The sequence below is a fragment of the Aliarcobacter cibarius genome, assembly GCF_013372265.1.
Classification (GTDB): Bacteria; Campylobacterota; Campylobacteria; order Campylobacterales; family Arcobacteraceae; genus Aliarcobacter; species Aliarcobacter cibarius.
In genome coordinates this window covers 1,903,157-1,960,827 of the sequence record NZ_CP054051.1, presented here as the reverse complement: position 1 = coordinate 1,960,827, position 57,671 = coordinate 1,903,157, and the positions used below count along the sequence as shown (strand labels likewise).

Sequence of the window (57,671 nt, the reverse complement as noted above, 5' to 3'; positions counted from 1 at the left end):
TGGTGTGATATCACTAGCACAAGGAACAGAGATAAATTTACCTTTTATTGTAGTTGCTATTGGGCAAATATTAGATCCTATAAATGATCTAGTTGAACAATTTTCCCTTATAATGCTTGCTAGTTTAGTGTCATTAGGTATTCAAAAGATTTTATTGAATTTTGTGACAAATGAGATATTTAACTATATATTATTTACTTTCATTATTATTTTTAATATTTGGCTTTTCAAACGATTTAGAAATGATGGAAAATTAAGATCTATTTTTTTTAAAACAACTTTTATTCTTATTTTTTTAAGATTTTCTATTCCTATGATAAGTTATGTGAATGATTTTACATATAACTATTTTGTAAAACCGCAATACAATATTGAACATTTAAATGAAAATATTTTAAAAGTGACAGATAATGTAAGTAAAATAAATCAAGATACAATTGAACAAAAGCAAGATGAGAGTTCTTTCTTTGGAAAAATAGTGGAGAAATTTGATTTAAAATTTTATGAAAAAAAAGTTGATGAGTATAAAAATGCAGTTGATAATTCAAGTGAATATATTATAGATTTGATTATAGTTTTTATATTTCAAACTATTTTATTACCAATTGTTTTTATATATATTCTGTATGTTTTAATAAAAAAAATGTTTTATAATTCTTGATAAAACATTTTATACAATTATTTCACTATGGATATGTTAGAATCACAAAAATAATTAAAAGGTTTATTATGAGAGTATTTAATTTAAAGGTTATATTAACAAGTGCTATTGTTGCATCTATGCTTACTGGTTGTGCTTCAAGTATGAATACAGGAAATCAAACATTTGATAATAATCAAAATGCAATCATTGGAACAACAGTTGGAGCAATTGCAGGAGTTGTTTTAGGAAATAATATTGGTGGTGGAAGTAAGAGTCGAAATAAAGTAATTGGAGGATTAGCAGGTGCTGCTATTGGAGGGGCTGTTGGATATAGTTTGGATAAACAAGCAAAAGAAGTTGCTCAAAGTTTAAATACAGATGTAAACAATAATCCAAATGCACAAATGGATCCAAATCAAGACTTAATAGTTTCAAATACAGATAAATATGTAAAAATAATGTTCAGAGATGATATGATGTTTGAAGTAAATTCTGCTAACCCTACATATAGTGCTAGTCAAAAGATTTCAAAATTAAATACAGTTCTAAAAAATTATCCAAATACATTAGTTCAAGTTGTTGGTCATACTGATAATTCTGGAAAACATGCTTATAATCAAAAGTTATCTGAACAAAGAGCTAGCAATGTAGGAAATATAATTTATTCAAATGGTGTATCTAATCAGATATTTTCAAGAGGTTGTTCTTTTGATAAACCAATAGTTGCAAATAGTTCAAAAGAGAATATGGCATTAAATAGAAGAGTTGAGGTATATTTATATCCAAATCAAGAATCAGTTATTGATGTTTGTAAATAAGGATTTGCTAAAATCTTAAAATGATAAGATTTAGTGAATATTTTAATTCTTGGCTTTATGGAAAAGACGGCTATTATACAAATTATAAGAATATAGGTAAAGAAGGAGATTTCTTTACCTCTGTTAGTGTGACTCCATTTTTTGGAGGAGCAATTGCTAAAAAAATAATTTCAAGTATAGAAAGTGACTTTTTAAATAAAACTACTACAATTCTGGAAATTGGTGCTGAAAAAGGCTATTTAATAGCTGATATCATCCAGTTTATTTATACTTTAAAACCTGAACTTTTAGAAACTCTAAATTTTGCAATTTTAGAAAAGTATGAGAATTTAAGGGAAATTCAAAAAAAATATCTTTTTGACTCTTTTGGAAGTTTTATAAAATTTCAACATTATGATGATTTAGAAAATATTAAATTAGATAATGCTTTTATAATTTCAAATGAAATTTTTGATTCTTTTTCTTGTGATTTAGTATTTACAAAAGATAATATTTTAAATCAAGTTTTTGTAGATAATCATGAAATAAAATTTCTACCTTGTAAAAATAATAAAGTGTTGGAACATTGTAAAAAATATAGTATAGAAAAAGGTGAGATATCTTTAGAATATTTAGAATTTGTAACAAAACTTTGTAAAAATATAAATAAATTTGAATTTATAGCATTTGATTATGGAGAAAAAAATATAAGAAATGATTTTAGTCTTAGAATTTATAAGGGACACAAAGTTTATCCATTTTTTGAAAAAAATCTAGAACTAAAATCTTTTTATAAAAATTCAGATATTACTTATGATGTTCATTTTGGATATTTAATAGATTGTTTTAAACAAAATAATATTCATAACATTGAATTAAAAACTCAACTAAAAACACTTATTGATTTTGGTATTTTGGATTTGTTGGAAATATTAAAAGCAAATGTTGATGAAAAAAGTTATCAAAAAGAGCTACAAAAAGTAAAAATTTTACTCCAACCAAATCAATTAGCAGAAAGATTTAAATGCTTAAGCATAAGAAAATAGCTCAAAAAGTATAATCTAAATTAATTATAAAGTAAAAATTAAAGGATTTTTGTGAGAATTATTGTAAATGGTGAAAATATAGAGTTTAAAGATGGCTCAACACTTTTAGAAATTATAAGAGAACTTAAAATAGAAGATAAAGTAATGGCGTGTGCAGTTAATATGGATATAGTTAAAAAAGATATCTGGAGTACTTATAAACCAAAAGAAAATGATGTTTTAGAGCTTTTAAATTTTGTTGGTGGTGGATAAATATGAGTAGAGAAAAAGGAAATATTGCTGAGAAAATCGCAGTTTCCTTTTTAGAAAAAAGAAATTTCACTATTATAGAAACAAATTTCTATGCAAAAAAACTTGGTGAAATTGATATCATCGCAGAAAAAGGATAGATTTATCATTTTTGTGAAGTTAAATCAGGGATAGATTATGAAGCTGCAATATTAAATCTAACATCTAAGAAATTATCTAAAATAAAAAAAAGTGTAGAATATTACCTTCAAACAAAAAATCTTAATTCATCTTTTTGTATTGATGCTATAATAATTAATAATAATGAAATAGAATTGATTAAGAATATAACTATATAAAAAAACTAAGGGTGAAGGTCGCAGAAACACCCTTAGTGACATTTTGTATACTTATTTTTGTAGTACAGAAGAATTATAATTTATATTAATAGCAAAAAACTAGCATTTTGTTAAAATTTTTATAATTATTTTATTTAATTTGATTAATACCACTTTTTTGGTACCATTTTCAATTATTTATGGAGAATTTATTGTACGAAAAAGAGTTAGAAATTATAAAAAAATCAAACCGTTTTAGAAGTAGGGTTGTTTTTGATCAAAATTTATTGGATCTTGCCTCTAATGATTATTTAGGTTTAGCACAAAATAAGAAATTATTTAAAAAAGCCTACAAAAGAGTTTTAAAAAATCATTATTTTTCTCCAAAAGCCTCTATGCTAGTTAATGGCTATTCTAAAATACATCAAAAATTTGAAAAATTACTTTGTAAAGTAAATGGCTTTGAAAAAGGTGTTATTGTTGGAAGTGGATTTTTAGCAAATATCTCCATGATTGAAGCTTTAGTTAGAAAAGGTGATACTCTTTTTATTGATGAAGATTACCATGCAAGTGGGATTTTGGCTTCAAAACTGTTAGATTCTAAACAAGTTATAACTTTTTTACATAATGATGAAAAAGATTTAGAAAAGAAATTAAAGGATAGCTCATCTAAAGGCAGAAAAGTTATTGCTATAGAGGGAGTATATTCTATGAGTGGAAATCTTGCAAAAAAAGAGATTTTTGAATTAGCAAAAAAATATGATTCTCTTTTGATTGTTGATGAAGCTCATAGCTCTGGAGTTATTGGTGAAAATGTTTTGGGTATTTTTGATTATTATAAAATTAAAATAGAAAAAAATCATATAAAAATGGGTACTTTAGGTAAAGCTTATGGCTCTTATGGTGCTTATATTTTAGGAAGCAAATCTATAATAGAATTTTTACAAAATAGAGCAAAACCAATTATTTATTCTACTGCTCCAAGCCTATTTGATACAGCTTTAGGTTATGAAAGCTTAAAATATATTATACGTAACAAAAAGGTTTTAAGGCAAAAAATTAAACAAAATTTAAGTATAATCCAAAGCTATTTAGGAATAAACTCAAGATCACTTATTATTCCAATACTAGTGGATGATAATAAAAAAGTTTTAGAGATACAAAATATCTTAAAAAATAAAGGCTTCTTAGTTGGTGCTATACGACAACCAACGGTTAAAAAGGCTATTATTCGACTTATCGCAAAGATAGATATTGAACATGATGAGTTAAAGAAAGCTTGTAATTTGATAAAGGATTTAAATGCAAATAAATGATTTAGTGAAGGGTAATAAAAAATTTAGAGAAGCTAGATTTTCTAAATATGAAACAGATTTAAAGCAACTATCTAAAGATGGTCAAAATCCAGATATTTTATTTATTGGTTGCAGTGATAGTAGAGTTACTCCAGAACTTGTTCTTGATACAAAGCCAGGAGATATGTTTACATTAAGAAATGTTGGTAATTTTGTTCCTCCTTATAATCCTGATAATGATTACCATGGAAGTAGTGCAGTTATTGAATACGCAGTTTGCGTTTTAGGTGTGAAACATATTATTGTTTGTGGTCACTCTCACTGTGGAGCTTGTAAAAGTTTATATCAAGATTTAGGAGATTCTCCTGATTTAATTAACATCAAAAAGTGGTTAGAACTTGGGAAAAAAGCAAAAGAATATACACTTTTAGCTACTGTTGATAAAGAGAATAAAGAACAACTATATAGAACGACAGAAAAAGTATCTATTGTTTATCAAATGGAAAATCTTTTAACATTTCCTTATATCGTACAAAAAATAAAAAATAAAGAACTTCAAATTCATGGTTGGTATTATAAAATTGAAGATGGTACTATAGAATATTATGATGGAACAGATTGTACATTTAAACCACTAGAAGAGTATAGAAGTAATGCACAACAATGAAGTAAGGAAATTACCTAAAAGAACTATAGTAATTATATCTGTTATTTGCGTTATTGCTTTTTTTATATTTTTGTTTTTACAATTTTTGAAAGAGCAAAAAATTACTGAAATTTTATCATCTTTAGGACATAAAGATATATCAAATGTTAAAGTTGTAAATAAATTAAATGTTGAAGATATTCAAACAAAGATGAAAAGTAGTGTATATAAAGTAGTTTTTTATGATAATGATTTAAAGCAGACTTGTATGGGATTTTTACATCATGAAAGAGATAATACTTACACAAAAGATTTAGATTGTAAATAAGAGGAAATGATGACTTTAATAGAGAAATTGAAAAATAATATAAGATTAAACTATGAAGATGGTGTAAAATTATTTGATTTAGATGTTATAACTTTAGGAATTTATGCAAATATGATTAGAGAGAAAAGGCATCAACGAAAAACATATTTTAATATAAATAGACATATAAATCCTACAAATATCTGTAAAGATGTTTGTCAATTTTGTGCATATAGTGCTAGTAGAAAAAATCCAAATCAATATACTTTAAGTCATGATGAAATTTTAGAAACGGTTAGAAATTCTTCAAAAAATGGAATAAAAGAAGTACACATTGTATCAGCTCATAATCCTAACACTGGATTAGAGTGGTATATGGATATTTTTAGAAAAATAAAAAAAGAGTTTCCGAATCTTCATATAAAAGCTTTAACCGCAGCAGAGATTCATTTTTTGAGTTCAGAGTACAATTTAACTTACGAAGATATTATAAATACAATGATTGAAAGTGGTGTTGATTCAATGCCAGGTGGTGGTGCTGAAATTTTTGATGAAAAAGTAAGAAAAAGAATCTGTGGAGGAAAAGTTAGTTCTGAACAGTGGTTAGAAATTCATAAACTTTGGCATCAAAGAGGTAAAAAAAGTAATGCAACAATGCTTTTTGGACATATTGAAAGTAGAGAAAATAGAGTAGACCATATTTTAAGGCTTAGAGATTTACAAGACTTAACAGGTGGTTTTAATGCTTTTATACCTTTAGTATTTCAGACTGAAAATAACTATCTAAAAGTTAAAGAGCCAGTTACAGCTAATGAAATTTTAAAAACTTATGCAATTTCAAGAATTTTATTAGATAATATTCCAAATATTAAAGCATATTGGGCTACTTCAACTGTTAAATTAGCATTGATTGCTCAAGAATTTGGAGCAAATGATGTTGATGGAACTATTGAAAAAGAGTCTATTCAAAGTGCAGCAGGAGCAAATAGTAGATATGGTGTTGCACGTGATGAATTTGTAGGGCTTATAAAAAATTCTGGATTTATACCTGTAGAAAGAGATAGTATTTACAATGAATTAAAAGTTTGGTAATTTTACCAAACTAGTTTTTTAAAAATCTTTTCATTTTTTTGAGGTTTTGCATTTCTGAACTTGTGTATTCTTTATGCGACTTCAAAAAATTTAAATTCTTATAGAAAAGCTCTTCTAATCTTTTTAAGTCTTCTAACTCTAAATTAAAATCTTCAATTTTTGAATCCACTAAATAATTCTTGCACCAAACAACTAAAGCATCTGCTTTTTCAAAAGAATCAAGCGAATCAATGTAATTTAATTCGCTTAAAGCTTTTATAGACCAGTCTCTTCTTTCCATGCGTCTATTAATCCTTGAGTAACTTTCATAACTTGATTAACCGCATTTATATTATCGTCTATTCCTGCAGCAAACAGAGTTTCTATTTGATATAAATATAACCCATCTAAATAATAAGCAACTTCTCCACCATCAAAATCTAGAACATTTCTTAACTCATCAAAAATAGCAATAGCCTTATTTATATATGTGAATTTTTGTTCAATATTATTGTCATTCATTGCACTTTTAACAAAAGATAAATATTTAATAACACCTTCATACAGTTTCAAAACTAAAATATAAGGATCATCTGAAACCGCTATTTGTTGATTGTAAGCATCAATGCTCATAAATTTCTCCTACTAATAAATTGTAATCTATTGTATAATAACTTTCTTAAATAAAAAATGAAATTAATTACTTTTACGAATTACTTGCTGTTGATTGTTGAATCAACATTTTTAAACCTGAAAACGATGCTTCCATTTGATTTATAATAGCTCCGTATGAAGCAAATTGAAGTGACATTTGTTCATATCTTGAATCTATAGTTTTCTCAGCAGTTTCTTTATCTTTTTTCAAAGTATTTTCTCTTGAAAGCATATTTAAATCATAATCTAACAAACTTTTTTTAATTCCAGAAATAGAGATAGTTTCATCTAAAATAGTAGCAATCCCAGGTTTTTCTGCAACACCAACAAATAAATTTTGTAAACTTTGTTTATCTGTTTTAGCTGCTTTTTCAAATTCTTGAGAATTAAACTTTAAATCACCATTTGTTTCATTAAAAGAGAACCCATAACTAAATATTGTAGTTTCACCGTTTCCTGTACCGAAAAGTGTGTTTTTGAGTTTAGACATAATATCTCTTAATGCACTTTTATCAGATATACTTGAATTCGCACTATAAAGTTCTTTGTCTATAGTTGCATTTAATTCATTATAGGCTTTTGCAAAACTTTCCATTTGTTTTGTTAATTGAGAATTATCTTCTTCAATATTAATAGTAGATTCTCCAATTTTTGTTGCAGAAATTTTTAGACCATCTACTGTCATATTATTTGAAGAACTTTGATAGTCTACACCATCAACTTTCATTTTCATATCTTGTGCTTTTAGAACATTATCAAATAATAAAGTACTTCCTGTCACAACTATTTTATTAGTTTCTCCTGTATTATCACTTTTTATAGATAATCTAAATCCAGTACTTCCTATGTCAGATAAGGAAGCTATTACTCCAGGTACTTGTTTATTTATTTCAGTAACTAATTCATCATAAGATAAATTTGTAGTGTCGAAATCTTTACCATTTATAGTCAAAATACCTTGATTTATTTTTTGATCTTTTAAATTAATATTAATAGGATCTCCACTTGTTTGCCAAACATCTTTTTGTGCAAGTTGTGTAACATTAACTGTTGTAAATCCAGTTTTTAATGCATTTAAATCTTCAGCATCAAACATTACAGCATCACCAGATGTTGTAGCTGATTTACTATTAAAAGCATGTGTTCCAGTTGTTTGATTCAAACTGAAAACTTTCACAGCAGCCAAAAGTTCATCAACTTTTGTTCCAATATTAGTCATAACTTCTCTTTCAGAAGTAAACTTTTCAAGTTTTGTTTCAATTGGAGTTAGAGTAGCTTTTTTTTCTGCAGTTTTTAATTTATCTATTAGGTCATTGTTTAGTGAAGATGCTTGTCCTGATCCTAATCCTAAAATTCCATTTGCCATTTTATTCTCCTAATATTAAATTATCTTCTCATACCCAAAATTGTTTGAATCATTTCATTAACTGCCGTTATTATTTGGGCATTAGCAGTAAATGCAGCTTGAAATTTCATTAGATTCAACATTTCATCATCTTTATCAACTTTTACAAGATTATTATAAGATGTTTCCAAAGATTTATAAATCGCTTCTTGTGTATCTTTTAAAAAATCATTACTTTCTTTATCAGCTGAAACTGTTATTCTTAAATCTCTAAAATAGTCATTTAATGATGCTTGATTAGAACTAGGGTTAGCTTGACCTTTACCATCAAAATTCAAATCTTTTTTCCATTGGATTGTTGCTAAATAATCAAGTTCTTCTTGTTTTAATTCATTCACTGCTTTTGAATTAAATTGTAAACTTTTTACATTAGTTCCTGAAAATAAACCTATTGAAGTAATACTTCCTAAGTTTTCATCAGTAGCTGCTTCTCCATAAATATATTTTCCTTCTGAAACCTTTATATATTTATCAGAAATATCAGAAAGCGTCATGGAAAAAGAGTCTAATCTATTTAAATATTGTTGATATTTATTGTTTTGCGAACTAGTACTCAGATTATCAATTTGAGCTTTCATAATTCCACTATTTAGATTAATTTCTCTCTCGTATATAGCAATTGTAACATCTGATTGAGCTGTTCTACTCTCTTGCTCATTTTTATACACAGATTCTCTTTTTTCAACAACTGGTGGACTGGCATTATCTCTTTTTTCAATACTAAATCTAGCATCAAATTTATTTTCGATACCAGGTAAATTTGATTCTATTCTTAAAAAGTTATCTTGTGCATTGTTTGTAATTTTTTTACCATCAGAATCTATAGAATAATCACCATTATACGCAGTTACAATTTCTTTTAGATTCGCATCACTGTTTATTAGATGAGTCATAACTCTAGTTAAATTATTTTCATCTACTGTAACATTTTGAAGACCATTTCCATCTCCTAAATCAGCTTGAATAGTACTTCCAATAGTTGCTGAGATAGAGTATTGATTATTTAGTTTAAATGTAACTATATCATTGTTATCTAAACTTTTTGGGGTTAAATCACTATTATATTTTAAAGAATCATAAATTTTAAGAGTGCTACCAGTTGTTGAATATTCAATATGATTGAATTTATCTACTTGACTCGTTTTTATTTCAAGAGCATTTATCTCTTGAACATTTGTATTGTTACTAATAACAGTTTGATCACCTATTTTTAATTCATAAAAATTTTTATCTCTGTTGACTTTTATATCAACATACTGAGAAAGTTCTAATTCAAGTAAGTCTCTTTTGTCAAGCAAATCATTTGTTGCAGTATTAAATTTTTGGATTTTTTCATTTACTTTTGCTATATCATTTAAGATACCATTTACTCTTTCAATATTAGTATTAAATTCTGTATTTTCATATTTTTGTTGATCTTCTATTGTTGTATATTTATTTTTCAAAGAATCAACTAAAATTTCCCCATTTCTTTTTAATTCACTTTTGTAAATTTCAGAACTAGGATTTGTTCTCAAGTTTTCTAATGATTGATAGTATCTATTTAATTCCGCAGAAAATCCACTCTCTTCAGTCTCTTTAAATACTGATTCAACACTTCCTATTAGATTTGATATTTTTGTAAAGTAGTTATCTTTAGAGTTTTCACTAATCATTTTGTCGTACATGTACTGTGATGTAACTCTTATTACACCATCAAAATATACACCACGACCAGTCATAAGACCGTTTACTTGACCAATTTCACTAAGATCGACCACTCTTTTTTTGTAACCAGGAGTATTTTCATTCGCTTGGTTATTTCCAATATTATCAATCGCATATCTAGAAGCATTAAGCCCCGTATGTGAAACACTTAATGTACCTAGCATTCTAACTCCTTTTCATAATATACAAAATTATATTATTACATTTCTTAATATTAGATTAAAATGGCCATATCGCTCTTAGCAATCTTGTACCCCATGGAGTATCCAAAATATCAGCTTCTGTTCCATCTTTTTCATATAAAATTTTTAAATCAGCCATTTGAGAGGAATTTATAGAATTATCCGAAGTAATATCGTAGGGTCTTATTATTCCACTTATTATAATAGTTTGTTTTTGTTCGTCTAGTAAAACTTCTTTTTTACCTTTTATAAAATAGTTACCATTTTGATAAGTCTCTTCAATAATAGCAGAAATTGTAGTTTGGAATTTCTCTGTTACTTGAGTTTTTACTTTACCTTTGTCTGATGTTGAACTAGCAGTATTGAAATTTACTCCCAAGCTTTTATTAAGTTTATTTGTGGCACTTGACATTGCGTCACCAAGTATCGCTCCTTCAGTAGTACCAAATACTCCTCCACCTAAATTGTTTTCTCTGTCACTAGTTAATTCTCTTTTACTATCTGTTTTAGAAGTCAAATCTTCATTTATTACTATTTGAATAATATCACCTAGCTGTAAATCTTTTTTATCTGCGAATAAAGAAGTTCCTTGTACTGAATATAAAGAGCCTTTATTCTTTCTTGCTTCGGGTTGTTTTTTAGGAGTTTGAACTTCTGGCTTCTCAAATTCTAAAGTAGGTTTAGATAAAGATGTACACGAAGTAAAAATAAATGCTAATAAAATTATAAATATACTATTTTTCATATAATCTACTTTTTAAAATAAAATTTATATCAACAGCAATTACTGTTTCATTAAGAGTTTTTTTAACCATTGCCATTGCTCCATATCGAACGAATAAAGCTTCCAAATTTGAATTTGCTTCACAAACAATTACGATTTTATTATCGATAATTTTAATAGTTCTTATATGCTCTTGTCCAACTAATTCAACAGCTTTTTCTACTTCAGATAAAATTGCTTTTTCGATATCTAATTTATTTTCAGAATCTTTAGATTCTTCTAATTTTAAAATTTCTTGATTCTCTTTTGTAAGTTTTATTTCTTCTTGATTTTGTTGATATTTTGAATAGAAAAAATAAGCTCCTGCTGCTAAAAAAATAGCAATAACAACTATTTTTAATAGTTTTAAGTTTTTATTTCTTTTAACAGCTACTATCATTATTTAATTACAAATGTTGTAAATAATACTGTTTTAACACTATCTTTTCCAAACTTTTTCTCAGCAGGAACATTATTTAAAACACCATTTATATCATTTACTAACTCATCTTTTAAAAGATTTTTTCCACCAACTGTTAATAATTCTTCAGAGCTTCTAGCACTAATTTGAGAGATTACAACATCTATAATTTCAGCTTTATACTCTTCAACAATTGCAGCAATTGTAGGTTCGGTACTTTTTATAGAGAAAGATAACTTCATAAGTTTTTCTTTTCCTCTTGAATCTGTAAGATTTAAAACAAGTTCATTTATATCTGCTTTAAAGCTCCCAGCTTCTCCAGCAGGAGATGAAGTTGTTTGTTCTACAGGAGCTTGATTTTGATTGTTACTTAAATTTGAAGTGTGATTATATAAAAAATAAAAACCTCCAGCAACTGCAATGATTAAAACAAAAATTAGTGCAATGAGGACTATCATTAATCCTTTTCCACTACCACCTTGATTTTTTACTTCAACATTATCATCTGCCATATCTATCCCTTTATTTATTCTTATTTTTATAATCTTCTAACAAGTGTGTAACAATAGAAGAGTGCGAAATATCCATAAATTTCAATATCTGTGTTACGTTATTTTCTTTTAATCTTAAGATTATAGCAAAAACATCATCAATTTTACCCTCGCTAATCATATTGTCAAAAATTTGTGCTGCATTCTTTGGTTTCATTCCATTATAAATTTTTGCTACTTTACTATCAACTTCTAGTTTAATCTCTTTTAAAATTTGTTCATTTTTATCATGTAGAGTTTTTATATCTTTTTTTTCTTTTTCAATTTGAGTTAGAATGTCTTCTAGTTCTTTTTTATTTTCTTGATATTCTTTCTCTTTTTCTTCATAAAAAGTGTTTAACTCTTTTTTTAATTCCATTACTTCAAGCTTTTGTCTAGTTAAAGAGCTACTTGTTTCTTGAGCATTAAGAAAAGTAAATATAAAAATATTAAATATAAAAATTAATTTAAGCACAAAATTTCCTCATTTTCTTATATATTTACTTTGGATAAATTCCTCAGTTGTTTCTTGTTCAAGTTTTAATTGTGCAGCTTTTGCTTCTATTCTTTGCTCTTCTAAAATGTATTTAAACTGTTCAGATTGTTTTTGAAGTTCAATTATCTCTTCAACTATTTTTTTCAGTTCTTCATTTAATTTCGCTTTTTCTGATTCCAATTTTGCAATATGAAGTTTCATTGTATCTTTATGCATTGTTAATATCATAAAATCAGCAATAGCACCATTTTTTTGTACAGTTGCACTTGAAATACTATTTTTAGTAAGTAAAATTTCTGCATCAATTTGATCTATTCTAGAATCAATTTGTGATTTTTGAATAAGCATTTGATCTGTTTGATTTTTTTTAAGATTGTATAATTTGTTTATCAAAATTATTCACCAAAAGTTAAGATGTTATTCCACAAATCAATTGTATATGTTCCAATGTGTTCTCCAACCCAAGGGAGTGTAATTAAGATAAATATAGAAACGATTATCATTTTTGGAACGAAGCTTAAAGATGCATCATTTACTTGAGTTACTGCTGAAAATATAGATATCACAAGTCCTATAATCATACTTACTATAAGTGATGGTAATCCTAAAATTAAGATTATTTTTACAGTGCTTTGAGCGATACCAATTAAATCCATATTAATCTTTTATTTTTATTGTAATTTCTAAAGTTTTGTTATTCAAAATTTTAGAGAAAAGTTTTGCCAAATCATCTACATTTGAACTGCTTATATTTACAACATCACTATTATTATTTAAAACTTCAACATTGTTATTTTGAATAGGTTTTTCAAAAGAATTTTGTTGTGCAGATTGTTCTAAATTTAAGGCATCAAGTAAATCTTTTTCATTAATTAAATCAAGTTCAGAAAAATCATCATTTGCCATTTCAACTCCTTTTGGTTCATCTTTTATTATTTCTTCATCAAATACTTTTGCTTCTTGAATTTTATTTAAAAGATTATTTAATTCAAGTTCTTTTGTAATATCTAGATTTTCAGTTTCAGCTTCTTTTTTATTATTTTTTTCTTCATTTAAAATCATATCAAGAAAATCTACATCCTCAAAAGATTCTTCGACGTTACTCTCAAAATTACCCTCAAAATCATTTTGTGAACTATCATCTATATCCATAAGGCTTTTAAGTAGTTCTTCATCATCTAAAGCACTACTAGTATCATTTACGATAGTATTATCATCATAATCAAATGATATATTATTTAATCCAAAATTGTTATTAAAATCAATATTGCTAGTATCATAACTATTTATTTTGTCATCATCTACAAAAAGATTTTCAAGTTCTGCTATACTACTATCTATATCTTTTTTTGTTGTATCTTCTTGATTTTTTACTAATAATTTTGATAGTTCATCGTCAAGAATAGTTTCACTATCTTCAATATTTTCTTTTGTTTCATTATTGTTTAAATTTATATTGAAATTATCATCATCGAGTATAATTTCTTGTTTGAAGTTTTCTGTAGTTGAATCTTCTTCTAAATTATTATTTAACTCTTCAATTGCTTTTTCTTGTTCATATTTTTTTAAAATATATTTTGGGATTTCTTCTAAAGAATCAACTGATAAATCAGCAATTCCACTATTTAGTAAGAATTCTTCTTCAATTGCGTCTTTTGGAGTAAGAAACTTTACTTTCTTTGCAAACGAATTCTTTTTAATTATTTTTGAGTCATCGATTAAAAAAATCTCTTTTGGATTTGCAGCTATTATTTCTTTTAGGGCTGTAAGACTTTCAATCTCTTTTATGAGATTATTTGCACCTAATTTTAATTTAATATTTGAATCAATTAAAGTTTTATGAATTTCTTTTTTAAAGTCTGGTGTTCCATATATATAAATATTCAATATTCTTGCCCTGCAAATATAGTTTACTAGCATTGATTATACCTTTTTTTATTAAAATTTTGATAAAATCTATATATTCTATTTTTGGAGATAAATATTGAGATATTTTTTTATAGTGATGTTTTTTGTTTCAAGTCTCTTTTCTCAAACTATCAAAGATATTTCAAATGTAATAGGAATAAGAGATAATCAATTAATAGGCTATGGATTAATAGTTGGACTTGCAGGAACTGGTGATAAATCAAAATTTACAATGCAAAGTTTACAAAATCTTCTTAGAAATTCATATATAAAAATTCCAGCAGGTGCTATAAATTCAAAAAATATTGCAGCAGTAATGGTTACTGCTGATTTACCTGCTTTTTCAAGGCAAGGTGATAAAATAAAAGTAAAAGTTTCAACAATCGGCGATGCAAAATCTATAGATAATGGTGAACTTTTAATAACTCAGTTAAAAGGTGTAGATGGAAATGTCTATGCTCTTGCTCAAGGTACAATTATTGCAAATGAAGCTAATAAAACAACAGGATTTATTTATGATGGAGCAACTGTTGAAAATGAGATAGAATATGACTTCCAAAATGAAAAATCTATCCAGTTAAGTTTATTAAAAAGTTCTGCTACAAATGCTGATTTGATTGAAACAAAAATAAATGAAAAATTTGGTAAAAAATTAGCAACTGCAATTGATACAAGAACTATCGAAGTTGAAAAACCTACTAATATGTCAATTGTAAAGTTTATTGCTATGGTTCAAAATATAGAACTTGATTCAACATTCAAGAAAAAATTAATTATTGATATAAATAGAGAATCTGTTATAACTGGAGGAGATGTTGTAATAGATCCAGTTACAATTGCAAGAGGAAGTTTTACTATAAGAATTAGTAAAACACCTTTAAATCCAGAAGAGTGGGATGACATGAGAAAAAATCCTGGGATGAATATTGGTGATGATGTAAAAATAGCAGACAAAGCAATTGTAAATATAGATAATGCGATGATAAATACAAAAGCAAATCCAACAGTTTCTGATTTAGTAAGATCGATGAAAGTTATGAAACTTCCAATGAGTGAAATTATTGATACCTTGAAACTTATAAAAGAGATGGGTGCAATGGATGTTGATATAGAAGTAAGAGGGTAAATATGGCTGAATTCTTAAGTCAAGATGAAATAGATGCTCTTTTAGATATTGCTGAGCAAGGAGAGGACTTTGATGGTACAAGTCCTCTAGATAAAGTAGTATCTAAAGAGAAGAATTACTCTATATATGACTTTAAAAAACCAAATAGAATTACGCCTGATCAATTAAAAGCATTTTCAACTATGCATGATAAGATGTTAAGAGATTTTATAAATGAATTATCTTCAATGCTTAGAAAGCTAGTAGATGTGAAGCTTACTTCAATAGAACAGATGACTTATGGAGAGTTTTTACTCTCTATTCCTCAAGTTACATCTTTAAATACTTTATCTTTTAAGCCACTTGATGGAAGATTGGTTGTTGAGTGTAATCCTGGAATTTCTCATAAAATTATTGCTGATTTACTTGGAAGTGGAGCTGTAAATACTTCTGATAATATAGATAGGGAACTAACAGAAATTGAAGTTGAGATATTGGAGCATTTTTATAAAATGTTTATCAAAATCATGCATAAAACTTGGGGTGAAGTTACAAGTTTAAATTTTAAAATAGAATCAAAAGATACAAATGCAAATGCTATACAGATAGTTTCAGATCATGAGGTTGTTCTTCTTGTGGTTTTAGAGATAATTATAGATGAAGATTCAGGATTTTTCTCTATTTGTTATCCAGTTTCATATTTTGAATCTCTATTAGATAAAGTTGTGGAGAAGGTATTTACAGAAAATAGTAGTAGAAAATCTAGCAGAAAAAGAGATATAAAAACTTTGATTGCTGGTGCTAAAATGGAAGTAGAGGCTATTATGGCAGAAACTGAGCTTAGTGCAAGAGATATTTTAAATTTAAAAGAAAATGATGTAATAGTTTTTTCAAAGAATGCCACATCCTCATCTTCTACAATTTATATAAATAAAAAAGAGAAGTTTTCTGCTGTTTGTGGACTTTCAAATAATAGAAAAGCTATTCAGATAAAAGCAAATCTTGATAGAGAGAAACAAGAAACTTTAGATAACTTAAGAGCTATGAGAGAAGAAAGAGAAGAAAGGGCAAGGGAACAAGCTGAAAATATTAGAAGACTTCTAGCTAAAAAAGTTTAATTTAAATATCCAAATTTAATAAAAAATCTATTCATTACCTAGATAATTTTTAACATTTATTAATATAAAAAAAAGGTTGAGCCGAAGCCCAACCTTGTAGAAAAAAAGTTTTATACTCTAAAAAAATTAGAATGTATAAGCAACTTGGATTCTTCCTCTATTTTGATCCATAACTTTATCACCAGAATCATACTCTTTTTCTGTATATGTACCATATCTTAAGTATGTACTTAAGTTTTTAGACATTTTGTAAGTTAATTGACCATAAACTTCTTCAGCTTTGATATCTTGAATTAAAACTGCTTTATTTGTATCTTTTGATTTTAAGTTACCATAATTTAAAGTAAAGTTTAGGTTATCTAAAATATCAGCACCTAAAGCAGCTTGCCAGAATTTAGCATCAGCTACACCGTTAGATGTAATTGCCCATCCAAGAGAAGTATTTTTAGCATCTTGATCAAGTGCAGTTAAACCACCATCTTTACCAGTTTGTGTATAAGCAAGTCTAGCATTAACGATAGAGAATTTACCATCTGCAGCAAGTCTAAACATAGAGTTACTATCTTCTAATCCACTTAAAGGACTTCTGTTATTGTTAGATAAATCTAAAGTAACATATCTAGCTTCTAAACCAATTTTTGCATCTTCTGCTAAATCAAGTTTCCCTGTAGCTGCTAATGTAAATGTATCAAAACTTTCTTGGTGACCTAAATACCAAGCTTCAAGTTTAACGAAATCTAAATCACCTTGAACAGTAGCAACATAAATGTCATCTCCACCATTTAAAATACCAGCATTTAAACCTTGAGTACCATTAATTTCAGTTGCATTATTTACATTTGAGTTATTGAAATAACCTGCTCCAAAAGTTACAGGATTAATAGTTGTAAGTGCTAAGATACCAGTTCCAGTTTGCTCATTTCCATTAATATCAACAGCAACTGTATATGGAGTAGTTAAACCCATTTTACCAATATTGATAACTGTATTAGGAACAGCTGTTAAACCAAAGTATGCATTTGATAAAGAAACGTCAGCTTGTCCATCAGCACCCTCTTTGTTGTCAGAGTTATTTTCTTTACCTGAATTTAAAGAAACAAATCCTCCATTAGTTTGAGAACCAACTATAAATCTTGAATTAAATTTAACATAATCATTTACTTTTGAAGATAAATTAAAACCGATTTTATATTTGTTAGATTCACTATTGTCTCTATCAGATGTTACAACACCATTTGATGTTTTTTCTTTATTATGAAAGTTGTCATATCTGTAAACTACTGATCCAGATACTTCTACATCTTTGATTGCTTGCTCTAAAGGTTGAGCATTAGCTGTACTAAATCCAGCTACAGCAACAGCAGCAACTAAACTAATTTTTGAGATTTTTCTCATGTGTTTTCTCCTAAAATTTCGAAATTTTAATCGATTAACCAAAATGTATAATTATTTGGTCCACCGTTGCAGGCATTTTATATGAGTTAAAATTAAACTTTTCTTAATCTTTGTTATTTTTAGTTAATTTTCTGTTAATTTAAGCCCAATTTTAAATTAAAAGTAAACAATGCTATTTTATTGTTAGTATATGGAGAAAAATTATTTTTTTGAAAGATTTATAAATGAGTAAAAATTTACTCATTTAATGGTTTATTTATAGCTTTTTCATAGTATTTATTTAAATCAAATAGTCCATATTCAAGTGAATTTTGATGTTTAAACTCTTTATTAAAATAATCATAAGATTCCCAAAAATTTGGATTTGCTCTATTTACAGTATATTTTAAAAATTTGTTATTATATGTATCATTATTTTCATAATTTTGAATTAAATCAAAGAAATCATATAAATCATCTTGATTTACATTTATAAATATATTTGGATAAGAACCAATAAATCCTTCTATAAAGTCAATATCATCTTTTGTAGGATCTAGCCTTGATTCTTCATCAAACATTAAAGCTACATTTTTATGCCATCTATTTACTATTAAAGAGTAAATCAAACTCTCTTTATTATTTAAAATAATTCTAATAAAAGCCACATTTGCTCCTCTTCCTACAAAATGTTGTATAACTTTTGATACATTTGGTGTAGAAAGAGATCTTAATGTTTCTTGTATTTCATATTTTGAATTGTAAGAAACTTTAAGAGGAAGTGGTGTGTAATTTTTTTCTACAAAATTTATAGGATCTTTTTTTGTATCTGTATATTCTAAAAGATCTTCTACAAATTCAAACTTGTAATCTTTTGTTTTAAATTTTATTCCTGTTTCATTAGAACTTGGAGTATAAGTAGTAAGATATTTTGCAAGCCAACCTAAATACCATGAGTTGAAGTAATCAATTCTACTTTTTTGAGGCAGAAATTCTAAAAAATTACTCTCTCCTTCGACTCTTAATCTATCCATATGAGTTCTTACTAATAATTGATGAGCAGTATTTCCAAATACATCAAATCCTGCTACAAGAGAGTAATATATTCTTTCTAATAAAGGATAATCTATAACCCAAAGAGTTTTTGGAATATTTCCTAAAGCACCTTTATGAAGTGATGCTGAATCAAAGTGTCTATAAACAGTAAGAATAGAATCATTATTTGAACTATCTCTTAAATAATTTAATTTTAAACCATCTTTATAATACTTTTTATATAAAGCAGCTCTATTCTCTTGATAAGTTTTAGTCTCTTTCTCTTTTCCTAGATTTTTAAAAGTTTGAAATAAACTAGGGTCTTCTCCCAATTGATTTGGTATTTTTAGATTTTCAAAATTATTTTTTAAAAAATTCTTATCAATTACACTCAAATCGTATTTTGGATCCATAAATGCAACCCAAAAATGATCTTGAATTACATTTAAAGCAATTTGACCTCTACAAACAGGACCTTTAATAAAAGTATTTATAAAGAAATATATATCTTTTAACATAAATTCATAACGACTAACTGCTGGAATTTGTTTGAATACTTCAATAGCATTTGGACTAGTTTTTTCATCATAATTAATAAGATATGGTTCTTCATCCCAAGTTCGTTTGATGAATATATCATTGTAAAATTTTAATTTTTCTTCATCAAATTTATAAACCATGTGAGTTTTATGAACAATTGTTGAATTTACTTTTTGAAGTCTATAATAAAATGGTTCTTCGATTTTGTCGTAAGGAAATCTTGTAGCTATTATTTTTGGTGATTTCCCAGGAGGTGTACTTGAACGAATAAGTTCATAAAAATTATTACTTGTTTCATCAAAATATACATGTGCTAAGAATAGATGTTCATATATATATCTTGCTGTAACTTTGTGTTTTATTCCTTGATTATTTAAAAAATCTTCAAACTTTTCTATTTTATCTTTTTCAAAATCTGGAATTTTCAAATTTTTTGTATCATCTTTTGCTCCAAAATCAAGCCAAGTCATGAGAGTATTGTATTCTTGATTACTAATTCCTGGAAAACCATATGGCATAGCTTTATGAGGATTTTTATAAAAATAATCTTCAAGTTCAGTTTTGTTTTTTACACAAGTTAATTTTTCAGTTTCAGGAGAGTATTTCCCAGTAATTTCTGGATTTAATTCTTTTTGAAATAAGTACTGCATCATAATTGATTCATTAGAATCTTCATCTTTATCTATAACAGAAGTAAAATTTTTTGATCTCCAATCTTTTGTAGATAATGCATCTATAAAAAGTCTTGTAGGTTCAGTTGCACTTAATCTTTGAGCGTAAACTTCATTTTTTGAGCTACCTCTATCAAGTCCTTCAAATGAATCTAATTTTAGTTGGCAAGGTGAATTATAGCAAGAGTGACAAGATACACAACGATTGTCAAGTATTGGTTTTATATCTTTTGAAAATGATATAGGTTTTTCAATTTTCTCATATTCTACTTCATCTAGCTCTTTATTTGAACAAGCAGTAAATAAAAGAGTAAACAGTAAAATTATTAAAAGATGAAGTTTCATAATAGCCCCTAAGTATATTTTGTAATTATTATATTAAAACTTTATTTTTAAAGTGCTTTTTGCTAAAATCCAAAACTAAAATAAAAGGAAAAATATGCAACATTTAATACGAACTTCTGATTTTACAAAAGAGGAAATTTTAGATATTTTTAATGATGCTAGAGGTTTTTTAGATTTTAAACCTTGTGATATTTTAAAAGGTAAAATTATTGTAACTTTATTTTTTGAAAACTCTACAAGAACTAGAAGCTCATTTGAAATTGCTGCAAAAAGGCTGGGAGCTGAAGTTGTAAATCTTGATGTTGGTACATCTTCAACAAAAAAAGGTGAAACGATGTACGACACGGTTGCAAATATAAATGCTATGAAACCAGATGCTATTATTATTAGACATAGTGAGTGTGGATTACCTGAAAGTTTAATAGGATATGTTGATTGTCCAATAATAAATGCTGGTGATGGTAGACATTCTCATCCTACTCAAGCTTTATTAGATTTATTTACTATTTATGAATATTTTGGTGGGAAAACTGAAGGTAAAAAAATAGCTATTGTTGGAGATGTTAGAAATTCTAGAGTTGCTGGAAGTAACAGAAGATTATTACCTAGATTTGGAATAGATGTAAATTTAGTTGCACCAGATTGTTTTAAATATGAAGGTAATGAATTTAAACAATTTAGTACAATCGATGAAGTAATTGATGATATGGATATTGTAATGAGTTTAAGAAGTCAGTTAGAAAGACATAACATTACGTATTTCGAATCTTTACAAGAGTATGCAAGAGATTTTTGTATAACTTCTGATTTAATGGACAGAAAAGAGTTTTTACTTTTACATCCAGGACCTGTAAATAGAAATATTGATATTACTGATGATGTTTTAAAACACCCTAGATGTAAAGTATTAGAGCAAGTTACAAATGGTGTTGCTATTAGAGCGGCTATCTTAAAAAAATTAATACTTAGATAAATTGGACAATATAAAAGAATTATTAAACAAATATGGCTCTTTAAAAGAGCCTTTTTTGTTTTTACTATCTTACGACTTAAAAAACTTTCATATAAAAAAACTAAATAATCTTGATGAAGATATAAAATATGAAATAAATAGTTTTGGAAATAAATTTAAAAAAGAGTATTTCTTAAATAAATTTCCAATATCATTTTTTGAATATAAAAATATGTTTGAAAAAATACAAGAAGAGATAAGAAGTGGAAATAGCTATCTTTTAAATTTAACTACACAAACAAAAATAGAGACAAATCTTAATCTAGATGAAATTTATGAATATTCTAATGGTTTATTAAAATTAAGAGTTAAAATGAATGATTTAGATTTTGTCTGTTTTTCTCCTGAGAAATTTGTAGAAATTAATGATAATAAAATATATACATACCCTATGAAGGGTACTATTGATTCATCTATTGAAAATGCAAAAGAAGTTTTATTGAATTGTTCAAAAGAAAAAGCTGAGCATACAATGATTGTTGATTTACTAAGAAATGATTTAGGAAGAGTTGCAAAAAATATAAAAGTAGAAAAATTTAGATTTTTTGAAAAAATAGAGTTAAAAAATAGAGGACTTTATCAAACAAGTTCAAAAATAAGTGGAGTATTAAAAGAAGATTGGAAAAATAATTTAGGAGATATATTTTTAGATCTTCTTCCTGCTGGTTCTATTACAGGAACACCTAAAAAATCAACGGTTGATATTTTAAAAAAAATTGAAAATTATGATAGAGGTTTTTATACAGGAATTTTTGGAATTTTTGATGGAGAAAATCTTCAAAGTTTTGTTTTAATAAGATTTATTGAAAATATTAAAAATGAACTTTTTTATAAGAGTGGGGGTGGAATTACTATTGATAGTGATGAAAAACTTGAATATGAAGAACTTATAAATAAAGTTTATTTACCATTTTAAAGAGGTTAATATGTATTTTGAAACAATCAAATGTGAAGATTTTGAAGTTTATAATTTAGATTATCACAATAAAAGAGTTGCTAGAACTATTGGGAAGAATTTAAATTTACAAGAGTATATTAATCCACCAACAAATGAGCTTTTAAGATGTAAATTGGTTTATGATGACAATGAAATTTTAAATGTTGAATATTTTACTTATAAAAAAAGAGAATTTAAAAATTTTAAAATAATATTTGATGACAATATAGATTATTCAAAAAAATATCTAAATAGAGATACTTTAGATAAATTATATGAAAAAAGAGAAGATTGTGATGATATTATTATTATAAAAGATGAAATTATTACAGATACTTCAATAGCAAACATAGCAATACTTTATGATGATATTTGGATTACTTCAAAAAAATGTTTATTAGAAGGAACTACAAGAGCTAGATTGATTGAAGATAAAAAGATTATAGAAAAAGATATATCTTTAAACATGTTATATAAAGCTAAGAAAATTGCAATTTTTAATGCAATGTTAGATTTTATTGAATTAAATGATTATTCATTTAAATTATAAACTCTATATAAAAGTTTTTCCCATTTATTCTCTTTTCCCCAATTTAGATTTATTTTTTTTGTAAAATTTTTATTTGTTAAGTAGTAAGAATCTATTTCATTAAATGCAAATTTTGGAATTAAATCTACTCTTCTTGTAAGTGGAATTACAAGTGAACTCAAATTGTCCAAAACAAGTGGTGATTCATTTTTATTTTCACTATATAATAAAACCATGTGACTTCCATTTCTAGCTTTTACGTCAACAACTGCAAAATATAGATTTTCTTTTTTTATTCCTAATTCTAATAATGTAAAGTATTTTGCTATTGCGTAATCTTCACAATCACCATGCCCATTTATTAGAAACTCTTTTGGAGTAGCCCAATAATCATCTATACCAGAGCTTTTATTATCAAATTGTGGTAGTATTTTGTTTATAAAAGTATTTGTGTGAGATAACTTTCTTATTAAATCATAATTTTCAATTTTTACTTTTAATTCATCATATTTTTGTAATCTTTTTTCAATAAAAGATTTTTTATTTGAATTATTTATTGTTTTATAGTCTTTCTCATTTAATTTAAATTCATAAGCTAATAAAAAATTTGATAAAAGTGTAATAAGGATAATTAACTGTTTCATAAGATATAATAACAAAAATTTTCTAAAAGGAACACATTTTGCTAGATGATATTGTAGAGAGTTTGGATTATAAAATATTGATTGAAAATCAAATTAAAGAGCAGTTATCTTTTTTATTATTAAAAGATCAAAAATTTTCAATAGTTTTAAATGTTGAGAAAATAAGTTTTAATCCAAAACTACCAAAACATATAATGGATAAGATTAATCATTTTGCATTATTTTCTTTATCAAATTACACATATAGTACAATAAATTTAGATGATAGTTTTTTAACATTTGAAACAGGTTTTGGTGAAGAAAATATAGGTAGTATTTTAACAGTGCCTTATTACACTATTTTACAAATTATTGTTGAAGATAAAGTTATATTTATAAATCATACAGCGGCAGTAGATAGTTTTAAGTCAGAAAAAATAACAAGAAATTCTGCAGATGTATTTAAAAATAATCCTAAGAATAAAAAATTTAATAGTTAAAAAGTGGTGTTAAACCACTTTTTATTTTTTTGGAGAGAACTTAAATAAAGCACTTCCCCATGTAAGTCCACCACCAAAGGCATCAAATAAAATAGTATCACCTGATTTTATTCTACCTTCCTCGAACGCATAGTTCATAGCCATAGGTATTGATGCAGCTGATGTGTTACCATATTTATCAACAGTAACTACTGTTTGTTCGTCATTGATATTTAAAGCTTCACCAACTGCTTTTATGATTCTATAATTTGCTTGATGAGGTATAAAGTGAGTAATGTCTTTATTTGAAAGTCCATGTTTTTCAAGCATTTTTACAACATCTGAAGTAAGAGTTTTAACAGCAAGTTTAAACGTTTCATTACCTTTCATACTTATACAAGCCATTTTTGAATCTAGAACTTCTTGTGAACATGGATTTTTACTTCCCCCACCAGCAGTTTTTATCAAGTCTTCATAAGTTCCATCACTTGAACATTGAACATCAATAATTGCTTCACTTTTATCATTTGTTGCACTAATAATAGCTGCTCCTGCTCCATCACCAAAGATAAAACAAGTAGTTCTATCTTCATAATTTAAGATAGAACTATATTTCTCGGCACCAATAATTAATACATTTTTTTTCATGCCAGATTCAATAAAAGCTTTTGCAATACCTAAAATATAAACAAAACCAGTGCATGCAGCACTTACGTCAAATGCCATAATATTAGGTAAGTTTAATTTTGATGCAATTAAACAAGCAGTAGATGGCATACATAAAAAATCTGGTGTTACAGTAGCACAGATTATTAAATCTATATCTTCTTTATTTATTCCTGCTCTAGAAATAGCAACTTCAGCTGCTTTTGTACCTAAGTCAGAAGGTGCTTCATCTTTTTCAGCTAATCTTCTTTCCTTTATACCAGTTCTTTTTGTAATCCACTCATCAGTAGTGTCAATGATTTTCTCAAAATCTGCATTTGACATAATTCTAGGTGGTATATAAGCTCCAATTGATCTAAAAGCTGCATAATTCATTACATTTTCCTTTAGTATTAAAGAGTATCTTCTTTAGTACTATATTTTACTAATCTTTGTTCAATAATACTATCTAAGTTTGAACTAGCCGCATTTATTGCTTGAAAGATTGCATTTTTTATTGCTTTAGGGTTTGATTTTCCATGGGAAATTATTACAGGAGCTTTTACACCAAGTAGTGGAGCACCACCATATTCAGCATAATCAACTCTTACTTTTAAGTTTTTGAAAACTTTTCTCATTAAAACTGCACCAGCAATAGAAATGAGTGATCTTTTCAAACTTTTTTTAATAATTTTACCAATAGTGTCTGCAACACCTTCAGCTGTTTTAAGTAGAATATTTCCTACAAAACCATCACAAACAACAACATCTACAGTACCTTTGAAAATATCACTACCTTCTACATTTCCACCAAAATTAGGAATTTTTGAAAGTAACTTGTAAGCTTCTTTTGTTACCTCATTCCCTTTACTTTCTTCTTCACCATTACTTAATAATCCAATAATTGGTTCATCAAGTCTTAATACAGATTGAGCATAAGCTTGACCCATAATGGCAAATTCAAATAGATTTTTTGCATCGCTATCAACATTTGCCCCAACATCTAGTACTAATGTGTTTTGATTTTCACTTGTAGGCATTAGTGTAGCAATAGCAGGTCTTGAAACACCTTTTATTCTTCCAATTCTTAATGTAGCTAATGACATAGTAGCTCCTGAATGACCTGCTGATACAACAGCATCAGCTTTACCTTCACGTACTAATTCAATTGCCTTATAAATTGTTGATTCTTTTCTTTTTAATGCATCTGTCGCACTATCATGCATTGAGATTACATCTTCTGATTCAAGTATTTCTATTCTGTTTAAGAAAGTAGGTGGTATAAGTTTTAAAAGTTTTTCTTTATTTCCAACAGCTATAGCTGTAAAATTTATATTGTTTCTAAGAGCTTCTATAAGCCCTTCAACTATAGGTTCAGGACCGAAGTCCCCACCCATTGCATCAATTGCAATCTTCAACATTAGTTTTTATATTCACCAGTGTTTGGATTTACCATGTGAGGCATTTTCCAAGAACCATCACTATCTTTAACTGGTTTTTTTAATGTAATTTTGTAATGAGTTCTTCTCATTGCTGATCTTGAGTGTGATACTCTTCTCTTTGGTACTGCCATATTATTCTCCTTAAAATTCTTTTTCGAAAAGCTGATTATCTTCTAAGCAGTTTTTACAAATATGATAATCACTTTTTATACTATTTAATTCACTTTCAATTATTTCATCAAAGTCAATCAAACTATTTTCTATTTCTATTACTAAAAATTCTTCATCGTCACCTTTATATACTCCATCACTCAGAAGAAGTTTTAACTGTTCATCAAGTGAAAAAGGTTCAGAAGACCCACATCTAGAGCAATCGATATCAATTATGCCCTTTAGATTTGCTTCAATTTTTACTAAAGATGATGAAATTCTACAAAAAGTACCTTCAATTTTAACTGAATTAAAAGAAGTTTCTAATTCTTTTTTTGTAGTTGGTACTTTTTTAAACTCTATTTTCATATATTATTAACAAATTTCTCTTTGTGCAAAAAAGAAAGCAATTTCTATTGCAGCATTTTCTAATGAATCTGAACCGTGAACTGCATTTGCATCAATTGAATCAGCAAAATCTGCTCTGATTGTACCAGCAGCAGCTTCTTTTGGATTTGTTGCACCCATTAATTCTCTATTTTTAGCCATTGCATTTTTACCTTCTAAAACAGAAACTACAACTGGTCCAGAGATCATGAATTCAACTAAATCTTTGAAGAAAGGTCTACTTGCATGAACAGCATAGAATGCTTCTGCATCTGCTTTTGAAAGTTGTAATTTTTTTGTAGCAGCAATTCTTAAACCAGCTGATTCAAATCTGTCTAAGATTTTTCCAACTACATTTTTTGCTACAGCATCTGGTTTGATGATTGATAACGTTTGTTCCATCTTTTATCCTCTTTAAATTTTTAAGTCGCGGATTATATCGAAAAAAATAAAAAAAGACAAGTAAAAAATACTTGTCTTTATAATAATTTATTTAAAATGTTTTGAAATTATTCAATTACAGGAGTTCCTGCAGTTCCTCTATCGTCTTTTTCAATTTTACTTGAACCAACTTCATCCCAAACTATACAACCTTCTGTTGGACATGCATCTGCACATGCTGGGGCATCGTTATGTCCTACACACTCTACACACTTATCTTTATATACATAATATATATCTTCACCTGTTGGATTATCATCATTATCAACTATGGCACCAACTGGACATTCGTCTAAACAAGCATCACAGCTGATACAAATATCAGTAATTAAAACAGCCATTTTAGTTCTCCTAAATAATTTTGGATAACTTTAACAAACAATATATAAAATTAACTTTAATTTTGCAATAGATGATAAAAATTATTATTAAATAAATATTTTTATTTTTAAGCTAAATATAAATTTTATTTGATACAATTTCAGCATATAAAAAATTAAATAAAAGGAATAGAATATGTTAGTAACAAAAAAAGCACCAGATTTTACAGCAACGGCAGTGTTAGCTGATGGAACAATAGTAGAAGATTTTAACTTATATAAAAATATTGGAGAAAAAGGGGCAATCTTATTTTTCTGGCCACTAGACTTTACATTCGTATGTCCATCAGAAATTATTGCATTCTCAAAAAGAACAGATGAATTTAAAGCAAGAGGAATTAATGTAATTGGTTGTTCAGTAGATTCTCAATTCTCTCACTTCGCATGGAGAGAAACTGCAGTTGAAAATGGTGGAATTGGAAGAGTTAAATTTCCAATGGTAGCAGACTTAAATAAACAAATTGCAAAAGATTATGATGTTTTATTTGGTGAGTCTGTTGCATTAAGAGGATCTTTCTTAATAGATAAAGATGGAACAGTAAGACATGCAGTAGTTAATGATTTACCATTAGGAAGAAATGTAGATGAGATGATCAGAATGGTAGATGCAATGTTGTTTACAAATGAATATGGTGAAGTATGCCCAGCAGGATGGCAAAAAGGTGATGAAGGAATGAAAGCAGATAAAGATGGTGTAGCTAATTACTTAGCTAAAAATGAAGGTAAATTATAATATCTGTTTAAATGAAGGGATACTAAATTTTAGTATCCCTTTTTTATTTTCTTGACAAATTTAGAAATATTAACTAAAATTGTCCTTTTACTTTTAAAAAAAATCTCAAAAAAACTACAAAACTACATAATTTTATGTGAAATCAAAGGCAAATATACTCATGGAAGAGTCTAAAGAAGAAATAAAATCAAAAACTACAAAAAAAACAAGAACACATATACCTGTTGATGGTTACAAGATAGAACAACTAAGAGAGTTACCTATAGAAACTCTTCTTGACATTGCAAATGATCTAGATGTTGAAAATCCTCAAGAATTAAAAAGACAAGATTTAATGTTTATGATACTTGCATCTCAAATTGATGCTGGTGGATTTATTCTTTTTACAGGAATTTTAGAAATAAAAGAAGGTGGCTTTGGATTTTTAAGAGCAATTGATGGAAATTTTTCAGATACTTCAAATGACTCTTATGTAAGTGCTACACAAATTAGAAAATTTGCATTAAGAACAGGTGATATTGTAACTGGGCAAGTTAGACCTCCAAATAAAGATAGTGAGAAGTATAATGCCCTTTTAAAAATTGAAGCTATAAATTATCTTCCCGTAAAAGATTCAAAAAATAGACCATTATTTGATAACTTAACTCCTTTGTACTCAACAAAAAAATTTAATTTTGAATATGAATCACAAAAAATGACAGGAAGAATGCTTGATTTATTTGCTCCTATGGGGAGAGGTCAAAGAGGATTGATTGTTGCTCCACCAAAAACTGGTAAAACAGAATTATTAAAAGAACTAGCTCATGCAATAAGTAAAAATCATCCAGAAGTTACTTTAATGGTTCTATTAATAGATGAAAGACCAGAAGAAGTTACTGATATGCAAAGAAGTGTAAAAGGTGAAGTTTACAGTTCAACATTTGATTTACCTGCTCAAAATCATGTAAGAGTTGCTGAAATTGTTATTGAAAAAGCAAAAAGACTTGTTGAAATGAAAAAAGATGTTGTTATATTACTTGATTCAATTACTAGACTAGCCAGAGCTTACAATACTGTAACTCCAAGTTCTGGAAAAGTTCTTTCTGGTGGAGTTGATGCAAATGCACTTCATAAACCAAAAAGATTTTTTGGAGCAGCTAGAAACATTGAAGAAGGTGGAAGTTTAACTATTGTATCAACTGCTTTAATAGAAACAGGTTCAAAAATGGATGAAGTTATTTTTGAAGAATTTAAAGGAACAGGTAACTCTGAAGTAGTGCTAAGTAGAAATGCTGCAAATAAAAGGGTATATCCAGCTCTTGATATCATTAAATCAGGTACAAGAAAAGAAGAACTTCTTTTATCTTCAGATATATTACAAAAAACATGGATTTTAAGAAATGCTATTTCGCAAATGGATGAAGTTGAAGCACTTAAATTCTTATATTCAAAAATGCAAAAAACAAAAAATAACGAAGAATTTTTTGCATCTATGAATGAATAAAACTTTATTTTAGCTTAAAAATGTCTAAAAAAGTAAAATATTTATAAAATTGTAGATATTTTACTTGAAATTTAAACAAAATTAAATAAAAACTCTGATACAATCCTTCTCCGAAATTTGAACAAAAGGAAGGAAAATGGCAAATATCAACGAACTTTTAGATTATCTAAAAAGAACAAGTCCTGGGCAAGATGAGTTTCATCAAGCTGCTGAAGAAGTTTTACACTCACTAGAACCACTATTTGAAAAATATCCAAAATATAAAGATAATAAAGTTTTAGAAAGATTAGTTGAACCTGAAAGACAAATCATGTTTAGAGTTACATGGGTTGATGATAAAGGTGAGATCCAAATCAATAAAGGGTATAGAATCCAATTTAGTTCGACTTTAGGACCATACAAAGGTGGGTTAAGATTTCACCCAACGGTAAATACTGGAATTATTAAATTTTTAGGATTTGAACAAATCTTTAAAAATGCTTTAACTGGTCTTCAAATTGGTGGTGGAAAAGGTGGAAGTGACTTTGATCCAAAAGGGAAAAGTGACAATGAAATAATGGCATTTTGTCAAGCTTTCATGACTGAATTACATAGACATATCGGTTCAACAACAGACGTTCCTGCAGGGGATATTGGAGTTGGTGGAAGAGAAATTGGATATATGTTTGGTATGTATAAAAAACTTGCAAATGTGTATGATGGGACTTTAACTGGTAAATCTTTAAAATGGGGTGGATCACTAGCTAGAACAGAGGCAACTGGATATGGTTGTGTATATTTTGCAAAAAATATGTTAGATGCTAGAGGAGAAACTTTAAAAGGTAAAAGATGTGTAGTTTCTGGATCAGGAAACGTTGCCATTTATACTATTGAAAAACTTTATCATTTAGGTGCATTACCAATTACTTGTAGTGATTCAAAAGGTATGATTTTAGACGAAGAGGGAATTGATTTAGACTTATTAAAAGAGTTAAAAGAGAATCAAAGAGCAAGACTTACAGAATATGTAAAATATAGAAAAAATGCAAAATATATTCCTGTTGAAGATTATCCAAAAGGAAGAAATGCAGTTTGGTCTGTTCCTTGTTATGCTGCTTTCCCAAGTGCAACTCAAAATGAGTTAAATTTAGAAGATGCTAAAGAACTTATTAAAAATGGTTGTAAATGTGTAAGTGAAGGTGCTAATATGCCATCAACAAATGAAGCAGTTGAATATTTTGTTGCAGAAAAAATTGCTTATGGACCAGGAAAAGCTGCAAATGCTGGTGGTGTTGCTACAAGTCAATTAGAAATGGCACAAAATGCAGCAATGATTTCTTGGACTTTTGAAGAAGTTGATGCTAAGTTAGAGCAAATTATGTATGGAATTTTTCAAAGAGTAAGCAAAACTGCTGAAGAATTTGGTGAGCCTACAAACTTTGTTTTAGGAGCAAATATTGCTGGATTCAGAAGAGTAGCTGATGCTATGATAGAACAAGGTATTATTTGATAAATATAATATCAAAACTTAAGGATTTTTCCTTAGGTTTATAAAAAACTTTCTTTACTATAAAACTACACAAAATATAATAATCAAATTTGAAAACTTAAATGTCATTTCCTTTAGTTCAATTAAAATTTTAAGTTTTCAATTTGTGAAATATCTACTATTAACTCAAACCTTTTTAACAATTTAGTTATATCTTTTTAGCTATAATTTTGCCAATTTTTCAATAAGGAAATATTTGAAAGTAGGACTTTTTGACTCAGGCCTTGGTGGTTTAACTGTATTAAATGCTATTGCAAAAACATTAAAAGGTGCAGAAATATTTTATATAGCAGACACTATGTATGCACCTTATGGAGATAAAAGTAAAGAAGAAATATTTGTTAGATGTGACAAAATAACAAAATTTTTACTAGAAAATTATGGAATAGATGCACTAGTTGTAGCATGTAATACAGCAACATCAGTTATAATAAAACATTTAAGAGATAAGTTTCCATTTTTGATAATAATTGGTATAGAACCAGGAATTAAACCAGCAATAAGTAAAACAAAAACTGGAAATATTGGTATTTTGGCTACAGCTTCTACTTTAAAAGGTGAAAAATATCGATTATTAGTTGATGAACTTACTAAAACGCATGATGTAAAGCTTTATGAACAAGCTTGTGTAGGTCTAGTTCAGCAAATTGAGAAAGGAGAAACTTCTACTTTACAAACTTATGATATGCTTGAAAATTGGTTAAAACCAATGCTTCATAATAATGTTGATACAATAGTTTTAGGTTGTACACATTATCCTTTAGTTAAAAATACTATTAAAGATATCATGGGAGAAGATGTATTATTGATAGATACGGGGGATGCAATAGCAAAAAGACTTATGATTTTAAGTCAAAATGCGGGGCACATAAATGAGGGGGATTTGGATATTTTAGTTTTATATACAGGAACTATAAATAGTGATATGGTAAAAGCCATATTAAAAAAGAGAAAATTTGAAATAAGGAAGTGTGAAATATGAGTAGTATTCAAGATAGAGTTTTGGCATTAAAGTATAGGCCAAAAAGATTTGAAGATTTAATTGGGCAAAGCACAGTTTCTCAAACATTAAGCCTTGCACTTGATAGCTCAAGACTTTCACATGCTTATTTATTTTCAGGATTAAGAGGAAGTGGTAAAACTAGTACAGCTAGAATTATGGCTAAAGCACTTTTATGTGAAAAAGGACCAACAAGTAAACCTTGTGAAGTTTGTGAAAACTGTGCAAGTGCAAATAATGGAAAACATCTTGACATTATAGAAATGGATGCAGCTAGTAATAGAGGAATAGATGATATCAAAGAGTTAATTGAACATACAAAATATAAACCAAGTCTTGCTAGATTTAAAGTTTTTATTATTGATGAAGTTCATATGCTTACTACTCAAGCATTTAATGCATTACTTAAAACTCTTGAAGAACCTCCAGGTTTTGTTAAATTTATACTTGCAACTACTGATGCTTTAAAATTACCTGCAACAATACTTAGTAGAACTCAACATTTTAGATTTAATAAAATATCTCAAAATGATGTTGTTCATCATTTAAGTCATATTTTGCATGAAGAAAAAATAGATTTTGAAAAAGATGCTTTAAATATTTTAGCTCGAGGAGGGCAGGGAAGTTTAAGAGACACATTGACTTTACTTGATCAAGCAATTATTTTTTCAAAAAATAGAGTAGATTGTAAAAGTGTTGTTGAGATGTTAGGTTTAATAAATCCAGAAAAGATGGAAGCAATTTTTTCTATTATTTTAAATCAAGGTGATATAAACGATATTTTAAAAGAGTTAGAAATCTATGAAACTACTCAAGTAATAGATGAAATGATTCTATTTTTAAAAGATAAAATGATTTTAAAAGATAGAAGATTTGATATTATTCTTTTTGATAGATTTTTTAGAATTTTAAGTGATGCAAAACATCTTTTAGCAATAAATAGTGATGGTACATTTGTTTTAATATTGACTTTTATGAAGTTAATGGAAGCTACAAAATTAAAATCAATAGATGATATTATAAATAAAATTGAAAAAATTGAACCAAAACCTGAAACTACTAAAGTTGCAAAAGTTATTGAAAATATTTTAGAAGAACCTATATCTGTAAAAGAACCAATAGAAACTTTGATAAAAGTTGAAAGTATAAGCAAAGAAATCAATGTTAATATTGAAGTTGAAGATAAAATGATTTCAAATACTACTTCCTTAAATATTATAGCAGATGCAATACCTGCTTTAAAGTTTCAAACTCCTTTTGATGAACTACCTACAATAAAGCCTGAAGAGGATTTTTCAAAAAAAGAGATAAGTGCTGTTGAAATAGAAAAAATTGAGGAAATTTTATATAACCCAGTAGAAGAGATAGAATATATTCCTTTTGTTGAAGAAAGAGATGAATCAATTGATTTGTATACAAAATTAACTGAAAAAGTTTATGATAGAGATTTTGAATTAGGTGAGTGTTTTGAGAAAAACTTTATTTATAATGGTTTTTCAAATAATGTGCTACAGATAATTTCATATGCAAAAGATGAAGAAAGAAAGCTCTTATATAAACATTTTGGAATAATAAAAGCTTTTGCACAAGAAGTTTTTGGCTCAAATGTGGAACTAGATTTTAAAAAGGAAGAAGCCACCATACTAAATGAATCTTTAGTTAAAGAAGAAGATGAAAATAGAGTTCAAGAAGAGCAGAAAGATGTTCAAAATGATATAGGTTCAATGATAGAAGATATTGAGGTTGGTTCGGGTTGTGTTGCTAGCATTTTACAAGCTACAAATGAGACTTTGTCATCAAAAGAGTTATTAGTAAATGATATTTTAAATTCAAAAATGGTTGATAAAGTAAAAGAACTCTTTGATATTAGAAAAATTACAGTAAAATCGCGAAGTTAAGATTAACTTTTTATTAAAGATAAAAAGATAGACTATTAAAATTTTATAAAAGGAAAATATACGATGAAAAAAAGTGAAATTCTATTTACAGGAAAAAAAGTATCTACACTATTTGCTATAAGTACACTTTTAGGGACAGCACTTTTTGCAAATGACAATTTGGTTTTAGATTATGAGAAAAAGAGAGTTTCTCAAAATCCAAATGTAAAAGTAAAAGATATTAAAATAAATACTAAAAAAGAGTTAGCTCTTGCTGGATGGACAGGATATATCTTAGATATAGACGCGGTTGTTCAAGGTAAAGAGATAAAAGCTAAAGATTTCTTATTTACAAATGGAACACATATTGCACCTGAATTAATAGATATGAAAACTATGCAATCATTAAAAGATAGTTTATTTCCAAATTTAACAGAGAAGTATTACAATAAATCAAACTTCATAGCTGGAAATGAAAAAGCAAAAAATAAAATTGTATTATTCTCGGATCCACTTTGTCCATTTTGTATGGATTACATACCAACAGTTATAGCTGAAGTTAATAAAAATAAAGAAAATATTGCTTTATACTATTATGCTTTTCCTTTAACTCAAATACATCCAGCATCTCTTCCTTTATCTAAAATAATAGAAGTTGCACATAATAAAGGTGTTGCAGATATTATTACAAAAGCATACACTGCAGATTGGTCAAAATATTTTGATGAAAAAGATACTGATGAAGCAAAAATATTAGAGGCATTTAATAAAGAATTTGGAACAAATATAAAAATTGAAGAGTTAAATAAAAAAGAGTTAAACGATAAAATAGCAAAAGATATCTCTATGGGCGATGATGTTATGGTATCAGGAACTCCTACAATTTATGTAAATGGTGTAAAAGAGAATCCAAAATTCAATTTTGATACTTTAGGTAAATAGTATGGAAAAACTTATAATTGCCACAAGAAGAAGCCAATTGGCTCTTTGGCAAAGTGAGTATATAAAATCTGAACTTTTAAAATATTATCCAAATATGAAGATTGAACTTCAAGAGTTTGTAACAAAGGGAGATAAAATTTTAGATGTTCCTTTAGCAAAAATTGGAGGGAAAGGTCTTTTTACAAAAGAGCTTGAAGTTGCTATGATGGAAGGAACAGCCCATCTTGCTGTTCACTCTTTAAAAGATGTTCCAACTCAATTTGAAGATGGATTAACATTAGCAGCTGTTTCTAAAAGATTTAATCCTCAAGATGCACTTTTAAGTAATAAATATAGCTCTCTTGATGATTTACCAAAAGGTGCTATAGTTGGAACTACAAGTCTTAGAAGAAGAATGGCTATAAAAATGTTGAGACCTGATATTGAACTTAAAGATTTAAGAGGAAATATCAATACAAGAATTGCAAAGTTAAATGCTGGAGAATATGATGCAATAATTTTAGCTGCAACGGGAATTGAGAAATTAAATCTTCAAAATGAAGTAAAATATTTTTCCCCAATTTCAACAGATATTATGATTCCATCAATGGGACAAGCAACATTAGGAATTGAAACAACAACTGATCCTAAAATTTTGGAAATTGTAAAAGTATTAAATGATAAAAATGCGGAAATTGAGTCAAAAATTGAAAGAGGATTTGTAGATACACTTCAAGGTGGTTGTCAAGTACCAATAGGTGTAAAAGCTACTATTTTAGATAAGAAAACTGTAAAAATAAATGCAATTGTTGGACTTCCTGATGGAACTGAATACATCAAAGATAGTAAAATTGTAGATATTAATAGTTTTGAAACTGCTGGTTCAGATTTTGCAAAAGATTTTATAGCTAAAGGGGCAGTTGAGCTTTTAAAAAGAGCAGAAACTATGGCATTTAAATAAATCTCATATAAAGCTAGATTGTAGCTATTAAGTTTAGATATAGTTTATTATTTAAATTTAAGGAGAGAAAATGAGAATAAATTTAAGTGATACTCTTTTTTGCTTAGTAGATGTTCAAGAAAAGCTTTTTCCTCATATTGGAAATAAAGAGGAATTAGAAAAAAATCTTCCGATATTAATTAAAGGTATGAAAGTTTTAAATGTTCCAATTATTGTGAATGAACAATATAAAAAAGGAATAGGAGAAACTATTGAACCTTTAAAAACTCTTGTTAATAAATATAAGTTTTATGAAAAAACAACTTTTTCAGCTTGTCAAACAGAAGAAATCTTAGAAATTTTTAAACAAAGTGGTAAAAAAAATATAGTTGTTGCTGGAATAGAGACACATGTTTGTGTATTACAAACTTGTATAGATTTACTCGAAAATAATTTCAATGTTATTCTAGTAACAAATTGTTGTGGAAGTAGAAAAAAACTCGATCATAAAATGGCTATAAAGAGATTAATTCAAGCAGGAGCAATTCCAACTACTTATGAATCAATTTTATTTGAATTAACAGTAGATTCAAAAAATCCAAATTTTAAAGAAATATCTTCTTTGATTAAATAGTTTTAACTAATAAGGTTTTTATCCTTATTAGTTTTTTAATTCCATAATATCTGCAGGTGCATAAACTTCACCCTTCATAATAATTCTTGCACTTCTACTCATTGTAGCTTTGTCAACAATATATTTTCCATTTTCTTTTTTAATAACTGCTCCAACTTTTAGTGTTCCAGATGGATGACCAAACTCAACAGCAGTTTTTTCTCCTCCACCAGCAGCTAAATTTACTAAAGTACCTTCAATACAAGCAGCAACACCAATAGCAACAGAAGCTGTTCCCATCATAGCATGGTGTAGTTTTTGCATAGATAAAGCTCTTACATGAAGATCAATTTCAGAAGCTTTTACTTCTTTTCCACTTGAAGTAGTGAAATCAGATTTTGGAGCAACAAAAGCAATTTTTGGTGTATGTTGTCTAGTTTCTGCTTCACTTAAATCAGAAATTAATCCCATTTTTAATGCACCATAACTTCTGATTTTTTCAAATCTAGCAAGAGCTTCAGCATCACTATTAATATCTGATTGAAGCTCAGTTCCTTTATATCCAATATCAGCAGCATTTAGGAAGATTGTTGGAATTCCAGCTGTAATCATTGTAGCTTTAAATGTTCCAATACCTGGTACTTCTAAATCATCTACTAAATTTCCAGTAGGAAATAATTCTTCACTTGGATCAACTGGTTCTGCAAATTCTAATAAAATCTCTTCAGCAGGGAAAGCAACACCATCAATATAATAATCACCCATTTCTTTTACTTGACCATTAACCATTGTTACATAGCAAAGAATTGTTTTTTTGATATTTGCTTGCCAAATTCTTACACAACAAACACCATTTTCTGGAACATTATCAACAAGCCTTTCATGAATAGCAAAAGGTCCTACTGCTGAACTTAAATTTCCACAATTTCCTGACCAGTCCATAAAATCTTTATCTATTGCAACTTGTCCAAAATAGTAATCTACATCATGATTTGGTACAGTTGATTTACCAACTAAAATAGCTTTAGAAGTACTAGAAGTTGCTCCTCCCATACCATCCATTTGTTGTTTATAAATATCAGGACTTCCTACTATTCTTTGAAGTAGTTTATCTCTTTTTGCTTTATCTTCTTGAGCTTCTTTTGGTAAGTCTGCTATATTAAAAAAAGTTCCTTTTGAAGTTCCACCTCTCATATAAGTTGCTTTAACTCTTATTTGTGGCTTGTATGTACTCATTTGTGTTCTCCTAGATATTTTAAGCTTTTAAAACTTTATAAAATGATTCATTAATCACTTTATAAAACTCATAATTAAAAAAAGTGAAGCTAAAAAGCTTCACTTTAAAAAACATTATTTAGCTGCAATAACGTCTTTTGCGAATTTTTGTAAGATTCCACCAGCTTTGTAAACTTCAACTTCAGCAGAAGTATCTAATCTACAAGTAACTTTGAATTCTACTTTTTCACCATTTGCTCTAGTCATAGAAACAGTTAAATCACCTCTTGGCTCAATATTTCCTAGAATATCAAATGTTTCAGTTCCTTCTATTTTGTAAGTGTGTCTTGTTTCACCATCTTTAAATTGTAGTGGAAGTACACCCATACCAACAAGGTTAGTTCTGTGAATTCTTTCAATTGATTCAGCAATTAAAACTTCAACACCAGCAAGTCTTACACCTTTTGCTGCCCAGTCTCTAGAACTTCCTTGTCCATAGTTTGTTCCAGCTATGATAATTAATGGTTGTTTTCTTTCCATATAAGTTTCTATAGCTTCCCACATTCTTGACTCTTTACCTTCTGGCATAATTTTTGTCAAGCTTCCTTGTTTAACATTTCCATTTTCATCTTTAACCATTTCGTTAAATAATTTTGGATTTGCTAAAGTTGCTCTTAAAGCAGTATTATGATCACCTCTATGTGTTGCATAAGAGTTTAAGTCTTCTAATGGTAATCCCATTTTTAAACAATACTCACCAGATGCACTTTTTGCTTGAATAGCATTTGAAGGTGATAAGTGGTCAGTTGTAATATCATTTGGGAATACTCCAAGTGGTCTTAAGTTTTTAAGAGCAGGCATACTCATAAAAGCATCTTCCCAGTATGGTGGTTTTTGAATGTATGTTGATTTTGCATCCCATTTATAGAATGGCTCAGCTGCTTCTTTTGCACCTTTTGCAAACATTGGATCATAAATTTTTCCAAACATTTCAGGTTTTACAGCACTATTTACAACAGCATCAATTTCTGCATCAGTTGGCCATAAATCTTTTAATCTAATATCATTTCCATCTTTATCTTTACCTAAAACATCAGTTTCAATATTAAATCTGATACTACCTGCAAGTGCATAAGCAATAACAAGTGGTGGTGAAGCTAAGAATGCCTCTTTTATGAATGGGTGAATCCTTCCGTCAAAGTTTCTGTTTCCAGATAATACAGCAGTTGTATAAACACCACTAGCAGCAGCTTCTGCTTCAAGTTTAGGATCTAAAGCTCCACTCATACCATTACATGTAGTACAAGCAAATCCAACGATACCAAATCCTAATTTTTCAAGTTCACCTAATAATCCAGATTCTCTTAAATATAGTTCAGCAACTTTTGAACCTGGAGCTAATGAAGATTTAACCCATCTTTTTCTTGTTAATCCTAGTTCGTTTGCTCTTTTTGCTAATAAACCAGCAGCAACAACGTTTCTTGGATTTGAAGTATTTGTACATGAAGTAATTGCAGCAATTAATACAGCACCATCTGGAATAACTTCATTTGTAATTTCAATTTTTTTAGTAATCCCTTCTGAATCTAGTGCAGAAACAGGAAGTAATTTATGTGGTTTTGAAGGACCTGCTAATGTTCTTGTAACAGTTGATAAATCAAAACTCAATGTTCTAGCATATGTAGCTTCAGCTAAGCTATCAGCCCATAAACCATTTGCTTTTGCATAAGTTTCAACAAGTTTAACTTGCTCAGGAGTTCTTCCTGTGATTCTTAAATAATCAATAGTTTTATCATCAATAGCAAACATTGCAGCACTTGCACCATATTCTGGTGTCATGTTAGAAATAGTTGCTCTATCTCCTAAATCTAAATATTTAATTCCACTTCCATAAAATTCTAAGTAAGCTGAAATAACATTATTTTGTCTTAAGAAAGATGTTAATGAAAGAGCAATATCAGTAGCAGTAATTCCAGCTGATCTTGTTCCTGTAATTTCAACTCCAATAATTTCTGGAACCCTCATATAAGATGGATTTCCAAGCATTACGTTTTCAGCTTCTAATCCACCAACACCAACAGCGATAACTCCAAGAGCATCAACGTGAGGAGTATGTGAATCTGTACCTACAAGTGTATCTGGAGATGCAATTCCATCTATGTTATGAATAACTGGAGACATTTTCTCAAGGTTAATTTGGTGCATAATACCATTTCCTGGAGGAATAACGTCAACATTGTCAAATGCTTTTTTCGTCCAGTTAATGAAATCAAATCTATCTGCATTTCTTCTATCTTCGATATCTCTATTTTTTTGGAAAGCATCTGGATCAAATCCACCACACTCAACTGCTAAAGAGTGGTCAACGATTAATTGAGTTGGAACAACTGGATTAATTTTTTGTGGATCAACACCTTTACTTGCAACTGCTTCTCTAAGACCTGCAAGGTCAACGAAAGCTGTAAGTCCTAAGATATCGTGACAAATAACTCTTGATGGATACCAAGGGAAATCTTTGTCTGTTCTTTTTTCAATTAATTGAATTAGTGAATCTTTTAAATCAACACTTGGACATTTTCTAAGTAGGTTTTCTGCTAATACTCTTGATGTGTAGTTAAGTTTTGCAAAAGATCCAGCTTTGATATCTTCAACGGCACTTTTAACATCATAATATTTAGTATCTAAACCATCTAACTGTTTAAGATATTTTTCGTTTGTCATTTTCTTTTCCGTTCATTTATTTTGAAATTTATTGTAAAAAAAAATTTAGGCTAAATTTTAGCCTAAATTTTCAGAGATTATTTTCTGTCTTTTAAAGGAACAAATGGTTTTGGATCTGGTCCTGTGTAAGTTGAACTTGGTCTGATAATTCTGTTGTTTGCTCTTTGTTCAAATGCATGTGCAGCCCATCCAGCAGCTCTTGACATAATGAATAATGGAGTATAGTATAATCTTTCGATTTCCATATAGTGGTAAATTAATCCACCGAAGAAGTCGATATTGTCTGGTAAACCTTTATCTGCTTTTACTTTATCTCTAATAGCTTTAGCAATATCAAATAATTTTTTGTCAGATGTTTCTAACTCTTTTAATTCATTTGCTAATTCAAATCCAACTGGAGATCTTGGGTCTAAGTTTCTATATACTCTGTGTCCAAATCCCATGATTTTTTCTTTTTTAGCAAATAATTCATCAACTGATTTTAATGCATGCTCAACATTGTCAAATTGTAAAACGAATTTAATAGCAACTTCGTTTGCTCCACCATGTAAGTGACCTTTTAAAGTTCCAATACCAGTTGTCATACAAGAGTAGATATCTGATAATGTAGATGCTGTAATTCTGTTTGCAAAAGTTGAGGCATTAAATTCATGCTCAGCATATAATGTTAACATTGCATTCATAGCTTTAACTTCAACATCAAATGGTTTTTTCTCTTTTAATCTTTCTAAAATGAAACCAGCAATTGTTGTTTCTTCAGATTTTAAACAGATTTCTTTACCATTTTTGTGCCAGTGGTGCCAGTAAACTAAAAATGATGGGAATGCTCCTAAAAGTCTGATGATTTTTGCCATTTGGTCAGAGAAATCTTCTGCTTCTGGTTCAACACAACCTAAAGCTGATGTTGCAGTTTTCATAACATCCATTGGATGAGAAGAAGCTGGAATTGATTTTAAAACATTTTTAACAGAAATTGGTAATTCTCTTCCTGCAATGATTTTTCTTCTAAAATCTTTTAATTGTGCTTCATTTGGTAATTCACCAACTAATAAAAGATAAGCTACTTCTTCGAAATCAGCTTTTAAAGCTAAATCAGCAATATCATATCCTCTATAATTTAAACCTTGTCCTGTACCACATGTACAAATTGACGACTCACCTGCGATAACACCTGCTAAACCGCTCATATTTTCTCCTTAATTAATTTTTAAAATTTTAAATAAAATTAAGAAAAGCTAATTACTTAGCTTTTCCTTTTGAAAATAATTCATCCATTTTTTGCTCATAAGCATGGTAGTTTAACATATCGTATAACTCCATTCTAGTTTGCATTGTATCAAGAACAGCTTCTTGAGTACCTTTGTCTTTTAATTCTTGGTAAACATTTAATGCAGCTTTATTCATAGCTCTGAATGCTGAAAGTGGGTAAAGAACCATATCAATTCCAACACTTGCTAACTCTTCAGTTGTGAACATTGGAGTTGCACCAAATTCAGTAATGTTTGCTAAAACTGGAACGCTCATAGCGTCTGTAAACTCTTTGTACTCTTTTAAAGTATGTACTGCTTCAGCAAAAATTGCATCTGCACCAGCTTCAACGTAAGCTTTTGCTCTAGCAATAGCCGCTGCTTGACCTTCAGAAGCGTGAGCATCAGTTCTTGCAATAATGTAGAAATCAGGGTCTAATTGATTTTTTGCATCAACAGCAGCTCTAATTCTATCACACATTTCTTCTGTAGATACTAACTCTTTATTTGGTCTGTGTCCACATCTTTTTGCAGCAACTTGATCTTCAATATGTAATCCAGCAGCTCCAGATCTGATAAATTCTTTTACAGTTCTAGCAACATTGAAAGCATGTCCCCAACCTGTGTCAGCATCAACGATTAGTGGTGTATCACAAATAGAAGTAATTCTTCTTACATCAATACAAACATCTTCAATCATTGTCATACCTAAATCTGGTAAACCATAAGAAGCATTAGCAATACCTCCACCTGATAAGTAGATTGCTTTATGTCCTACTCTTGTAGCTTGTAATGCTTGGTATGCATTAATTGTTCCAACTATTTGTAGTGGACTTGAAGCTTTTAAAGCTTCTCTGAATTTTTTTCCTGCACTTGTCATATACTTCCTTTAAAAAATATTGTGAGTCATTATACTAAATTTGATAAAAAATGATTGTATTAATATAAATGAAAAATTACAATTTTTATACATAAATATTAAATTGTACAAAATTTGTTTTTATGTTAAAAAATAGTACAATATGCAAAAATAATATTAAAGGAAGCTTATGAATTTTAAAAATTCCATTGAAAAATTTGTAGAAATTTATAATCGTTCAAATTTAAGTATTTCGAGATTTGCCTCTATGATAAATAAAGACAGAAGAACGGTTACATCATGGATTGATCATCATACAAACATAGAACCAACAAAAGAAATAAAAGATAAAATTTGTCAAATTTTTAGATATCCAGATTATATTTGGGAAGATGCTTGTAGTGGTGAAGAGTTTTTGAAATCAATAACTCAAATACCTCAAAAAGAGGTTAGAATTATTGATGAAGACTATAAAGGAAGGTTACAATATATAATTGAACATGAAAAAAATAGAAGATTTGTAATTCAAGCACAGTTTCCAGGACCTATGTATAGAGATAGTGCTGTACGAAAAGTGTACAAACATACAACAAGTATTGATATTGAAGAATTAAAGCAAGAAAGAATAGATCAGATGCTTAGGTATGACTATGACACAACAGAGTGGTATTCTATAAAATCGGTTTTAAGTTTTTGTTTTGCTAGTATTGGAAATTTTTTTACAAAAGATGAAAAGATAAAAATATTAGAATTGATGTATGAACTTTTTAATAATAACTATAATAAAAAACTGTTTCTTTTTGATTCATTTTCAAGAAAAATATATGGTATGGAAACAACATATATATCTATAAATGTGAAAAATAAAATTCTATTTTTTAAATCTCCAATCGAGTCAGTGTTTATTGAAATAAGAAATAAAAATTTAGTTGAAAGAATGCATAAATATTATAGTTCTCCAATAGAAGCACCTTCTCATGTGAATTTTTTAGAGTCGGTTAAAATATTAAAAATTTTACAAGATGCTCTTAAATATAATAATGACATTAAGCAAGCTTATGAGACAATAAATCGAGAAACAAACTATGGTGAACTTTTTTATAATAACCTTAGTATTGATTTACAAAAAGAGGTAACACCTCCAAAAATTGGTCAAAAAAGAAATTAAAATTTATAAGGATAAATAGATGAAAATTGTAATTTTAGATAGAAAAACTTTGGGATATGATGTAAGTGTTGATATTTTTTCAAAGTTTGGCGAGGTTATTTCTTATGATACTACTAAGGTAAATGAGACAAAAGACCGAATTAAAAATGCTGATATTATTTTAACAAATAAAGTTTATGTTGGTAAAGATGAACTTGAAAATTCAAGTATTAAATTGATTTGTGTAACTGCAACTGGAATGAATAATGTTGATTTAGAATATACAAAAGAAAAAAATATTGAAGTTAAAAATGTTGCTGGATATTCAACTTCTAGTGTAATTCAACTAGCTTTTTCTATGATTTTTTATTTTGTTCAAAAATTAACTTATTATAAAAAATATGTAGATGAACAAAATTGGCAAAAAAGTGATACGTTTACTCATATAGATGTTCCATTCCTTGAACTTGATAATAAAAGAGTTGGAATTATTGGGCTTGGAGAAATAGGAAGAGACCTTGCTAAAAAAGCAAAAGCATTTAATTGTGAAATTGTTTACTATTCAACTAGTGGACAAAATACAAATAGTGAATATAAAAGTGTAACACTTGAAGAGTTATTAAAAACAAGTGATATCATATCAATTCATGCACCGTTAAATGAAAAAACGAAAGATTTATTAGGTTATAAAGAATTGAATCTTATTAAAGAAGGTGCAATTTTATTAAACCTAGGTAGAGGTGGAATTATAAACGAGGCTGATTTAGCAAAAATTTTAGATGAAAAAGATATTTTTTGTGGACTTGATGTTGTTTCAAAAGAGCCAATAGAAGAAACAAATCCTCTTTTAAAAGTTGTAAATAAACAAAGACTTCTTATGACTCCACACATTGCTTGGGCTAGTGTTGAAGCAAGAAAAAGATTAATAGAAAAAGTTGCTAAAAATATAGAAGATTTTTTAAAATAACTATTTTTTAAAAAAAAGTCTGAATATCTTTTTATAAAAAGGAAGCTTTTTCTCTTTAAGCTTCTCTTCTACAATTTTTCTTAGATTTGTTAAATTTTTAGGAACGTAAACGTCATTTAATATTTTCAATTTTATCTCCAAGATATTTTTGAATCTCTTTCATGGCATCTTCATTTTTTAGATTAAATTTAATTTCTATTCTTCTTGAAGCATCTTTATCTTCAACTCCATCTTTTGCAAAAATTAAATCACTATCACTTCTTCCACTAGAATTTATATACTTGCTAATTAATTTTTTATCTATGATATTTGAATCATATAAAAATTGCATTACTGCTTGAGCTCTTTGTTGAGATAAAGCTAAATTAGAAAGATAAGTTCCATCACTATTTGTGTGACCTTCAATAGTTATACTCTCAATATTTTTTCTAATTTCTTTGTCTTCAAGAAGTGTTGAAAGGTATTTTTTTAGAGTATTTTTTAACTCTTTTTTTGATTCCTCTTTTAACACAGATGATGCTTGATCAAACAAGATATTTGAAGAGAATTTTATAGCTCCACTTTTTTCATCAATTTGTATAGAGTTTCCAAGTTTCTCTTTTAATTTTGCAATAACATTTAGTTTAAGACCTGTTAGAGTTTTTATTTTCAGTTTTGCTACATCAAACTCTTCAACCATTTTTTGATGAATTTGAGTTTGAACTAAAAGTTTGTCTGCTAAAATTTTTATTTCTTCATCTCTTAATGTTATTACATTTGTTTTTTCATTTAATTCATTTGACAAATTTTGAGTCTTTGTCTGCTCATCTTTAAATTTTACTTCTATATCTAAAAGTAAAGCTTTTAGTTTTTCAATTTCACTAGCTTTTAAATTTATCTCTTTTTTACTATTTTCTATGTCGGTTTTGGCATTCTCATATAAATTTTTTGCTTTGGCAAGTTCTAAAAATAGTTTTGACTTTTCTTCTTCACTAGAGTTTAATGCTTTTTTTTCTTCTTCTAAAATATTTTGAGTAACAGCATATTTTATTACAATAGAACCAATTACTAAAATAAAAACAAAAAGTAATCCAGCCATTAAGTCTGCATAAGAAATCCAAAAATTTTCTTCACTATTTTGATTTTTTTTATACATTTTTTACTACTTACTCAACTCTTTAAATTCTGTTAAATCTAAAATTATTTTTGAAGTTTCAGCATCTATTAGTTCTAAAGAATTTTTAATTTTGTTATCATAACTTTCTAATCCTTGAGTAAATTTCCACTCAATTTTTTCCATATCAGCTTTCATTGTTTCAATACTTTTAATAATATTTGAATAAATAGCTTTTAAATTTTCAGAGCTTAGATTACTCATGTGAGTATTTAGTTTAATGATATTTAAATTCAACTCTTCTGTAACATATGTATATCTATCTTTTTGTTTTTCAAAATTTGAAATAATATTTGAAATAGAGTTTGATACACTATTTAAAGCAACAACTAATCTTTCATTGTTTTCAATATTTGAATCAATTTTTGAAGTTAATAATATCTCTTTTTCAAGAAGATTTTCAAGATTTTGAAATCTTTTTTCTATAGATGAGTTTATAGATTCTAAAATATTACTTGATGTTAATTCAGAAAAAATTTCTCTCATTTTTGTAAAGTTATCAAGGTTACTTTTTAAATGAATTGATTCAATATCAAGTTTTGTCCAAAATAAAGATTTTGTATCTTCTTTAATTTTGTAAGATAGCTGTTGAAATTTACTCATTCCAAATTTTTCAAAAAAAGTCCACCAAATAGATAAAAATATTCCATATATTGATACATAAAATGCTGTTCCAACTCCACCTAGAAGTTTTGTAATTTCACTTTCAAGAGCATTTGTAGCACCTGAACTAAAATCTGGCATAGAAATAGCAATAGATATAAAAGTTCCTAAAATACCTAAAGTTGGGAAAATCCCACTTGCAATGCTTGAAAAATTGCTATTTCTTAAATTGCTTGTATAATCTTGTAAAAAATCATCTACATCACCATTTGCTTTTGTTGTATCACCAATTGTAAGTTGATTCTTATTTGCATACTCTTTTAAATTTACATCAACATCATGGTATAAAGTCTTAAATTTACAAGCAACATAAAAGGCATTATGTTTAACAAAAAATAGATAGATTAAAAGAATAAAACCTATTAAAATAATACTGTGAATTTCAAACTTTAAAGGAAAAACTCCAATAAAACATAAAATTACTAATAAATATAATAAAACTGGAACAGTCAAAAGAGTTACAAATTTTGAATTTGTATTACAGTTTGATTGTAAGTTTTGGCTAATTTTTAAATCAGCATTTAACGTCATAAAAATTCCTTGAATAAAATAATTTTTTTTGCGAATTTTAACATAAAAAACTATTATAATAGGTAAATTCAGGATTTATTTGTCATTTAAAAGAAATAATAGGTAAAATAAAGAAAAACTAAAAAAGATATGTTATGAGAAAGATTTTTATATTATTAATGATGGTTAATTACTTTTTATATTCTAATGAAGAGTTTCCTATTGTTTCTACAATGCCGCCTTATGAAGAGTTAGAATTTGTAAGTTATGATTATTTTCCAAAAAGTAAAGAGAAAGTAGAAAAAAATAATCAAAAAAAACAAGATATTAAAAATATTAATAATAAAGAAAAGGTTCAAACAAAAGTTCAAGAACAAATTATGAACAATGAACCAATTAATATTCCTAAAGTAGAAAAAGAAAAACCTATAATAAATAAAGTTGAAACTAAAAAAGTTGAAGAGGTAAAAACTAATATCAAAGAAAAAGAAGCTGATACTCAATTGATTTATTTAGAGACAAAAAAAGAATTAGTAGAAGATGAAGATAGAGTAACTTCAAATATTGAAGAAGAGTTAAGAGATATTTCATTTAAAGAATTTGATGAAAATGAAGAAAAAAATAAAGATTCTACTGCTTTATTGAAAGCTTTAAATATGGGCAATTCAAAAGATTATGAAATTTCAAATAAGAGTTTACAAGATTATGAAGAGCTAATTATAGAAGTTGATTCAAATAAAAATGTTATGAAGTTAAAATCAAAATTTGGAAAAAATACAAAAGAATTAAAAACTTATAATGTATCAACGGCAAAAAATGGTGTAAAAAAACCATTAGGAGAGGGTAGAATTTCTTCTATATCATTAAATCCTGTATGGTATCCAACTAATGATACAAGAAAAAGTTTTGAAAAAAAAGGAATAATTCTACCAAATGTAGTACCTCCAAATCATAAATATAACTATATGGGTGCTGCAAAATTAAATCTTACTCATATTGTTGATGGTAATCAAACTTATAGAATTCATGGAACACTAAATGAAAAAAGTATAGGAAGTAAAGAGAGTGCAGGTTGTATTAGAATGAGAAATTCTGATGTTTTAGAATTGGCAAAAATTGTACAAGATTTCTTTGAAACAAAAGGTCCTAGCAAAGTAAAAGTTATATTGCTATAACTTTTTTCTTTTCATTTTTTTATAATATTTCTTTAAAAATTGTTTATAGCTTGTAGGGTAAGTTCTATTTTTTGGAATATTATTTATAACAAATGCAATTAAAAATAAAATAATTGCTCCACTTAATACAGGAATAAATATATAAAAAAAACCTAGTTCATGGATTTGTTCATTTCCTATAACTGCTATTAAAGCAGTTGCTCCACCTGGAGGGTGAAGAGTTAGAGTTAGTTGCATTATTATGATTGAAGTTGAAACGGCAATAGCCGCTGCTAAATATAAATTTGAAGCAAAAATTTTATAACTAATTACTCCAACAATAGCAGAAATTAAATGGCCTCCGATTAAATTTTTAGGTTGTGCTAGTGTAGAATTTACTGCTCCATAAACTAAAACAGCGCTAGCTCCAAAAGAACTTAATACAAGCACTAAATTATCATCATCCAAAAAATTTTTATGAAAAAATGCAATAGTAATAATTCCTAAAAAAGAACCAATCCACGACCAAAACATATTTGAAATATCTATTGGTTCAGAGTTTATCTTTTGAAACTGTCTATAAAAAAAATTCATCTTAACACCTCTCTGATGTTTATATTAATAGAAAATTTTCTTTAATTTTATGATTTTGGTCAATAAAAATTGACAAAATTTTAAATTTTGTTTATTTAGATATAATTTACGCTATTTTGAGAAATGAGGTAAATTTTATGAATATAGAACAAGAACTTTTAAATAGAAGCGATTCTTCTTGTGAACTTTGTAAATCAACACAAGATTTAACTGTTTTTGAGGTAAGCCCTAGTGATGGAAGTATTGAACAAGTTGTATTATTATGTAATAAATGTAAAACTCAATTTGAAGATGATAGTTTTTTAGATGAAAATCACTGGTTTTGTTTAAGTGATTCTATGTGGAGTACAGTTCCTGCAGTTCAAGTTTTATCATATAGAATGTTAAAAAAACTTGGGAATCAAGATTTACTTGATATGATGTATTTAGAAGATGATGTAAGAGCTTGGGCAGAAGCTGGAATTTCTAAAATAGAAGATGGAGTAGTTCATAAAGATTGTAATGGTGTTGTTTTAAATGCAGGTGATACAGTTACGATAATCAAAGACTTAGATGTAAAAGGTGCTGGATTCACTGCAAAAAGAGGAACAGCCGTAAGAAATATATCTCTTACATCAAATCCTGAGCAAATTGAAGGTAGAGTAAATGGAGTTAAGATAGTAATTCTTACTCAGTATCTTAAAAAATCTTAAAAATAAAGAGGGTTAAATTTCCTCTTTTATCTTTTCTAAATCTTTTATTTTTTGTAAATATTGTTCTTTTTTATTTTTTATAAATTCAATTCTATCTTTGTTTATATCTAAGTATTGTTCTTTAGAGTATTTAATTATTTTAAATAAATAGTTTCTTTTTGAAGTTAAAAAATCCTCTATTTTCTCAAAACCAAAATTTGCTTTTAGTTTTGCAACAATTTCATCTTCTCTTGGATGAGATATAGAAAATCTGCTAGGTTCTTTTTTGTAAAGTTCTTCAGATTCAATTATTTGCTGTTCAAAATGTGCAATGGTCGCTTGAGTTGTTTGGATATATGAATATGATAAAGCACCATTAAAATATGCAAATTTCTTTCTTAAAGCAGAGATATTTTCTAAAATTGCTTTATGGAAAGCTTTTAAAACATTTTCATAAACTTTTGCTGCAAAGTGTCTTGTATTTGAAAACTCAATATCTGAAGCTATTTCTCTTTGTTTTCTTATAAGCTCATAAGGTTCTTGCCACTTTACGACATCACTTTTTATTAATCTATAAACATCTCTAAATGCTTCATCTGTATCAAGTTCTATATTTTTTAGAAGCTTGATTGATCTTTTAAACATTTTATCTACAGTTTGATCATCATAAAACAGTGCTTTATATACAGCATCAGAATCAATCCAGAATGTTTCATATTCAAACTTTTCTATTTTTTCACCAAAAAGTGATTTTGACTCTTCGAATCTAACAGATTTTTTTCTTTTTATATTTTTAAATGTTTCACTTGCAATTTTTTCCATAACTGTTTCAAGAGAATTATAGATATTAAATAGCTCTTTAGAATACTTTTTGTGAATATTTTCAAAGGCTTCTTCAACTTTTTTCTCGCAAGATTCTAAAACTTCAACTAAAGCATCATAAACTTTTATGATTGTTTCGTACTCTTTTATTAAAATGTCACAAAAACTTCTTAAATCTTTTTTGATAGCAAACTCTTTTGCTTCAGCTGCTTGTGGTCTTATTGTAGTTTCAATAAAATCTAAAACTTCTTTAATATTTGAGTCTTCTAAAAGTTTAATATTGCTTGATGTATCGCTTAATCTAATAGATTTTATTTTATTTTTGTGTTCCGTTAATAATTTTTCAATATCTGCACTATCTTCTATGTCTTTTGTAAGAAGTTCTTTTTTTAATTGAGTTAAAAGATTTATATTTTCATCTTCAATCAAAATATCTTTTTCTTTTGCTCTACCTTCCAGAGCCTTTATAGCGGAAATTGGGACAACCTTTGCAAAATATTTACTAAATTTCTCTTTTACATAGTTTGTTGTCGTAATAACTTGCTCAGGAGTTAATTTGTCTTTTTGGTTTAAAACACATAAAGATTTGTTTTTAAAATGTTGCATATACTCTTCTAAAACTTGAGCTTCTGAAAGTTTTCCAGCGTTATCAATTAAAGTTAGCCAGATAATTCCACCAACATCTTTTAAAACTCTTCTTGTAACATCTGTATCACTTTGTGATTGAGAGTTAAGTCCTGGAGTATCTACGAATGAAATCTCTTTTAAAATTGGTAGAGGAGCATAAAGTGTTAAATATTTGATATTTTTCATATCATCTTGTCTTTGGTCTGTAAAATCAGCAATACTTTCTATTGGAGCAAACTCTTGAGCACCTGAATAGTATGTGATTTTTAATTTGAAATCTTCTCCATAATTTATAAAATTTACTTTAGATGTAACTGGAGTAATTCCTGTTGGTAAAATATTTCTTGAAAGTAGGGCATTTAAAAATGTAGATTTACCAGCACTAAATTGTCCTGTAATCGCAACTTCCATAGGATATCTAGCACGTCTTAGTTGTTTATTTAAAACTGATTGAAGTTGGATTGATGGATGAAATTTTTCATCAAGAAGTTTATCAATAGTTTTTTTTATGTCTCCTACTAAACCATCCTCATAAACTATTTCTTTTATAGAATTTTGTTCTTTATATTCGTTAGCAAAGCTTTTTAATATATTTAAATTTGCACTCATTAGTGTAATCCTTTAATATTTAACATAATATTTTCAAGTTTTTTAATATTTTTATGAAGATTTATAGATAATTCTGCTTTGTTTTTATCATTTTCTTCAAAAGTAGCTATTCTATTTTGAAGACTCTCCTCTTCATTTTTTAATCTTTGTTCAAACCCTCTTAAAGGAGCATTTAGTGTATCAAAGAAATTTTCTATTAAAAGTGAACTAACTTTTTTTGCTTTTATTTTAATATCTTCTTCAATTCCTTTAAATTGTGCTTTTATTATTTCTTCAATATTTCTATCAAGTTCATTTAATTTTCCTTCTTTTGCTCCATTTACAGCATTGATTATTTGACTTACCATAATTTCATTATTTGAAGTTAAGAAACCACTTTTAAAATCATCTTGAAAGAAACCTCTTGCATCAAAATTGTCATTTTTATGACCAATTGCAAAACCTAAATCATGATATTTTTGTTCACACTGTTCACCAATTGTTTGAGATTTTTTTATAAATTTATATCTGTAATCTCTGATTACATCAATGATTCCATCTTTTATTGCAGTTTCAACAATAACTTTTACTCTAGTGTTTTCAGGTTTTCTTTTTGTTTTTTCTAAAGAATATCTTGTGTCATTTACAACTCTTTGTTTTATAACATTTTGTAGCTCCATAAGCTCACTTTGTAAAAATGTTTCTAAAGAGTCAATATATGATTTTGCATCATTTTTATAATAATTTATATCTTCACTCATACTAAAAAGTATTCTTTTATTTGAATCTTTTTTTCTGTTAAATTCATTTAATTCTTGTTCTAATTCATCTTTTGATTTATTTAAAAGAGTAAGTTCATAATTATTAAAAACTATTTGTTTTTCAATTAATCTATTTAATTGAGTTTTTGTAGATTGAATAACTAAATCACCTTTTTGAGAGTTTGTTCCAAAAAGACTTTCCATAAGATAGTTTTCTATTTCTAAAATTCCAGTATCTTCTAAAGTAAATCCAGCTTCTAAAGCCTCTTTTTCTCTTCCTGTTCTATGTAGTAAAGCCATTCTTCCTGAAATAGGTATAAATTTTATTGTTTTTAAAATATGGTCGAGTTGAGAGTCTTTATTTTGTGCTTTTAATTGTTTTTGAATTGATGATTTTGTATATTCAATAACTTCTTCAAGATTTTTTTTGCTAACTGTATCAGCTCTTGTAATTACAACTAGTAGTTTTGATATATTTTGATATAAAACAGCATCTATAATAAATTCAACATCTTTTAGTGTTGCACTTTGTGATACATTCATTAAATGTATCATCATATCACATTTCGAAATATATTCTTTTGTAATTTCTTCTCTTTGAATAACAGGGTCATCAAGTCCTGGTGTGTCAACTATTTCTATACCATCACTTAAAAATTTAAGATTACTTCCAAGTTCTACATACTTTACAAGATTACATTTTTTTCCACTGTGTTCTGCTGATGTATATGACGATAGATCATTTATATCAACTTCATCAAATCTTGAAGTAGGTCTTATATAGTTTTTTAGATTTTCACCAAATACTTTATTTGTTTCAAGAACAAAGTCTTTCATGCTTTCTAGACTTTTTGCGCTCTCTTCAATTTTTTCCCACTCTTTTGTGTTCCAATAATAAACTTTTGCATTATCAGTTGTATTATGTTTTACAATTGTAAGATTTGCAGTCTCAGGAACAACAGCGCTACCTAAAATTTCCTTACCCATTAAAGCATTAAGCATAGTAGATTTTCCAGCATTCATAACACCAGTTATTCCAATTGAGAATTTTTGGTTATTTATGTATTCATTAACAGAATTAAGTTCTGATAAAACTTCATGGTTTGTTATTTCAGTTTTTAATTCAACTAAAATATTTTCAATGTTATGTTTTAAATCTTTGAAAGAAGTCTTAAAATCATCATCAATTTTTGATAAACCAGCACTTTCATCATCTTTTAATGATTCAAGCTCTTTATGGTCAAACAAAGAATTTAGTTTTGTATAACTATCATTATCAATAATATTTTCATTTCTTAAGTATTCAAAACTTTGGCTTAATATTTCAAGATTAGATTTTGTTCTATTTGATAAAATGAGTTCAATTACATTTTCTTGAATATGATAAAATTCATTCGCATTTGATGGAGTTTTAATATTCAACTGCTGACAAAGTGTTTTGAAAGATGTTAAGTTAATAAATTTTTCATAGTTTTTTCTATTTGCACTTATAATTAGAGCGAAGATAGTAAAAGTATCATCATTTAATTTTGTCTCTATTTCTTCAATTTCTAAATTTTTTTGAAATGTAATTCCATGGTATAATAAAAAATAATCATTTGTTAAACTCATTTATCGACTCTCCTAAATAAAAAAAGTTAAATACCACGAATGATATTTAACTTTTTCTATATTTAATATTTATGAAGGATAAACCTTCATAAATTATTATCTAAGTGCTACTAATTTTCTTCTTAAGTAAGCAATTTTGTTTTGTAATGGTAAATGTTTTGGACAATGGTCTTCACATGCCATTAATGACATACAACCAAATACTCCATCATCATCACCGATTAATTCATAGAAATCTTCAGCTGTTCTGTTGTCATGTGGATCTATATCAAATCTTGCAACTCTATTTAATCCAACTGGTCCAACAAATTTTGGTCTCATTAACATTGTTCCACAAGAAGCAACACAAATACCACACTCAATACATCTATCAAGTTCGAATGTATCATTTGCAACTTTTGGATCAACTCTTTGTTCCATTTTTGAAATATCAACTTCTTCATTTGAATGAATCCAAGATTCAACTCTTTTACTCATTCCATCCATCCATTTACCAGTATTTACTGATAAGTCTTTAATTAATTCAAATGCAGGCATAGGCATTAATTGAAGTTTTCCTGTTGGATAGTTTGCAATAAGAGTTCTACAAGCAAGAGCAGGTTTACCATTAACCATCATACCACAACTTCCGCAAATTCCAGCTCTACATACGAAGTCAAAAGATAAATCAGCGTCATAGTTTTCTCTTATTAGGTTTAACGCAATAAAAAGAGTCATACCTGGTGTCTCTTCTAGTTTGTATTCTACAAAGTGAGGTTTTGAAACCTTACTTCTAGGATTATATTTAAGAACTGAAATTGTAATTTCTCTACCTTTTTGCATACTCATTATTTATCTCCTGCTCTTTCGTTTTTCTCTTTGTAGTTCATAGGTAAACTAAATGGCATTAATGCATGTTGAATTTCATGTCTATCTTTACCTTCAGCTTGCATTTTTTCTGTGATTTCATCAACTTGAGCTTGTCTAACTGCTGAATCATCATGCTCTATAATCATACCTTTAGCTCCATAACCTCTAAATGCTGGAGGCATTTCCATTTTCATAATATCTAATGGTTCATAAGTAATTTCAGGTTCTAAAGCATCTTTATTTGGCCATGAAGTAAGAGTTCTATTTAACCAGTTTTTATCATCTCTCATTAAATAATCTTCTCTATAGTGAGCACCTCTTGATTCAGTTCTCTCTCTTGCACCTTTAGCAACACATAAAGCAACTTTTAACATTTTTGGAACTCTATATGCTTCTTCAAGTTCTGGATTTCCAGCTCTTTCTTTAGATTTAACATTGATTTTTTTAGTTTTTGCTAAAAGATCTTTTAACTCTTCAACAGCTTCTTTTAATGGCTCACCACTTCTAAAAATACCAACCTTTTCATCCATTAGTTCTTTCATTCTATTTTTGATTTTGAAGATGTCTTCAGAACCGTTATAAGATAAAATTTCATCAATGTATGCTTCTTGCTCATCTAAGAATTTTTGAACTGTAGATGTTGGAATTGTTACATCATTTGCTAAACAATAATCAGCAAAATAGTTACCAATAATCATACCAGCAACAACTGTTTCAGAAACAGAGTTTCCTCCAAGTCTGTTAAATCCATGCATATCCCAACATGCAGCTTCACCACAAGCAAATAAACCTGCTAATTTTTGTGATTCACCAGTTGCTTTTGTTCTAATTCCACCCATAGAGTAGTGTTGCATTGGAAGAACTGGAGCCCAACCTTTTGGACCTTCATCTGCTGGATCAATTCCGTTGAAGATTTGACAAATTTCTTGAACATCTCTTAAGTTTTTCTCAATGTGTTCTCTACCAAGAATAGAGATATCTAACCATACGTGGTATCCATAAGGAGAAGGAACTCCTTTACCATTTCTAATATGCTCAATCATTCTTCTAGAAACAACGTCTCTTGATGCAAGTTCTTTTTTCTCTGGCTCATAATCAGGCATAAATCTGTGACCATCAACGTCTCTTAAAATTCCTCCATCCCCTCTACAACCTTCAGTTAATAAAATACCTGATGGTACGATTGGAGTTGGGTGAAATTGAACAGCTTCCATATTTCCTAAAGTCGCAATTCCAGTTTCAAGTGCAATAGCAGCACCTGTTCCTTCACAAATAACAGCATTTGTAGTTTGTTTAAAGATTCTTCCGTAACCACCAGTTGCAATACATGTACCTTTTGCAACATAAGCTTCTAGTTCTCCAGTTATTAAATCTCTTACAACAGCTCCATAACATCTTCCATTTTCATGAATTAAGCTTAAAGCTTCTTTTCTATCTCTGATATCAACATTGTGTTTTAAAGCTTCATTCGCAACACCAAATAGCATTGTATGACCTGTTGCATCAGCTGTATAACATGTTCTCCATTTTTTAGTACCACCAAAGTCTCTTGATGTAATTAAACCATGTCTATCTTCATCTTCAGTAATAGTTGTTTTTTTAGCATTAATAACGGCTTCTCTTGTTCCTGCTTCAACTCTTGACCAAGGAACCCCCCAAGATGCAAGTTCTCTAATAGCTTTTGGAGCAGTGTGAACGAACATTCTCGCTACTTCTTGATCACATCCCCAGTCACTACCTTTTACAGTATCTGCAAAGTGTAAATCTTCGTTATCTCCATCAGACATTTTAGAGTTACCTAAAGATGCTTGCATACCACCTTGAGCAGCTGCACTATGAGATCTTTTAACAGGAACTAGTGATAAAACTATTGTACTTAAACCTTTTTTTTGTGCAGCAACAGCAGCTCTTAATCCTGCAAGTCCTCCACCAATAACTAATGCATCACAGTAATTAATTTTCATTATGCGATTCCTCCAACATTTTTAGTTTTTAAATCATAATTCATAATATGTGCAGATGGTTGGAATGAGTCTCTAGGAATATTATTTTTAGAGTTTTCATAACCGATTTTCATATAAGCTGCAAGAGAAGCAAATCCTAAAACTAAGAAGAACACAGTTAATGCCCATTTTAATTTTTTAAGAGTTTTTCTAGTTTCTCTTGGGTTTTCACCATCGAACCATCCCCATTTAACACAAAGTCTGTATAAACCTATTGTTCCATGGAATTCAACAGCCAATAAAAGTAAAATATATAGAGGCCACATATATTCATCCCAAACTCTAGCAGAACTTTCGTATGGTCCAATTTGATCTGGATGTGTCATAATTACATATAAATGCACTGAACCTAAGAAGAACATTGCAAAACCTGTAAATGCTTGTGTAAACCAAAGTTTTGTATCATCATGACCCATACTTTTTGAGTGAGCTTTAATTACTTGGTATTGTTTAAAGTTACCTGGTAATTTTCTCATTCCTAATGCAGCATGAACTATAAAAATAACAAAAATAACTATAGCAGTAATAGATACTAGAAGTGGATTTCCACCTTCAAATATAAAACTACCCTCTAATAATTTTGTAACTTGATACATAAAATCTTTTGACACTAAAATTGATGCAACAAGCATCATATGTGCCCACATAAATAGAGCTAGAAAACCACCCGTAAAACTTTGAACAAAGTCTAGTTTAGCTGGAAGCCTACTCTTTTTCCCTTCTGTTGTTTTTCCTAAATAACCCTCTATTAGGTCACTCATTTG

Annotated in this window: 58 protein-coding genes and 1 pseudogene (1 of these 59 cut by a window edge); 27 read left to right on the top strand and 32 right to left on the bottom strand. The window is 27.8% G+C overall.

Translation table 11 applies throughout. From position 1 onward, the window contains the following. The 9 genes and pseudogenes from ACBT_RS09880 to mqnE form a co-directional block, all read left to right on the top strand. On the top strand, positions 1-661 hold the 3' portion of the coding sequence (locus ACBT_RS09880) for a hypothetical protein (RefSeq protein WP_024774590.1). Its footprint begins 167 nt before the window's first position; the window shows 661 of its 828 coding nt (coding positions 168-828); the start codon falls outside the window, past its left edge; its stop codon occupies positions 659-661. 68 nt (positions 662-729) lie between these two features. Then, a complete protein-coding gene (locus tag ACBT_RS09875) occupies positions 730-1,461 on the top strand; it encodes an OmpA family protein (RefSeq protein WP_024774591.1) in 732 nt (243 codons plus the stop codon). Between the two features lie 20 nt (positions 1,462-1,481). After that, positions 1,482-2,486 carry an SAM-dependent methyltransferase gene (locus ACBT_RS09870; protein WP_051429935.1) on the top strand — a complete coding sequence of 335 codons (1,005 nt, stop codon included), beginning with the start codon at positions 1,482-1,484 and terminating at the stop codon, positions 2,484-2,486. Positions 2,487-2,537: 51 nt separating this feature from the next. After that, positions 2,538-2,738: a sulfur carrier protein ThiS gene (gene thiS / locus ACBT_RS09865; protein ID WP_024774593.1), complete on the top strand. Its 201-nt coding sequence runs from the start codon at positions 2,538-2,540 to the stop codon at positions 2,736-2,738. A 2-nt stretch (positions 2,739-2,740) separates the two neighbouring features. Further along, positions 2,741-3,073, top strand: a pseudogene (locus ACBT_RS11840) (YraN family protein). A gap of 191 nt (positions 3,074-3,264) precedes the next feature. Further along, the gene (locus ACBT_RS09855) at positions 3,265-4,368 is read left to right on the top strand and encodes an aminotransferase class I/II-fold pyridoxal phosphate-dependent enzyme (protein WP_024774594.1); all 1,104 of its coding nucleotides are present in this window, start codon (positions 3,265-3,267) and stop codon (positions 4,366-4,368) included. Beyond that, positions 4,355-5,014: a carbonic anhydrase gene (locus ACBT_RS09850; RefSeq protein WP_024774595.1), complete on the top strand. Its 660-nt coding sequence runs from the start codon at positions 4,355-4,357 to the stop codon at positions 5,012-5,014. The genes ACBT_RS09855 and ACBT_RS09850 overlap by 14 nt, the downstream gene beginning before the upstream one ends. Further along, positions 5,001-5,321, top strand: a complete 321-nt coding sequence (locus ACBT_RS09845; RefSeq protein WP_024774596.1) for a hypothetical protein — start codon at positions 5,001-5,003, stop codon at positions 5,319-5,321. Before ACBT_RS09850 ends, ACBT_RS09845 begins: the two co-directional genes overlap by 14 nt. A 9-nt stretch (positions 5,322-5,330) precedes the next feature. Continuing rightward, positions 5,331-6,392, top strand: a complete 1,062-nt coding sequence (gene mqnE / locus ACBT_RS09840) for an aminofutalosine synthase MqnE (RefSeq protein WP_024774597.1) — start codon at positions 5,331-5,333, stop codon at positions 6,390-6,392. 10 nt (positions 6,393-6,402) lie between these two features. On the opposite strand, the gene ACBT_RS09835 is transcribed toward mqnE, so the two are convergent. The 11 genes from ACBT_RS09835 to ACBT_RS09785 form a co-directional block, all read right to left on the bottom strand. Beyond that, on the bottom strand, positions 6,403-6,672 hold the full coding sequence (locus ACBT_RS09835) for a hypothetical protein (protein ID WP_024774598.1): 270 nt from the start codon (positions 6,670-6,672) through the stop codon (positions 6,403-6,405). Then, positions 6,648-7,004: a flagellar export chaperone FliS gene (gene fliS, locus ACBT_RS09830; RefSeq protein WP_024774599.1), complete on the bottom strand. Its 357-nt coding sequence runs from the start codon at positions 7,002-7,004 to the stop codon at positions 6,648-6,650. Before fliS ends, ACBT_RS09835 begins: the two co-directional genes overlap by 25 nt. 73 nt (positions 7,005-7,077) lie before the next feature. Beyond that, positions 7,078-8,391 carry a flagellar filament capping protein FliD gene (gene fliD / locus ACBT_RS09825; RefSeq protein ID WP_024774600.1) on the bottom strand — a complete coding sequence of 438 codons (1,314 nt, stop codon included), beginning with the start codon at positions 8,389-8,391 and terminating at the stop codon, positions 7,078-7,080. 20 nt (positions 8,392-8,411) lie between these two features. Beyond that, positions 8,412-10,301, bottom strand: a complete 1,890-nt coding sequence (locus ACBT_RS09820) for a FlgK family flagellar hook-associated protein (protein ID WP_024774601.1) — start codon at positions 10,299-10,301, stop codon at positions 8,412-8,414. A 55-nt stretch (positions 10,302-10,356) separates the two neighbouring features. Next, positions 10,357-11,064: a flagellar basal body L-ring protein FlgH gene (locus ACBT_RS09815; protein ID WP_024774602.1), complete on the bottom strand. Its 708-nt coding sequence runs from the start codon at positions 11,062-11,064 to the stop codon at positions 10,357-10,359. Further along, the gene (locus ACBT_RS09810; protein ID WP_024774603.1) at positions 11,054-11,482 is read right to left on the bottom strand and encodes a hypothetical protein; all 429 of its coding nucleotides are present in this window, start codon (positions 11,480-11,482) and stop codon (positions 11,054-11,056) included. The genes ACBT_RS09815 and ACBT_RS09810 overlap by 11 nt, the downstream gene beginning before the upstream one ends. Then, the gene (locus ACBT_RS09805) at positions 11,482-12,015 is read right to left on the bottom strand and encodes a flagellar basal body-associated FliL family protein (protein WP_024774604.1); all 534 of its coding nucleotides are present in this window, start codon (positions 12,013-12,015) and stop codon (positions 11,482-11,484) included. The genes ACBT_RS09810 and ACBT_RS09805 overlap by 1 nt, the downstream gene beginning before the upstream one ends. A 10-nt stretch (positions 12,016-12,025) precedes the next feature. Next, complete coding sequence (locus tag ACBT_RS09800) at positions 12,026-12,508, bottom strand: MotE family protein (protein WP_051429936.1); 483 nt, start codon at positions 12,506-12,508, stop codon at positions 12,026-12,028. 9 nt (positions 12,509-12,517) lie between these two features. Beyond that, positions 12,518-12,922 carry a hypothetical protein gene (locus tag ACBT_RS09795; protein ID WP_024774605.1) on the bottom strand — a complete coding sequence of 135 codons (405 nt, stop codon included), beginning with the start codon at positions 12,920-12,922 and terminating at the stop codon, positions 12,518-12,520. A 2-nt stretch (positions 12,923-12,924) separates the two neighbouring features. Continuing rightward, positions 12,925-13,185, bottom strand: a complete 261-nt coding sequence (locus tag ACBT_RS09790) for a flagellar biosynthetic protein FliQ (protein WP_024774606.1) — start codon at positions 13,183-13,185, stop codon at positions 12,925-12,927. Between the two features lies 1 nt (position 13,186). Beyond that, entirely contained in the window at positions 13,187-14,449 is a 1,263-nt protein-coding gene (locus ACBT_RS09785; protein WP_024774607.1) for a hypothetical protein, read from the bottom strand. A 64-nt stretch (positions 14,450-14,513) separates the two neighbouring features. On the opposite strand from ACBT_RS09785, the gene ACBT_RS09780 reads away from it, so the two are divergent. Together ACBT_RS09780 and fliM are read left to right on the top strand one after the other, a co-directional pair. Next, on the top strand, positions 14,514-15,563 hold the full coding sequence (locus ACBT_RS09780; RefSeq protein ID WP_024774608.1) for a flagellar basal body P-ring protein FlgI: 1,050 nt from the start codon (positions 14,514-14,516) through the stop codon (positions 15,561-15,563). A gap of 2 nt (positions 15,564-15,565) precedes the next feature. Then, positions 15,566-16,660, top strand: a complete 1,095-nt coding sequence (fliM, locus tag ACBT_RS09775) for a flagellar motor switch protein FliM (RefSeq protein ID WP_024774609.1) — start codon at positions 15,566-15,568, stop codon at positions 16,658-16,660. Between the two features lie 126 nt (positions 16,661-16,786). Here fliM and ACBT_RS09770 read toward each other — a convergent pair whose 3' ends face one another. Together ACBT_RS09770 and ACBT_RS09765 are read right to left on the bottom strand one after the other, a co-directional pair. Then, a complete protein-coding gene (locus tag ACBT_RS09770) occupies positions 16,787-18,055 on the bottom strand; it encodes a major outer membrane protein (RefSeq protein WP_024774610.1) in 1,269 nt (422 codons plus the stop codon). A 236-nt stretch (positions 18,056-18,291) separates the two neighbouring features. Further along, positions 18,292-20,625: a fatty acid cis/trans isomerase gene (locus tag ACBT_RS09765; protein WP_024774611.1), complete on the bottom strand. Its 2,334-nt coding sequence runs from the start codon at positions 20,623-20,625 to the stop codon at positions 18,292-18,294. Between the two features lie 94 nt (positions 20,626-20,719). Here ACBT_RS09765 and ACBT_RS09760 point away from each other — a divergent pair, with 94 nt between their 5' ends. Genes ACBT_RS09760 through ACBT_RS09750 form a run of 3 tightly spaced genes read left to right on the top strand, consistent with a single transcriptional unit; the run spans position 20,720 to position 23,124 of the window. Next, entirely contained in the window at positions 20,720-21,598 is an 879-nt protein-coding gene (locus ACBT_RS09760; protein WP_024774612.1) for an aspartate carbamoyltransferase catalytic subunit, read from the top strand. A 1-nt stretch (position 21,599) separates the two neighbouring features. Beyond that, a complete protein-coding gene (locus ACBT_RS09755) occupies positions 21,600-22,553 on the top strand; it encodes an aminodeoxychorismate synthase component I (protein ID WP_024774613.1) in 954 nt (317 codons plus the stop codon). A gap of 10 nt (positions 22,554-22,563) precedes the next feature. After that, entirely contained in the window at positions 22,564-23,124 is a 561-nt protein-coding gene (locus tag ACBT_RS09750) for an aminotransferase class IV (protein ID WP_034218447.1), read from the top strand. On the opposite strand, the gene ACBT_RS09745 is transcribed toward ACBT_RS09750, so the two are convergent. Beyond that, positions 23,106-23,747 carry a transglutaminase-like cysteine peptidase gene (locus tag ACBT_RS09745; RefSeq protein ID WP_024774615.1) on the bottom strand — a complete coding sequence of 214 codons (642 nt, stop codon included), beginning with the start codon at positions 23,745-23,747 and terminating at the stop codon, positions 23,106-23,108. The two genes, ACBT_RS09750 and ACBT_RS09745, sit on opposite strands and share 19 nt — an antisense overlap. A 38-nt stretch (positions 23,748-23,785) precedes the next feature. On the opposite strand from ACBT_RS09745, the gene ACBT_RS09740 reads away from it, so the two are divergent. Continuing rightward, positions 23,786-24,226: a hypothetical protein gene (locus ACBT_RS09740; protein WP_024774616.1), complete on the top strand. Its 441-nt coding sequence runs from the start codon at positions 23,786-23,788 to the stop codon at positions 24,224-24,226. Between the two features lie 21 nt (positions 24,227-24,247). Here the strand turns inward: ACBT_RS09740 and ACBT_RS09735 are convergent, their stop codons facing one another. From ACBT_RS09735 to ACBT_RS09710, 6 genes are all read right to left on the bottom strand, one after another. Further along, on the bottom strand, positions 24,248-25,246 hold the full coding sequence (locus tag ACBT_RS09735; RefSeq protein ID WP_024774617.1) for a beta-ketoacyl-ACP synthase III: 999 nt from the start codon (positions 25,244-25,246) through the stop codon (positions 24,248-24,250). 17 nt (positions 25,247-25,263) lie between these two features. After that, the gene (gene plsX, locus ACBT_RS09730) at positions 25,264-26,271 is read right to left on the bottom strand and encodes a phosphate acyltransferase PlsX (protein WP_024774618.1); all 1,008 of its coding nucleotides are present in this window, start codon (positions 26,269-26,271) and stop codon (positions 25,264-25,266) included. Beyond that, positions 26,271-26,423, bottom strand: coding sequence for a 50S ribosomal protein L32 (gene rpmF / locus ACBT_RS09725; protein WP_024774619.1), 153 nt, complete (start codon positions 26,421-26,423; stop codon positions 26,271-26,273). The genes plsX and rpmF overlap by 1 nt, the downstream gene beginning before the upstream one ends. Positions 26,424-26,433: 10 nt before the next feature. Further along, a complete protein-coding gene (locus ACBT_RS09720) occupies positions 26,434-26,811 on the bottom strand; it encodes a DUF177 domain-containing protein (protein WP_024774620.1) in 378 nt (125 codons plus the stop codon). Positions 26,812-26,817: 6 nt separating this feature from the next. Further along, positions 26,818-27,231: a nucleoside-diphosphate kinase gene (ndk, locus tag ACBT_RS09715; protein WP_024774621.1), complete on the bottom strand. Its 414-nt coding sequence runs from the start codon at positions 27,229-27,231 to the stop codon at positions 26,818-26,820. Positions 27,232-27,338: 107 nt separating this feature from the next. Beyond that, a complete protein-coding gene (locus tag ACBT_RS09710; RefSeq protein WP_024774622.1) occupies positions 27,339-27,611 on the bottom strand; it encodes a DUF362 domain-containing protein in 273 nt (90 codons plus the stop codon). 175 nt (positions 27,612-27,786) lie between these two features. On the opposite strand from ACBT_RS09710, the gene ACBT_RS09705 reads away from it, so the two are divergent. The 8 genes from ACBT_RS09705 to ACBT_RS09670 all read left to right on the top strand — a co-directional run bounded on the left by ACBT_RS09705 (position 27,787) and on the right by ACBT_RS09670 (position 36,766). After that, the gene (locus ACBT_RS09705; protein WP_024774623.1) at positions 27,787-28,383 is read left to right on the top strand and encodes a peroxiredoxin; all 597 of its coding nucleotides are present in this window, start codon (positions 27,787-27,789) and stop codon (positions 28,381-28,383) included. Positions 28,384-28,543: 160 nt separating this feature from the next. Beyond that, positions 28,544-29,866, top strand: coding sequence for a transcription termination factor Rho (rho, locus tag ACBT_RS09700; protein ID WP_024774624.1), 1,323 nt, complete (start codon positions 28,544-28,546; stop codon positions 29,864-29,866). Between the two features lie 136 nt (positions 29,867-30,002). Beyond that, a complete protein-coding gene (gene gdhA, locus ACBT_RS09695) occupies positions 30,003-31,355 on the top strand; it encodes an NADP-specific glutamate dehydrogenase (protein WP_024774625.1) in 1,353 nt (450 codons plus the stop codon). 235 nt (positions 31,356-31,590) lie between these two features. Continuing rightward, positions 31,591-32,376, top strand: a complete 786-nt coding sequence (murI, locus tag ACBT_RS09690) for a glutamate racemase (RefSeq protein WP_024774626.1) — start codon at positions 31,591-31,593, stop codon at positions 32,374-32,376. Further along, positions 32,373-34,292, top strand: coding sequence for a DNA polymerase III subunit gamma/tau (locus ACBT_RS09685; protein ID WP_024774627.1), 1,920 nt, complete (start codon positions 32,373-32,375; stop codon positions 34,290-34,292). The genes murI and ACBT_RS09685 overlap by 4 nt, the downstream gene beginning before the upstream one ends. Positions 34,293-34,355: 63 nt before the next feature. Beyond that, positions 34,356-35,213 (top strand): DsbA family protein, encoded by an 858-nt coding sequence (locus ACBT_RS09680; RefSeq protein WP_024774628.1) that lies wholly within the window; start codon positions 34,356-34,358, stop codon positions 35,211-35,213. Position 35,214: 1 nt separating this feature from the next. Then, positions 35,215-36,153, top strand: a complete 939-nt coding sequence (gene hemC / locus ACBT_RS09675) for a hydroxymethylbilane synthase (protein ID WP_024774629.1) — start codon at positions 35,215-35,217, stop codon at positions 36,151-36,153. A 70-nt stretch (positions 36,154-36,223) separates the two neighbouring features. Beyond that, positions 36,224-36,766, top strand: a complete 543-nt coding sequence (locus tag ACBT_RS09670) for a hydrolase (protein WP_024774630.1) — start codon at positions 36,224-36,226, stop codon at positions 36,764-36,766. A gap of 27 nt (positions 36,767-36,793) precedes the next feature. Here ACBT_RS09670 and prpF read toward each other — a convergent pair whose 3' ends face one another. From prpF to prpB, 4 genes are all read right to left on the bottom strand, one after another. Next, entirely contained in the window at positions 36,794-37,981 is a 1,188-nt protein-coding gene (gene prpF / locus ACBT_RS09665; protein ID WP_024774631.1) for a 2-methylaconitate cis-trans isomerase PrpF, read from the bottom strand. A gap of 114 nt (positions 37,982-38,095) precedes the next feature. Further along, positions 38,096-40,681, bottom strand: a complete 2,586-nt coding sequence (gene acnD, locus ACBT_RS09660; RefSeq protein WP_024774632.1) for a Fe/S-dependent 2-methylisocitrate dehydratase AcnD — start codon at positions 40,679-40,681, stop codon at positions 38,096-38,098. 77 nt (positions 40,682-40,758) lie between these two features. Beyond that, positions 40,759-41,868: a citrate/2-methylcitrate synthase gene (locus tag ACBT_RS09655; RefSeq protein ID WP_024774633.1), complete on the bottom strand. Its 1,110-nt coding sequence runs from the start codon at positions 41,866-41,868 to the stop codon at positions 40,759-40,761. Positions 41,869-41,920: 52 nt separating this feature from the next. After that, the gene (gene prpB / locus ACBT_RS09650) at positions 41,921-42,808 is read right to left on the bottom strand and encodes a methylisocitrate lyase (protein ID WP_024774634.1); all 888 of its coding nucleotides are present in this window, start codon (positions 42,806-42,808) and stop codon (positions 41,921-41,923) included. 169 nt (positions 42,809-42,977) lie between these two features. Between prpB and ACBT_RS09645 the strand changes: the two genes are divergently transcribed. Together ACBT_RS09645 and ACBT_RS09640 are read left to right on the top strand one after the other, a co-directional pair. Next, complete coding sequence (locus ACBT_RS09645; protein WP_024774635.1) at positions 42,978-43,955, top strand: hypothetical protein; 978 nt, start codon at positions 42,978-42,980, stop codon at positions 43,953-43,955. A gap of 19 nt (positions 43,956-43,974) precedes the next feature. After that, entirely contained in the window at positions 43,975-44,901 is a 927-nt protein-coding gene (locus tag ACBT_RS09640; RefSeq protein WP_024774636.1) for a D-2-hydroxyacid dehydrogenase, read from the top strand. A gap of 112 nt (positions 44,902-45,013) precedes the next feature. On the opposite strand, the gene ACBT_RS09635 is transcribed toward ACBT_RS09640, so the two are convergent. Together ACBT_RS09635 and ACBT_RS09630 are read right to left on the bottom strand one after the other, a co-directional pair. After that, positions 45,014-46,036 carry an OmpA family protein gene (locus tag ACBT_RS09635; RefSeq protein WP_024774637.1) on the bottom strand — a complete coding sequence of 341 codons (1,023 nt, stop codon included), beginning with the start codon at positions 46,034-46,036 and terminating at the stop codon, positions 45,014-45,016. 6 nt (positions 46,037-46,042) lie between these two features. Continuing rightward, positions 46,043-47,248, bottom strand: a complete 1,206-nt coding sequence (locus ACBT_RS09630; protein WP_024774638.1) for a MotA/TolQ/ExbB proton channel family protein — start codon at positions 47,246-47,248, stop codon at positions 46,043-46,045. A 134-nt stretch (positions 47,249-47,382) separates the two neighbouring features. Between ACBT_RS09630 and ACBT_RS09625 the strand changes: the two genes are divergently transcribed. Further along, positions 47,383-48,402: a L,D-transpeptidase gene (locus tag ACBT_RS09625; RefSeq protein ID WP_024774639.1), complete on the top strand. Its 1,020-nt coding sequence runs from the start codon at positions 47,383-47,385 to the stop codon at positions 48,400-48,402. Here the strand turns inward: ACBT_RS09625 and ACBT_RS09620 are convergent. After that, positions 48,397-48,975: an HPP family protein gene (locus ACBT_RS09620; protein WP_024774640.1), complete on the bottom strand. Its 579-nt coding sequence runs from the start codon at positions 48,973-48,975 to the stop codon at positions 48,397-48,399. The genes ACBT_RS09625 and ACBT_RS09620 overlap by 6 nt on opposite strands. 137 nt (positions 48,976-49,112) lie before the next feature. Between ACBT_RS09620 and ACBT_RS09615 the strand changes: the two genes are divergently transcribed. Further along, positions 49,113-49,667 carry a PhnA domain-containing protein gene (locus ACBT_RS09615; RefSeq protein WP_024774641.1) on the top strand — a complete coding sequence of 185 codons (555 nt, stop codon included), beginning with the start codon at positions 49,113-49,115 and terminating at the stop codon, positions 49,665-49,667. Positions 49,668-49,679: 12 nt separating this feature from the next. On the opposite strand, the gene ACBT_RS09610 is transcribed toward ACBT_RS09615, so the two are convergent. From ACBT_RS09610 to ACBT_RS09590, 5 genes are all read right to left on the bottom strand, one after another. Next, entirely contained in the window at positions 49,680-51,704 is a 2,025-nt protein-coding gene (locus ACBT_RS09610) for a dynamin family protein (RefSeq protein WP_024774642.1), read from the bottom strand. Further along, a complete protein-coding gene (locus tag ACBT_RS09605) occupies positions 51,704-54,055 on the bottom strand; it encodes a dynamin family protein (RefSeq protein WP_024774643.1) in 2,352 nt (783 codons plus the stop codon). The genes ACBT_RS09610 and ACBT_RS09605 overlap by 1 nt, the downstream gene beginning before the upstream one ends. A 96-nt stretch (positions 54,056-54,151) precedes the next feature. Then, complete coding sequence (locus tag ACBT_RS09600) at positions 54,152-54,883, bottom strand: fumarate reductase iron-sulfur subunit (RefSeq protein ID WP_024774644.1); 732 nt, start codon at positions 54,881-54,883, stop codon at positions 54,152-54,154. Next, positions 54,883-56,868: a fumarate reductase flavoprotein subunit gene (locus ACBT_RS09595; protein ID WP_024774645.1), complete on the bottom strand. Its 1,986-nt coding sequence runs from the start codon at positions 56,866-56,868 to the stop codon at positions 54,883-54,885. Before ACBT_RS09595 ends, ACBT_RS09600 begins: the two co-directional genes overlap by 1 nt. Then, the gene (locus ACBT_RS09590; protein ID WP_024774646.1) at positions 56,868-57,668 is read right to left on the bottom strand and encodes a fumarate reductase cytochrome b subunit; all 801 of its coding nucleotides are present in this window, start codon (positions 57,666-57,668) and stop codon (positions 56,868-56,870) included. Before ACBT_RS09590 ends, ACBT_RS09595 begins: the two co-directional genes overlap by 1 nt. Positions 57,669-57,671: the final 3 nt, after the last annotated feature.

Excerpts from the sequence above, each read along its gene's own strand:
- ACBT_RS09875 (WP_024774591.1), top strand. The coding sequence starts at position 730 with ATGAGAGTATTTAATTTAAAGGTTATATTAACAAGTGCTATTGTTGCA.
- ACBT_RS09870 (WP_051429935.1), top strand. The coding sequence starts at position 1,482 with ATGATAAGATTTAGTGAATATTTTAATTCTTGGCTTTATGGAAAAGAC.
- ACBT_RS09850 (WP_024774595.1), top strand. The coding sequence starts at position 4,355 with ATGCAAATAAATGATTTAGTGAAGGGTAATAAAAAATTTAGAGAAGCT.
- ACBT_RS09845 (WP_024774596.1), top strand. The coding sequence starts at position 5,001 with ATGCACAACAATGAAGTAAGGAAATTACCTAAAAGAACTATAGTAATT.
- mqnE (WP_024774597.1), top strand. The coding sequence starts at position 5,331 with ATGACTTTAATAGAGAAATTGAAAAATAATATAAGATTAAACTATGAA.
- ACBT_RS09835 (WP_024774598.1), bottom strand. The coding sequence starts at position 6,672 with ATGGAAAGAAGAGACTGGTCTATAAAAGCTTTAAGCGAATTAAATTAC.
- fliS (WP_024774599.1), bottom strand. The coding sequence starts at position 7,004 with ATGAGCATTGATGCTTACAATCAACAAATAGCGGTTTCAGATGATCCT.
- fliD (WP_024774600.1), bottom strand. The coding sequence starts at position 8,391 with ATGGCAAATGGAATTTTAGGATTAGGATCAGGACAAGCATCTTCACTA.
- ACBT_RS09820 (WP_024774601.1), bottom strand. The coding sequence starts at position 10,301 with ATGCTAGGTACATTAAGTGTTTCACATACGGGGCTTAATGCTTCTAGA.
- ACBT_RS09815 (WP_024774602.1), bottom strand. The coding sequence starts at position 11,064 with ATGAAAAATAGTATATTTATAATTTTATTAGCATTTATTTTTACTTCG.
- ACBT_RS09810 (WP_024774603.1), bottom strand. The coding sequence starts at position 11,482 with ATGATAGTAGCTGTTAAAAGAAATAAAAACTTAAAACTATTAAAAATA.
- ACBT_RS09805 (WP_024774604.1), bottom strand. The coding sequence starts at position 12,015 with ATGGCAGATGATAATGTTGAAGTAAAAAATCAAGGTGGTAGTGGAAAA.
- ACBT_RS09790 (WP_024774606.1), bottom strand. The coding sequence starts at position 13,185 with ATGGATTTAATTGGTATCGCTCAAAGCACTGTAAAAATAATCTTAATT.
- ACBT_RS09785 (WP_024774607.1), bottom strand. The coding sequence starts at position 14,449 with ATGCTAGTAAACTATATTTGCAGGGCAAGAATATTGAATATTTATATA.
- fliM (WP_024774609.1), top strand. The coding sequence starts at position 15,566 with ATGGCTGAATTCTTAAGTCAAGATGAAATAGATGCTCTTTTAGATATT.
- ACBT_RS09770 (WP_024774610.1), bottom strand. The coding sequence starts at position 18,055 with ATGAGAAAAATCTCAAAAATTAGTTTAGTTGCTGCTGTTGCTGTAGCT.
- ACBT_RS09765 (WP_024774611.1), bottom strand. The coding sequence starts at position 20,625 with ATGAAACTTCATCTTTTAATAATTTTACTGTTTACTCTTTTATTTACT.
- ACBT_RS09760 (WP_024774612.1), top strand. The coding sequence starts at position 20,720 with ATGCAACATTTAATACGAACTTCTGATTTTACAAAAGAGGAAATTTTA.
- ACBT_RS09750 (WP_034218447.1), top strand. The coding sequence starts at position 22,564 with ATGTATTTTGAAACAATCAAATGTGAAGATTTTGAAGTTTATAATTTA.
- ACBT_RS09745 (WP_024774615.1), bottom strand. The coding sequence starts at position 23,747 with ATGAAACAGTTAATTATCCTTATTACACTTTTATCAAATTTTTTATTA.
- ACBT_RS09735 (WP_024774617.1), bottom strand. The coding sequence starts at position 25,246 with ATGAATTATGCAGCTTTTAGATCAATTGGAGCTTATATACCACCTAGA.
- plsX (WP_024774618.1), bottom strand. The coding sequence starts at position 26,271 with ATGTTGAAGATTGCAATTGATGCAATGGGTGGGGACTTCGGTCCTGAA.
- rpmF (WP_024774619.1), bottom strand. The coding sequence starts at position 26,423 with ATGGCAGTACCAAAGAGAAGAGTATCACACTCAAGATCAGCAATGAGA.
- ACBT_RS09720 (WP_024774620.1), bottom strand. The coding sequence starts at position 26,811 with ATGAAAATAGAGTTTAAAAAAGTACCAACTACAAAAAAAGAATTAGAA.
- ndk (WP_024774621.1), bottom strand. The coding sequence starts at position 27,231 with ATGGAACAAACGTTATCAATCATCAAACCAGATGCTGTAGCAAAAAAT.
- ACBT_RS09710 (WP_024774622.1), bottom strand. The coding sequence starts at position 27,611 with ATGGCTGTTTTAATTACTGATATTTGTATCAGCTGTGATGCTTGTTTA.
- ACBT_RS09705 (WP_024774623.1), top strand. The coding sequence starts at position 27,787 with ATGTTAGTAACAAAAAAAGCACCAGATTTTACAGCAACGGCAGTGTTA.
- rho (WP_024774624.1), top strand. The coding sequence starts at position 28,544 with ATGGAAGAGTCTAAAGAAGAAATAAAATCAAAAACTACAAAAAAAACA.
- gdhA (WP_024774625.1), top strand. The coding sequence starts at position 30,003 with ATGGCAAATATCAACGAACTTTTAGATTATCTAAAAAGAACAAGTCCT.
- ACBT_RS09685 (WP_024774627.1), top strand. The coding sequence starts at position 32,373 with ATGAGTAGTATTCAAGATAGAGTTTTGGCATTAAAGTATAGGCCAAAA.
- ACBT_RS09680 (WP_024774628.1), top strand. The coding sequence starts at position 34,356 with ATGAAAAAAAGTGAAATTCTATTTACAGGAAAAAAAGTATCTACACTA.
- hemC (WP_024774629.1), top strand. The coding sequence starts at position 35,215 with ATGGAAAAACTTATAATTGCCACAAGAAGAAGCCAATTGGCTCTTTGG.
- ACBT_RS09670 (WP_024774630.1), top strand. The coding sequence starts at position 36,224 with ATGAGAATAAATTTAAGTGATACTCTTTTTTGCTTAGTAGATGTTCAA.
- prpF (WP_024774631.1), bottom strand. The coding sequence starts at position 37,981 with ATGAGTACATACAAGCCACAAATAAGAGTTAAAGCAACTTATATGAGA.
- acnD (WP_024774632.1), bottom strand. The coding sequence starts at position 40,681 with ATGACAAACGAAAAATATCTTAAACAGTTAGATGGTTTAGATACTAAA.
- ACBT_RS09655 (WP_024774633.1), bottom strand. The coding sequence starts at position 41,868 with ATGAGCGGTTTAGCAGGTGTTATCGCAGGTGAGTCGTCAATTTGTACA.
- prpB (WP_024774634.1), bottom strand. The coding sequence starts at position 42,808 with ATGACAAGTGCAGGAAAAAAATTCAGAGAAGCTTTAAAAGCTTCAAGT.
- ACBT_RS09645 (WP_024774635.1), top strand. The coding sequence starts at position 42,978 with ATGAATTTTAAAAATTCCATTGAAAAATTTGTAGAAATTTATAATCGT.
- ACBT_RS09640 (WP_024774636.1), top strand. The coding sequence starts at position 43,975 with ATGAAAATTGTAATTTTAGATAGAAAAACTTTGGGATATGATGTAAGT.
- ACBT_RS09635 (WP_024774637.1), bottom strand. The coding sequence starts at position 46,036 with ATGTATAAAAAAAATCAAAATAGTGAAGAAAATTTTTGGATTTCTTAT.
- ACBT_RS09630 (WP_024774638.1), bottom strand. The coding sequence starts at position 47,248 with ATGACGTTAAATGCTGATTTAAAAATTAGCCAAAACTTACAATCAAAC.
- ACBT_RS09625 (WP_024774639.1), top strand. The coding sequence starts at position 47,383 with ATGAGAAAGATTTTTATATTATTAATGATGGTTAATTACTTTTTATAT.
- ACBT_RS09620 (WP_024774640.1), bottom strand. The coding sequence starts at position 48,975 with ATGAATTTTTTTTATAGACAGTTTCAAAAGATAAACTCTGAACCAATA.
- ACBT_RS09615 (WP_024774641.1), top strand. The coding sequence starts at position 49,113 with ATGAATATAGAACAAGAACTTTTAAATAGAAGCGATTCTTCTTGTGAA.
- ACBT_RS09610 (WP_024774642.1), bottom strand. The coding sequence starts at position 51,704 with ATGAGTGCAAATTTAAATATATTAAAAAGCTTTGCTAACGAATATAAA.
- ACBT_RS09605 (WP_024774643.1), bottom strand. The coding sequence starts at position 54,055 with ATGAGTTTAACAAATGATTATTTTTTATTATACCATGGAATTACATTT.
- ACBT_RS09600 (WP_024774644.1), bottom strand. The coding sequence starts at position 54,883 with ATGAGTATGCAAAAAGGTAGAGAAATTACAATTTCAGTTCTTAAATAT.
- ACBT_RS09595 (WP_024774645.1), bottom strand. The coding sequence starts at position 56,868 with ATGAAAATTAATTACTGTGATGCATTAGTTATTGGTGGAGGACTTGCA.
- ACBT_RS09590 (WP_024774646.1), bottom strand. The coding sequence starts at position 57,668 with ATGAGTGACCTAATAGAGGGTTATTTAGGAAAAACAACAGAAGGGAAA.